53 protein-coding genes and 3 pseudogenes (1 of these 56 running past the window's edge) are annotated in these 56627 nt (G+C 58.5%); 28 read left to right on the top strand and 28 right to left on the bottom strand.

From position 1 onward, the window contains the following. Positions 1–115 precede the first annotated feature (115 nt). Complete coding sequence (locus tag VSR68_RS29110) at positions 116–811, bottom strand: MFS transporter (RefSeq protein ID WP_342943152.1); 696 nt, start codon at positions 809–811, stop codon at positions 116–118. A 471-nt stretch (positions 812–1282) separates the two neighbouring features. Here VSR68_RS29110 and VSR68_RS29115 point away from each other — a divergent pair, with 471 nt between their 5' ends. Continuing rightward, entirely contained in the window at positions 1283–2065 is a 783-nt protein-coding gene (locus tag VSR68_RS29115; RefSeq protein ID WP_342943153.1) for an IclR family transcriptional regulator, read from the top strand. 74 nt (positions 2066–2139) lie between these two features. Further along, a complete protein-coding gene (locus tag VSR68_RS29120; RefSeq protein WP_342942341.1) occupies positions 2140–2877 on the top strand; it encodes an IS6 family transposase in 738 nt (245 codons plus the stop codon). A gap of 145 nt (positions 2878–3022) precedes the next feature. On the opposite strand, the gene VSR68_RS29125 is transcribed toward VSR68_RS29120, so the two are convergent. Continuing rightward, the gene (locus VSR68_RS29125) at positions 3023–3796 is read right to left on the bottom strand and encodes an SDR family oxidoreductase (protein WP_342943154.1); all 774 of its coding nucleotides are present in this window, start codon (positions 3794–3796) and stop codon (positions 3023–3025) included. A gap of 93 nt (positions 3797–3889) precedes the next feature. Here VSR68_RS29125 and VSR68_RS29130 point away from each other — a divergent pair, with 93 nt between their 5' ends. Next, positions 3890–4525 (top strand): TetR/AcrR family transcriptional regulator, encoded by a 636-nt coding sequence (locus VSR68_RS29130; protein WP_342943155.1) that lies wholly within the window; start codon positions 3890–3892, stop codon positions 4523–4525. 447 nt (positions 4526–4972) lie between these two features. Here the strand turns inward: VSR68_RS29130 and VSR68_RS29135 are convergent, their stop codons facing one another. The 4 genes from VSR68_RS29135 to VSR68_RS29150 form a co-directional block, all read right to left on the bottom strand. Further along, on the bottom strand, positions 4973–5761 hold the full coding sequence (locus VSR68_RS29135) for an SDR family oxidoreductase (protein WP_342943156.1): 789 nt from the start codon (positions 5759–5761) through the stop codon (positions 4973–4975). Between the two features lie 218 nt (positions 5762–5979). Further along, entirely contained in the window at positions 5980–6687 is a 708-nt protein-coding gene (locus VSR68_RS29140; protein WP_342943157.1) for an alpha/beta hydrolase, read from the bottom strand. Positions 6688–7002: 315 nt separating this feature from the next. Continuing rightward, the gene (locus VSR68_RS29145) at positions 7003–7611 is read right to left on the bottom strand and encodes a TetR/AcrR family transcriptional regulator (protein ID WP_342943158.1); all 609 of its coding nucleotides are present in this window, start codon (positions 7609–7611) and stop codon (positions 7003–7005) included. Between the two features lie 157 nt (positions 7612–7768). After that, positions 7769–9169, bottom strand: a complete 1401-nt coding sequence (locus tag VSR68_RS29150) for a pyridoxal phosphate-dependent decarboxylase family protein (RefSeq protein WP_342943159.1) — start codon at positions 9167–9169, stop codon at positions 7769–7771. 81 nt (positions 9170–9250) lie between these two features. On the opposite strand from VSR68_RS29150, the pseudogene VSR68_RS29155 reads away from it, so the two are divergent. Next, positions 9251–9361: pseudogene (locus tag VSR68_RS29155) on the top strand (IS6 family transposase); the annotation flags it as partial. A gap of 21 nt (positions 9362–9382) precedes the next feature. Here VSR68_RS29155 and VSR68_RS29160 read toward each other — a convergent pair. From VSR68_RS29160 to VSR68_RS29180, 5 genes are all read right to left on the bottom strand, one after another. After that, positions 9383–10708, bottom strand: a complete 1326-nt coding sequence (locus VSR68_RS29160) for a dicarboxylate/amino acid:cation symporter (protein ID WP_342943160.1) — start codon at positions 10706–10708, stop codon at positions 9383–9385. A gap of 23 nt (positions 10709–10731) precedes the next feature. Next, on the bottom strand, positions 10732–11142 hold the full coding sequence (locus VSR68_RS29165; RefSeq protein ID WP_342943161.1) for a RidA family protein: 411 nt from the start codon (positions 11140–11142) through the stop codon (positions 10732–10734). A gap of 424 nt (positions 11143–11566) precedes the next feature. Then, complete coding sequence (locus tag VSR68_RS29170; RefSeq protein ID WP_342943162.1) at positions 11567–12697, bottom strand: DSD1 family PLP-dependent enzyme; 1131 nt, start codon at positions 12695–12697, stop codon at positions 11567–11569. Positions 12698–12803: 106 nt separating this feature from the next. After that, positions 12804–13718 (bottom strand): LysR family transcriptional regulator, encoded by a 915-nt coding sequence (locus VSR68_RS29175; RefSeq protein ID WP_342943163.1) that lies wholly within the window; start codon positions 13716–13718, stop codon positions 12804–12806. A 378-nt stretch (positions 13719–14096) separates the two neighbouring features. Next, positions 14097–15074: a LysR family transcriptional regulator gene (locus VSR68_RS29180; protein ID WP_342943296.1), complete on the bottom strand. Its 978-nt coding sequence runs from the start codon at positions 15072–15074 to the stop codon at positions 14097–14099. A 139-nt stretch (positions 15075–15213) separates the two neighbouring features. On the opposite strand from VSR68_RS29180, the gene VSR68_RS29185 reads away from it, so the two are divergent. Next, complete coding sequence (locus VSR68_RS29185; protein WP_342943164.1) at positions 15214–17541, top strand: NADP-dependent malic enzyme; 2328 nt, start codon at positions 15214–15216, stop codon at positions 17539–17541. A gap of 160 nt (positions 17542–17701) precedes the next feature. Here the strand turns inward: VSR68_RS29185 and VSR68_RS29190 are convergent, their stop codons facing one another. Genes VSR68_RS29190 through VSR68_RS29205 form a run of 4 tightly spaced genes read right to left on the bottom strand, consistent with a single transcriptional unit; the run spans position 17702 to position 21720 of the window. Beyond that, the gene (locus VSR68_RS29190; protein WP_342943165.1) at positions 17702–18583 is read right to left on the bottom strand and encodes an alpha/beta hydrolase; all 882 of its coding nucleotides are present in this window, start codon (positions 18581–18583) and stop codon (positions 17702–17704) included. Between the two features lie 2 nt (positions 18584–18585). Continuing rightward, the gene (locus VSR68_RS29195; protein ID WP_342943166.1) at positions 18586–19968 is read right to left on the bottom strand and encodes an aromatic acid/H+ symport family MFS transporter; all 1383 of its coding nucleotides are present in this window, start codon (positions 19966–19968) and stop codon (positions 18586–18588) included. 31 nt (positions 19969–19999) lie between these two features. Continuing rightward, positions 20000–20875 (bottom strand): alpha/beta hydrolase, encoded by an 876-nt coding sequence (locus VSR68_RS29200; protein ID WP_342943167.1) that lies wholly within the window; start codon positions 20873–20875, stop codon positions 20000–20002. A gap of 14 nt (positions 20876–20889) precedes the next feature. Beyond that, positions 20890–21720 carry a sugar phosphate isomerase/epimerase family protein gene (locus VSR68_RS29205; RefSeq protein WP_342943168.1) on the bottom strand — a complete coding sequence of 277 codons (831 nt, stop codon included), beginning with the start codon at positions 21718–21720 and terminating at the stop codon, positions 20890–20892. A 206-nt stretch (positions 21721–21926) separates the two neighbouring features. Between VSR68_RS29205 and VSR68_RS29210 the strand changes: the two genes are divergently transcribed. Further along, the gene (locus VSR68_RS29210) at positions 21927–22706 is read left to right on the top strand and encodes an IclR family transcriptional regulator (protein WP_342943169.1); all 780 of its coding nucleotides are present in this window, start codon (positions 21927–21929) and stop codon (positions 22704–22706) included. 5 nt (positions 22707–22711) lie between these two features. Here the strand turns inward: VSR68_RS29210 and VSR68_RS29215 are convergent, their stop codons facing one another. From VSR68_RS29215 to VSR68_RS29230, 4 genes are read right to left on the bottom strand one after another with little or no spacing between them, the layout of a single operon-like run. After that, complete coding sequence (locus VSR68_RS29215; protein ID WP_342943170.1) at positions 22712–23479, bottom strand: sugar phosphate isomerase/epimerase family protein; 768 nt, start codon at positions 23477–23479, stop codon at positions 22712–22714. Positions 23480–23526: 47 nt separating this feature from the next. Further along, complete coding sequence (locus VSR68_RS29220; protein WP_428983604.1) at positions 23527–24393, bottom strand: dioxygenase; 867 nt, start codon at positions 24391–24393, stop codon at positions 23527–23529. Between the two features lie 11 nt (positions 24394–24404). Next, positions 24405–25484 carry a maleylacetate reductase gene (locus VSR68_RS29225; RefSeq protein WP_342943172.1) on the bottom strand — a complete coding sequence of 360 codons (1080 nt, stop codon included), beginning with the start codon at positions 25482–25484 and terminating at the stop codon, positions 24405–24407. Continuing rightward, positions 25484–26083: a nuclear transport factor 2 family protein gene (locus VSR68_RS29230; RefSeq protein ID WP_342943173.1), complete on the bottom strand. Its 600-nt coding sequence runs from the start codon at positions 26081–26083 to the stop codon at positions 25484–25486. The genes VSR68_RS29225 and VSR68_RS29230 overlap by 1 nt, the downstream gene beginning before the upstream one ends. A gap of 225 nt (positions 26084–26308) precedes the next feature. On the opposite strand from VSR68_RS29230, the gene VSR68_RS29235 reads away from it, so the two are divergent. The 3 genes from VSR68_RS29235 (at position 26309) to VSR68_RS29245 (ending at position 28943) form a co-directional block, all read left to right on the top strand. Then, positions 26309–26563: a Gfo/Idh/MocA family oxidoreductase gene (locus tag VSR68_RS29235; RefSeq protein ID WP_342943174.1), complete on the top strand. Its 255-nt coding sequence runs from the start codon at positions 26309–26311 to the stop codon at positions 26561–26563. A 115-nt stretch (positions 26564–26678) separates the two neighbouring features. Continuing rightward, complete coding sequence (locus VSR68_RS29240; RefSeq protein ID WP_342943175.1) at positions 26679–28031, top strand: aromatic acid/H+ symport family MFS transporter; 1353 nt, start codon at positions 26679–26681, stop codon at positions 28029–28031. A 48-nt stretch (positions 28032–28079) separates the two neighbouring features. Next, positions 28080–28943 (top strand): shikimate dehydrogenase, encoded by an 864-nt coding sequence (locus VSR68_RS29245; protein WP_342943176.1) that lies wholly within the window; start codon positions 28080–28082, stop codon positions 28941–28943. Positions 28944–28998: 55 nt separating this feature from the next. On the opposite strand, the pseudogene VSR68_RS29250 reads toward VSR68_RS29245, so the two are convergent. Next, positions 28999–29734, bottom strand: a pseudogene (locus VSR68_RS29250) (IS6 family transposase). Between the two features lie 164 nt (positions 29735–29898). Here VSR68_RS29250 and VSR68_RS29255 point away from each other — a divergent pair. Next, entirely contained in the window at positions 29899–30948 is a 1050-nt protein-coding gene (locus VSR68_RS29255; protein ID WP_342943177.1) for a Gfo/Idh/MocA family oxidoreductase, read from the top strand. Here VSR68_RS29255 and VSR68_RS29260 read toward each other — a convergent pair. Genes VSR68_RS29260 through VSR68_RS29270 form a run of 3 tightly spaced genes read right to left on the bottom strand, consistent with a single transcriptional unit; the run spans position 30942 to position 33455 of the window. Next, positions 30942–31826 carry an alpha/beta hydrolase gene (locus tag VSR68_RS29260; RefSeq protein ID WP_342943178.1) on the bottom strand — a complete coding sequence of 295 codons (885 nt, stop codon included), beginning with the start codon at positions 31824–31826 and terminating at the stop codon, positions 30942–30944. The genes VSR68_RS29255 and VSR68_RS29260 overlap by 7 nt on opposite strands. A gap of 58 nt (positions 31827–31884) precedes the next feature. Continuing rightward, positions 31885–32640, bottom strand: a complete 756-nt coding sequence (locus tag VSR68_RS29265; RefSeq protein ID WP_342943179.1) for an alpha/beta fold hydrolase — start codon at positions 32638–32640, stop codon at positions 31885–31887. A 41-nt stretch (positions 32641–32681) separates the two neighbouring features. Beyond that, entirely contained in the window at positions 32682–33455 is a 774-nt protein-coding gene (locus VSR68_RS29270) for a 3-ketoacyl-ACP reductase (protein ID WP_342943180.1), read from the bottom strand. Positions 33456–33600: 145 nt separating this feature from the next. Between VSR68_RS29270 and VSR68_RS29275 the strand changes: the two genes are divergently transcribed. Continuing rightward, positions 33601–34509 carry a LysR family transcriptional regulator gene (locus VSR68_RS29275; RefSeq protein WP_342943181.1) on the top strand — a complete coding sequence of 303 codons (909 nt, stop codon included), beginning with the start codon at positions 33601–33603 and terminating at the stop codon, positions 34507–34509. 25 nt (positions 34510–34534) lie between these two features. Here the strand turns inward: VSR68_RS29275 and VSR68_RS29280 are convergent, their stop codons facing one another. Further along, positions 34535–35884, bottom strand: coding sequence for an MFS transporter (locus VSR68_RS29280; protein ID WP_342943182.1), 1350 nt, complete (start codon positions 35882–35884; stop codon positions 34535–34537). Between the two features lie 836 nt (positions 35885–36720). On the opposite strand from VSR68_RS29280, the gene VSR68_RS29285 reads away from it, so the two are divergent. Then, entirely contained in the window at positions 36721–36957 is a 237-nt protein-coding gene (locus tag VSR68_RS29285) for an alpha/beta hydrolase (RefSeq protein ID WP_342943183.1), read from the top strand. An 87-nt stretch (positions 36958–37044) separates the two neighbouring features. Here the strand turns inward: VSR68_RS29285 and VSR68_RS29290 are convergent, their stop codons facing one another. Further along, on the bottom strand, positions 37045–38097 hold the full coding sequence (locus VSR68_RS29290) for a LacI family DNA-binding transcriptional regulator (protein ID WP_342943184.1): 1053 nt from the start codon (positions 38095–38097) through the stop codon (positions 37045–37047). A gap of 175 nt (positions 38098–38272) precedes the next feature. On the opposite strand from VSR68_RS29290, the gene hisD reads away from it, so the two are divergent. Then, the gene (gene hisD, locus VSR68_RS29295; RefSeq protein WP_342943185.1) at positions 38273–39586 is read left to right on the top strand and encodes a histidinol dehydrogenase; all 1314 of its coding nucleotides are present in this window, start codon (positions 38273–38275) and stop codon (positions 39584–39586) included. 97 nt (positions 39587–39683) lie between these two features. Then, positions 39684–40568 (top strand): sugar phosphate isomerase/epimerase family protein, encoded by an 885-nt coding sequence (locus VSR68_RS29300; protein ID WP_342943186.1) that lies wholly within the window; start codon positions 39684–39686, stop codon positions 40566–40568. A gap of 10 nt (positions 40569–40578) precedes the next feature. On the opposite strand, the gene VSR68_RS29305 is transcribed toward VSR68_RS29300, so the two are convergent. Next, positions 40579–41286 carry a GntR family transcriptional regulator gene (locus VSR68_RS29305; RefSeq protein WP_342943187.1) on the bottom strand — a complete coding sequence of 236 codons (708 nt, stop codon included), beginning with the start codon at positions 41284–41286 and terminating at the stop codon, positions 40579–40581. A 193-nt stretch (positions 41287–41479) separates the two neighbouring features. Here VSR68_RS29305 and VSR68_RS29310 point away from each other — a divergent pair, with 193 nt between their 5' ends. From VSR68_RS29310 to VSR68_RS29360, 11 genes and pseudogenes are all read left to right on the top strand, one after another. Next, a complete protein-coding gene (locus VSR68_RS29310; RefSeq protein ID WP_342943188.1) occupies positions 41480–41767 on the top strand; it encodes a hypothetical protein in 288 nt (95 codons plus the stop codon). A 37-nt stretch (positions 41768–41804) separates the two neighbouring features. Beyond that, on the top strand, positions 41805–43013 hold the full coding sequence (locus VSR68_RS29315) for an MFS transporter (protein WP_342943189.1): 1209 nt from the start codon (positions 41805–41807) through the stop codon (positions 43011–43013). A gap of 67 nt (positions 43014–43080) precedes the next feature. Then, positions 43081–44184 carry a sugar ABC transporter substrate-binding protein gene (locus VSR68_RS29320; RefSeq protein ID WP_342943190.1) on the top strand — a complete coding sequence of 368 codons (1104 nt, stop codon included), beginning with the start codon at positions 43081–43083 and terminating at the stop codon, positions 44182–44184. Between the two features lie 40 nt (positions 44185–44224). Next, positions 44225–45190: an ABC transporter permease gene (locus VSR68_RS29325; protein ID WP_342943191.1), complete on the top strand. Its 966-nt coding sequence runs from the start codon at positions 44225–44227 to the stop codon at positions 45188–45190. Continuing rightward, a complete protein-coding gene (locus VSR68_RS29330) occupies positions 45187–46701 on the top strand; it encodes a sugar ABC transporter ATP-binding protein (RefSeq protein ID WP_342943192.1) in 1515 nt (504 codons plus the stop codon). Before VSR68_RS29325 ends, VSR68_RS29330 begins: the two co-directional genes overlap by 4 nt. Next, on the top strand, positions 46698–47705 hold the full coding sequence (locus tag VSR68_RS29335) for an ABC transporter permease (RefSeq protein ID WP_342943193.1): 1008 nt from the start codon (positions 46698–46700) through the stop codon (positions 47703–47705). The genes VSR68_RS29330 and VSR68_RS29335 overlap by 4 nt, the downstream gene beginning before the upstream one ends. A 55-nt stretch (positions 47706–47760) precedes the next feature. After that, positions 47761–48636, top strand: coding sequence for a fumarylacetoacetate hydrolase family protein (locus VSR68_RS29340; RefSeq protein WP_342943194.1), 876 nt, complete (start codon positions 47761–47763; stop codon positions 48634–48636). A 12-nt stretch (positions 48637–48648) separates the two neighbouring features. Continuing rightward, positions 48649–49677, top strand: coding sequence for a VOC family protein (locus VSR68_RS29345; protein ID WP_342943195.1), 1029 nt, complete (start codon positions 48649–48651; stop codon positions 49675–49677). A gap of 20 nt (positions 49678–49697) precedes the next feature. Next, positions 49698–50459 (top strand): SDR family NAD(P)-dependent oxidoreductase, encoded by a 762-nt coding sequence (locus tag VSR68_RS29350; protein ID WP_342943196.1) that lies wholly within the window; start codon positions 49698–49700, stop codon positions 50457–50459. A gap of 84 nt (positions 50460–50543) precedes the next feature. Beyond that, positions 50544–50948: a cupin domain-containing protein gene (locus VSR68_RS29355; protein WP_342943197.1), complete on the top strand. Its 405-nt coding sequence runs from the start codon at positions 50544–50546 to the stop codon at positions 50946–50948. 225 nt (positions 50949–51173) lie between these two features. Beyond that, positions 51174–51817, top strand: a pseudogene (locus VSR68_RS29360) (IS6 family transposase). Positions 51818–51910: 93 nt separating this feature from the next. On the opposite strand, the gene VSR68_RS29365 reads toward VSR68_RS29360, so the two are convergent. After that, positions 51911–52546, bottom strand: coding sequence for a TetR/AcrR family transcriptional regulator (locus VSR68_RS29365; RefSeq protein ID WP_342943198.1), 636 nt, complete (start codon positions 52544–52546; stop codon positions 51911–51913). Between the two features lie 298 nt (positions 52547–52844). Between VSR68_RS29365 and VSR68_RS29370 the strand changes: the two genes are divergently transcribed. From VSR68_RS29370 to VSR68_RS29380, 3 genes are all read left to right on the top strand, one after another. Next, positions 52845–54017 carry an MFS transporter gene (locus VSR68_RS29370; protein ID WP_342943199.1) on the top strand — a complete coding sequence of 391 codons (1173 nt, stop codon included), beginning with the start codon at positions 52845–52847 and terminating at the stop codon, positions 54015–54017. Positions 54018–54111: 94 nt separating this feature from the next. Further along, positions 54112–54579 carry a zinc-binding dehydrogenase gene (locus VSR68_RS29375; protein WP_342943297.1) on the top strand — a complete coding sequence of 156 codons (468 nt, stop codon included), beginning with the start codon at positions 54112–54114 and terminating at the stop codon, positions 54577–54579. Between the two features lie 123 nt (positions 54580–54702). Next, positions 54703–55569, top strand: a complete 867-nt coding sequence (locus VSR68_RS29380) for an alpha/beta hydrolase (RefSeq protein ID WP_342943200.1) — start codon at positions 54703–54705, stop codon at positions 55567–55569. Positions 55570–55659: 90 nt separating this feature from the next. Here VSR68_RS29380 and VSR68_RS29385 read toward each other — a convergent pair whose 3' ends face one another. Continuing rightward, a protein-coding gene (locus tag VSR68_RS29385; RefSeq protein WP_342943201.1) for a LacI family DNA-binding transcriptional regulator crosses the window boundary here: on the bottom strand, positions 55660–56627 show its 3' portion. It continues 85 nt past the right edge of the window; only the last 968 of its 1053 coding nucleotides appear in the window; the start codon falls outside the window, past its right edge; the stop codon is at positions 55660–55662.

The following is a 56627-nucleotide window of genomic DNA, read 5'->3' on the forward strand; positions in this document are numbered from 1 at the left end:
GGATGATCCTCAGGAAGCTGAAGCTTTTTTACGCCCTCGTCCTCATCGCCTTGCTAAACCATATCGTCGCCGCCGTGCCAACAGCATGAGTTGAGTGGCCGACTAAGCGAATTGTTCAGGGCCGACTTAATAGTGCCTTGAGCTCAACTTTTTGCTCAGCAGTCAGCCACTTTGCATTATCTGCCGAGTCGTCGAGGTAAAATATCGAAATAATGCCGAGAATAATGCATGGAATGCCCTCTATCATGAACATCCACTGCCACCCGCGCAAACCGTGCAGGTCGTTGAGGAAATGAATGATAGCTCCGGACATTAGCCCGCCAATGATGCCGGAAAATGCCGCGGTAACATAAAACCATGAAATGACGCGCGCCCGATAAGTTTCCGGGAACCAACGCGAAAGATAATAAACAAGTCCGGGGAAGAAGCCCGCTTCAAAAGCGCCGAGCAAGAAGCGCATGATGTAAAAATGCTCGGGCGTTCTGATTAGCATAGTCAACGCCGACGTTGCTCCCCAGCAGATCATTATTCTCGAAAACGTCTTGCGGGCGCCGATTCTTTCGAGGTAGATGTTGCTTGGAACTTCAAAAAGCACATAACCAATAAAAAATATGCCAGCACCAAGCCCGTAGACTGCATCTCCAAATCCAAGATCCTGTTTTATTTGCAGCTGCGCGAAGCCGATATTCACCCGGTCGATGAACGCCATTAGCCAGCAGAGCAGCAGGAAGGGGATGATTCGCTGCGTCACCAGCCTCAGCAGGGGCGTCGGGCGCTCGTGTGGGGTGCCACGCTTCATAGGGGTATTCAACGTTGTCTCCTTAAGGGGCCCGGTGGATGGGGCAAAGCCATCCTGCGGCGCGGCGCTAGGCGGCGTCGTAAGTATCAAATATAGATACTATTAAACGTATACGTAAGAACCCTCATCCACGACCCATTGCCCTTCAAGCCTCCGCCAGTGGAGAACGACCGGCAATCGCGTGGTATCCCGCGCTTTTTGGCGAAATGGATCCGCTTCTATAGTGCGTCAGGATTTGGATCGGGCATGGAGCCCACAATCGCGGACGCCCGCGTTGCACTCGTAGTATCAAAAATTGATCTTTTTATTGACGTCCGCGTGACCTGGCTGGATCATGTGGTGGTGCAGCGCTCCTTGGTCCGTGTCCGGGCTTGCCGGGAAAGGAACCTGTTAAAATGGCGCGATTAATTCCGGTGCGGTTACCGACCCGTCGGGAGGATCGCTGGTACACCCAGGCGCACAATAATCAAACCCAATATCTTTATGAGTAAATTCGGCCGTATGATAGATGTACTTGATCTCTATTCCGATCAGGTTACTTTGTTGACTGCCGAAGAGGTTTCTGAGCGTTTGGGCGTTTCGCGCCCCACTGCATTTCGGTATATGCGAGAATTGACTGCGGCTGGATTTCTTGCGAATTATTCCGGGCGATACACACTTGGCGCGCGGATAATCATGCTTGATTACAAGATTCGGGAGTCAGATCCTGTATTGCGCGAAGCGCGAGCGGTAATGACCGGCTTATCGACGGAGACTGCGTGTGATTCGATCCTGTGCCGTATGTACAACGATGAGATTATCCATATCCATCACGAGCCGGGGCACGCAGAACAGCCTCCAACAGTTATCGGGCGGGGGAGAACGATCCCGTTGTTTCGCGGTGCGGCTGGCAAGGTCATGCTCGCATTTCTTCCATCGGCAAGGTTGAAGAGAATCTATGAGCGCAACCAGGCCAATCCGGACCTGGACGCTATTGGTCATGACTGGCCCACTGTCAAAGCCCATTTTGCGAAAATTCGCCAGGTAGGCTTTTATATTTCAATCGGAGAGCTTGATAGCGGTACCTTGGGAATCGCTGCGCCGATTTATCTGCCAACGATAGGCCCGCTCGGCGTGATATCGCTTGTACTTTCACGAGATAGACTGTCAATCCTTAACGAGGGCGGCCTGGCTACCCTGTTAAAAGCTAGAACGAAGGAACTAGCGGAGCGCTTGAGTAACTTGGCCGCGCATCCTCCGAGTACAGTCGACCAGCGGGAGACTTAGTCGCGAGTCCGCGGCCGGTACATTCCTCCGCACGGCATTGTCACGTTGCTGAGCTGGTCGCGTAACATATCGTGATGAAAAAGACGAAATCGCTCTACCACGGCCATCGCTTCCCCGCGACGGTCATCAGTTGCGCGGTACGCTGGTATTTCAGGTTCCAGCTCAGTCTGCGCGATATCGAGGAGCTGCTGTTCGAGCGTGGCGTGGTCGTCAGCCATGAATCGATCCGGCGATGGATAGACAAGTTTGGGGCTGGTTTCGCGCATCGTGCGAAGGCTGCCCGTCGCCAGCTGGGCAGCACTTGGCATCTCGATGAGGTGTTCGTGTCATTGCGCGGTGAACCTTATGTGCTGTGGCGTGCCGTCGACCAGCACGGCATCGAGCTCGACATCCTGCTACAGAAGCGGCGCGACAAGGCCGCCGCGAAACGTTTCTTCAAACGTGTACTGGCGGCCTGTCCCGAGGTGCCGAAGAAGATCGTCACTGACCAGTTGCGCAGTTACCCCGCAGCAAAGGCCGAAATCCCGGAACTGGCGAACGTGAAGCATGTGTTCGTCAAGGCCGCTGCCCGCGTCAACAACCGTGCAGAAAACAGCCATCAACCCACGCGTGAACGCGAGCGACGTATGCGTGGTTTCTGCCTGCCTGGACGCACGCAGGCGTTCCTGTCGTGTTTCGGTCCGATCCGGCAACACTTCGCGCTTAAGCGTCATCTGCTGCGCGCTTCGCTTTATCGAAAGCAGCTAGCGACCCGGTTCGAAGCCTGGCGGCTTTTCACCGGTCTCACCCAAAATCCGTCTGCTGTTTTCTGAGCGATTGTTTCGCCTGCACACGATTCGTCCGGTGATCGGCAACGTGACAAAGCCCGATGAATCACTCTCGAGAGCGGTTCATAACGGATACGTCCGCCACCCTTTATACGCTGGCGTAACCTTTGATATTTAGAGGGCGCAATGGTCAGAGGCGGGCGCCGCCCGTCGCGTCGATCACCTGTCCCGTAGTCCAGCGTGCCTCACTCGAGGCCAGGAAGGTGATGACGTCAGCCACGTCGTCAGGTCGACCCACGCGCGAGAATACCGACATGGCCTCCGCGCCGGCACGCGCCTCTGGTACGGTTAACCACGCCGCATTCATGTCAGTGTCCGTCACACCTGGCATGACCGTATTAACCGTGATGCCGCGACGGCCGAACTCAGGGGCAAGCGCCAACGTGAGGGTCTCAATGGCACCTTTCGATGCGGCGTACGCGGGATGCGTCGGAGCGGCGACACGCGTAAAGCCCGTCGACACGTTGATAATTCGTCCATTGTCGCGGATGTGATCGGAAACAGCCTGGATCAGAAAGAACGGCGCCTTAAAGTTGACCGTCAGGATCTCATCGAAGGCGGCCTCACTGGTCTGAGACAAGGGAATCGCCGGTGCCACGCCAGCGTTGTTGACTAGAATGTCAAGCCGAGGCTCGCCCGTGGCAGCAATCGCGGCTGCCTTGAACTGCTCCCAGATACTGTCCGTTGCTTCCTTCCCGCGACTCAAGTCCGCTTTGATGGCGACGGCTTTTGATCCGAGGGCCTCGATCTCGCGGACGGTGGCGTGAGCAGCATCCGCGTTGCTGCCGTAGTGGACGCCGATGAGTGCGGCTCCTTCTCTCGCAAAAGCCAGTGCCACAGCACGGCCTATACCACGCGAGCTTCCCGTTATGATGGCCGCCTTGCTTGAAAGTTTTCCAGACATCAACCACTCCTTTTTGACTGAATTGAATAGTGATCGTTATATTAATAATCCTGTAAATACGCTGTCAATGTTTTTTATAGTAATCGATACAAAATGAGCCAACCCACCCGAAAACGTGGCAGACCGAGGTTGCTGGAGCGCGATGTGGGGCTTGATGTCGCCGCGCGGCTATTCTGGGAGCATGGATATGAGGGAACCTCGATAGCCGACCTGACCCAGGCCATGGGTATTCCGCCGCCGTCCCTCTACGCAACGTTCGGCTCGAAGGAGGAGCTTTACAGACAGGCGGTCGACCATATCAGCGAGCGTGAGAACAAGCAGTGGCTGGAAGCGCTGCAAGGAAAGATGCCGGCCTACGATGCGATAGCGTTCTACTTGCACGACGCCGCGGCACGATTTACCGACCCGGGAAGGCCACGCGGCTGCATGATTTCGAATGCTGTTCTTCAACATGCCGAAAAGAGCGAGTCCATCGCCCAGACGGTCGCCGAGCGGCGGGATGTTTGGTTCCAGGCCGTCAAGGCACGCTTCGACCGTGCCGTCGCCGAGGGTGAGCTTGCCACTGAGACCGACACCGAAGCTCTCGCCCGCTTTTACGGGGCGGTTGTGCAAGGCATGTCGGCGCAAGCCTGTGACGGGGCTTGCAGGGCAATATTGAAGCGGCTGGCTGATATTGCGCTGTCGGCATGGCCTTCACCTCAAGCTCATCGCCAGGACCCGGTTCTGTGAGTGCATTGGTTTTCAGCAAGCACGACACCTGTACCGGTCGTGTCGCATTAGCGCGGGGGCGCTAGAATGCGCGTCCGGTGAAACGGCGCTGACCCCATGATGAAGGAGGCACCTACGTCGAGAACGGCACTCTCGCTTGGAATTGTGAAGGTTCTGAAGCGACTGCACTATTGAACTCGATGTTATGTGGCCTATGGGCCGACCCTGCAAAATCTCGAGGACGCGTCGTTTACTCATTTGAACGCATGGGTGGGGTTCTTATGCATGTGCATGCGGGCGATGACATTTGCCACGCCCGCTAACCAGCTCGCTGTTTTGACGCGAGGTTAGGCGTTTGCCTGTTTCGGCCGCCACCGATTACCTCCCTCTGGTCACGTCAGCGCACGCCACAGCATGCACATGCTCTTGTCCGATTGTGTAAAGGCGACGGTACAGTTGTCCGGAAAATCAGACGTGCTGACCTCCGTTGATGTGAATCTCGGTGCCGGTGATGTACGACGAAGCAGCCCCACAAAGGAAGTGGATCGTCTCGGCCACCTCACGAGGGTCGCCCAGACGATGAAGCGGAATCTCATTGTTGACTATCTCTTCGGTACCTGGTGACAGAATTGAGGTATCAATCTCGCCGGGAGCAATCGCATTGACACGTATGCCGTCCGGCCCAAATTCGTGAGCCATCTCCCGCGTCAGGGCGAAAAGTGCTGCTTTGGACGCCGCATAAGCGGTACCTGCAAATGGATGAACCTTGAAACCGGCAATAGAGGTGACGTTGACAATTGCGCCCTTAGCACGTGCAAGTTCAGGAAAAAGAGCCTTGGCGAGCAAGGCGTTGGAGATGAGATTAACGTTGAGGACGGTCGACCACGTGTGGATGTCGCTCTTGAGGACGCCAAGTCGCGTTCGGTTCTTGCCTTTCGGTGAGATTCCTGCATTGTTAACGAGCGCGTGCAGTTTGCCGTGCGGAAGTCGCCGCCGCACCTCTTTGGCAATCTCCTCGACGGAATGCAGATCGGCAAGGTCTGCCTGGATATGCGAGTCCCGCGCGGCCGGCCACTTGCAGTCTTCGGAGAAGGGCTGCCGCGAAACAGTGAAAACCTTCCAGCTGTGCTTCTGGAACAGTTTTACGGTCGCATGTCCGATGCCGCGACTGGCACCGGTAAGCAACATATAGCGGGTTGACTCTTCCGTGTGTGGCGATCCGGAAAGCTGACTGATTGATGCGGGTGTCAGGTTCATATTTAGCCGGCGATAGAGCCGTCCTTAAGGCGTTGGGCCCTACTACGCAGCCACTCGGTTCAGGGCGCCAGCGAGATGTTCGACGCGCCGGCAGGGGGAATCTTTGACTTTCGTGCATTCAGTCGTTTTCCCCCGGAGCTGCGCAAATGGTTTTTCGACGCCATCGCTGCTTTATGCCGTTCTCCCGCTACAAGAGGGAGGCAATCTGAACAGAGACCTCAGTGCGTCGCTTCTGCCAGAAGTAGCGCAGCCAGGTCCTCTGGACGATCCAGCATGATGGAGTGTCCACACGGAATATCGTGGACCTTCCATCGGGGGGCGTTCTTCAATCGGGCATACGTCTCGACAAACCAATCTCCTCCGTTATCGCTCGCGAATACATAGGTGCGCTTAGCAACGGGTGCCGAATCCACTCCTGCCCGAACGCCTTGAACGAACGTGGCCAGCGGCTGCGGCCCCGACATCCTGTCGACCCAGGCGGCGTCTGCTTCATTCACATTAAACAAGGCTGCTGGAATAGGCGGAATCATTCCGTCGGATTGGCCCGCCTGCGCAAGGAAAGCCAGCGCGGTCTCGGCGCCAGTAATATCGACAAGTGACTGCCTATCGGCTGGCGCATAGGCGTCGAGATAGAAAAGCGTGCGGATGCGCTCCCCGATTTCATGCGCTACGCCAGTTATGACCAGGCCGCCATACGAGTGACCGCACAAGATTGCGTCGGTGATGTCCTCGTACTTGAAGACGTTGACAACGTCCTGAATGTGCGTGTCCAGGTTGATCGCCCGGTCAGCCAGGTGGGAGCGTTCTCCGAGGCCGGTCAGCGTGGGAGTGTAGACATCATGTCCCGCCTCTCGAAGCTTGCGGGCGACTCTTGCGTACACCCAGCCGCCCTGAAAAGCACCATGAACTAGAACGAATTTCGCCATGACTATTTGTTCCTTCAGTTTGCGGTAACAATGTGTGGCGCCGTCGCGAGCGATTCACTGCGCCCGTCTCCAGTGCGGAGCCGGGTGGAGATCGGCCACTGGCTGAGCGCGACTCCCAAAACGCAGATAATGGCGCCTAAAATCAGCGTAGGAGTAATGGATTCATGCCTCAAGGCGACGCCAGCGCCAATCGCGAAAAATGATTGAAGCAAGGCGTAGGGGGCAATTCGAGCCATCGAGCTTCCATTGATAAATAAACCAATCAGTCCAGAAATAGATGCGCGGAAACGCGTCGCACCCCAACGTCAGCAGCAGTCAAGCTGCCAGGCTGCTAATGAGTGTCTGCACGGCATCCTTTGCCCTGTCAGGTTCGATTCCCGTCTTGCGAACGACACGGAGTCCTTCGAGAAAGCAAACGAGCACGTGAGCCGCCGCCGCAGGGTTCACCTTCCTGACCAGATCGCCCTCTTTCTGGGCGCGCTTCAAGGCTTTGACCAACCGGACCTCCATTGCCTTAAAAAAATAAGCGATCCGGTTCGAAACCTCCTGATCATGCGCCGCCAATTCCATAGCTGTTGCCACAACCAGGCAGCCGCGCTTGCCGGCAGCACCATTGGTACGCGCGACATAGCCGTCCATACACGCCTTTAGCCCCGCCAGGGCTTTCTGCCCTGAGGCAAGCTCATCGTCGAGGCGCCTGAGCGCCTGAACGATGTAGTGATCGAGGGCGAGCAAGAAAAGGCCGTGTTTGTCGCCAAAGGCTGCGTACAGACTCCCTCGGGAGAGCCCGGTCGCTTGCATAAGGTCCGGCAGAGACGTGGCTTGATAGCCCCGCGTCCAGAAGACCTGCATTGCACGCTCGATAGTGTGGTCGAGGTCGAACTCGCGGGGACGTCCTCGCTGCCGGTCGGCGATGGTGTTCATGTTAGGCATTGTCGATTTATAAACCGCGCAGTCCAGAAAAGTCAATGAAGATTTGCAAAGCTCATCTGCACGAGCACGAACGAGGCTCTACAGTGGTTCCCCGTCCCACGCGGTAATGCCGCTGGTCATGAAAAAGCCCACTTATCCGTAGAACGCGTCACGGCGCACATGCCTCCGCGGCACGAATCATTGCCCGCAGGCTCGTCTGCACATCGGCGTCAGTGGTGGCCCAACTGGAGACGCTGATTCGCATGGCGACGCGGCCCTGCCATACTGTGCCGCCACACCAGCAAATCCCATCGGCCTGAAGACGGCTAATCACCGCACGCGTCATCTCCGGGGTACCAAATGAGACGAGCACCTGGTTGAGTGCGACATGATTCAGGACTTCAAAGCCGCTGGTCTCGAGACCTTGGGCGAAAATTCTGGCATAGCGGCAAGTGCGTTCGACTAGCCCCGCAACGCCGTCCCTGCCCAGGTTAAGAAGTGCGGCCCAGATATCCACACCACGCGCTCGTCTTGAGGATTCCGGAGTATAGTGCGACGGTTCCCGGTCAGTCGCGTCGCCCTCTGCCAGGTACGCGGCATTCAACGACATTGCCGCACGCAGAGTGGCAGATCTGCGCACCAGAACGATGCCATTGTCATACGGTACGTTGAGCCATTTATGCCCATCCGTCGCCCAAGAGTCGGCTTCGGCCACGCCATCCGTCAGGGTGTCGAAATCACGGTTTGCAAGCGCCCATAGACCGAATGCACCATCAACATGGACCCACGCCCCGGCTTTCCTCGCAAGTCGGCATATCTCGCGCGCCGGATCGAAATCGCCGGTATTCACGTTGCCTGCCTGGATGCACACGATCGTTTGCTCATCGAGTTCCGGAAGCTCGCTGACTCGCATCCGGCCCTGTTGATCTGTTGGCACTACGATGACTCGCTCGCGTCCGAGCCCTAACATCGACAACGCCTTGGAAACGGTAACGTGCGCCTCTTCACTGACAACTACACGGAGTTCCGGAGCGCCGTAGAGTCCCTTCACCTCCACGTCCCAGCCCAGGCGGGATAGCAGAGCGTGGCGCGCTGCTGCCAGCGCCGCAAAGTTCGCCATCGAGGCACCTGTAACGAAGGCTCCTCCAATGTCGTCCGGCAGGCCAAACAGATCGCCGATCCAGCGTAGGGCAACTTCCTCGAGCGTTGCCGCGATCGGCGAAGTCCACCGAAAACACGCGTTTTGATCCCAGGCAGTCGCGAGCCAGTTCGCAGCGATGGTTGCGGGCATCGCGCCGCCGATCACCAAACCGAAGTACCGTCCGCCCGTTGTCGGGACGGTAGCTGGTGACCCAGCCTCGTCGAGGCGGCGCAAGACTTCATGTGCATCCAGCCCGGCGTGTGGCAGCGAGTGCCGGAATTCATTCAGGCCTTGCAATGCCTGGGTAGAAATGTTCACAGGCCTGTCATGCACAGACTGAACATAAGCCAGCGCACGTTGCACGGCGTCCTGCAGTAGTTCAGCGGTCGGCGTCAGTCCGGCTGCTTTTACACTTTCGTCGAGTTTCATATGGTTCGTCCCGGTGGTTTCGTTAAATGCAGATACTCATATATGACAATCGACGGCTGTGGCGCAATAAGCCACATGCAGGGCAGCACAGTCGATTTCCTGCTGCGCGCCGATCGTGAAAAGGCCGCCGCGCGCCGCTACTTCGAGAAGGCGATTGACCAGCACGGTGTGGCAGTGCGTCTGGTTTTAGATGTGGGAAGTTGGCGTCTGGGGTCAGGATGAGCGCACGGCACTGTATCCGGTGGACGGCGGCGTCTGCTCAGTGGGGCTGGCGCCGATGGCGGCCTCTTCGTTGTCGGGGGTGCCAGCGGGAGCAAGTTCGCCTTCCCATTTTGCAACGACGGCCGTGGCGATACTGTTGCCCAGCACGTTGGTCGCCGTGCGCCCCATATCCAGAATCTGGTCGATGCCCATAACGAGCAGTAGTCCAGCTTCTGGCAAGTGGAACATCGGGAGAATTGCGGCCACGACCACCAGCGAGCCGCGTGGTACGGCAGCCATGCCCTTGCTGCTCACCATGAGGATGAGAAGCATCGTTATCTGGATGCCGATGGGCATATGTACGCCAAACGCCTGCGCAATGAAGATGGCCGCGAACGCCTGGTAGACCATGGAGCCGTCCAGGTTGAACGAATAGCCGAGCGGCAGAACGAAGCCGACGAGACGCTTGCGGACGCCAAATTCCTGCAGAACTTCGGTCAGCTTCGGATAGGCGGCTTCGCTGCTTGCAGTGGAGAAGGCAATGATCATCGGTTCGCGGATGCTCTTGAACAGTTGACCCATGCGGCACCCAAGGGCTGCGCGGCCCGCGAAATATAGCGCGCCCCACAGAGTGAATAGGGCAATGTAGAACCATCCGATGAGCTTGCCGTACGTTAAGATGATTCCCAGGCCTTGTGAGGTAACCGCACCCGCGATTGCGGCGAAAACGCCGACGGGTGCGAACAGCATGACAGCATTCGTCGCGCGAAGCATGACGTCCATGAGACCGTCAATCGAGCGCTTCAGGAACTCACCGGGAAGGCCGGGAACTTTGCCAAGTGCCATGCCGAAGAACAGCGAGAATACCAGGATCTGCATAATCTGGTTGCTTGCCATTGCTTCGATAACGCTGCTTGGGAACATGTGGGTCAGAAAGTCCTTGAAGTTCAGCGCGTTCGTTTGCAGGTGGGCCGAAGCATCCGCCGCAGGTAACGGCAGATTTAGATGTGCGCCCGGTTGCGCGATGTTGACGAACAGTAGGCCAATGATGAGAGAAAACAGCGACGCGACCACGAACCATCCGATCGTTTTCGCGCCGATGCGACCAATTGACTTGCCGCCATCCATGCTCGAAATGCCAGAGACGAGCGTAGCGAAGACTAGTGGGGCGATAATCATTTTGACCAGTCGAAGAAAGATGCCCGTCACCACGCTAAAGTCGGCGGCGATGTTTTTTGCGGTTGCTTCGTTTCCCGCATACCGGTTGCAGGCGTATCCGACAAGGACACCCAGTACCATACCGAACATAATCCAATGGGCGAGTTTTAGTCTTTTCATGATGGCGTCTCCTCTCTCGGTTTTCAGGCCGGAGTGGCCAAGGCGACACCTTCCACTTCGACTGCGGCGCCGTAATGGAGGGCATTCGATTGTGCAACGGCTCGTGCTGGCCTATGGGTGCCGATCCATTCCGCGTAGAGATTGTTGAAAGCCGGCCAATGTTCAATGTCCGAAACGAACACCCGGACCTGAACCAACCGATCGCGAGTAGTACCAGCCGCGTTTAGGCAAGCGTCCACATTGCGGAGGACCTGGTCTACTTGCGCTTCAAAAGGCTCGTCGCTCAAGGGCTTTCCTGTCGCATTAATGGGCAATTGTCCGGAGACGAAGACGAAGCCGTTTGCGACGCAAACGTGCGAGTAGTGACCAGCGGGAGGCGACATGTCAGGCGCGTTCGAACAAGTAATCGTCGGAGTCTGAGATTCAGTGGACATTTCGTAATCCTGTATGAAGCGAGCCAGACGAAACCAGGTACTCGCTGTTTGCAGGTACCAGACGGATGTCTGGACTCGGGAGGGCACTATTTCGCGGCACTGTGCTTGAACGTTGATGCAATGCTGTTCGTTAGCATTTCGACATAGCAGTTCTCGCTGTCAAAGAACGACGCGGCGGTGGAGTCAATTGAGCCATCGGCTGTGGACTCGATTCGCGGTCAGCGTGGTGACGACGGCGCAGGCTCTAAAAACGGACCAGAGAAAAGCATTGATGCAGACGCTCAAGGAGGAAAGATGTCTCGAATTGCGCGAATCCAGGGAAACGGGTGGCGCAATAATTGGGTGTTTCTTGGGCGACCGCCTGTAACGACGCGAAGTAGTATCGAATGCCGACAACGAGGGCATCCGATACTTGTTCGATTGTTTACCAGCCGTAGAAACGCGGCCAGGCTTCGGTCGAACCGTCAGTATTCACCGCCTGATATTCCGGATGCTGCGCGCCGGTGGCGCAGGCATGGTTAGGCAAGATGCGCAGCCGTGTGCCAATCGGCAACGTCTCCGTGATATTGGTGTCGGGGCTGGAGACACGGGCAACGATGCCGTGCTCCTGGTTTGCTCCGCTGACGAGATAGTCGCCGAGCACTCGCCCATCCTCAGTGCAAACCTGCCCGTAGCCGAAATCGTGGGCCTGTTTTTGCGTGCCGCGGTCCCGGCTCAGTGCCATCCAGCCTGCATCGACGATGGCCCAGCCCTTGTCCGCCTGGTGGCCTATGACAGTCGTCAACACAGAAAGTGCGATATTCTCGAGATCACAAACGCCGACGTTGTGCATGACGAGGTCGAACATCACGTAAACGCCAGCACGAACCTCAGTGACACCCTCAAGATGCTCCGCGGAGAGTGCGGTCGGCGTAGAGCCGATACTGACGACGGGGCAGGGTAGGCCTGCGGCACGAAGGCGTTTTGCCGCGCGCACTGCTCGGCTGCGCTCTTGCTCAGCAATCTGCACGAGTGCGGCACGGGTGTTGTACTCGTAGCTTGAGCCAGCGTGTGCGAGGACCCCACCGAGAGTCATGCCGCCCTCGACCAGCGTCCGGCCCACCTCGACGAGCAGATCATCATCGGGCTGTATGCCTGACCGATGTCCGTCGACATCAATTTCCACCCAGACTTCGAAGCGCTCATCATGTTCGCGCCCAAAATCGGCAACCGCGCGAGCTGCCTGAAGGCTATCGACGACAATCTTGAGGTCACAGCCTTGCTGGCGCAGCGCAAGCGCTTGCGGGAGTTTCGTCGGCACGATGCCGACCGCGTAGACGATGTCGCGAACGCCGTTCGCAAAAAACTGCTCGGCTTCCTTGAGCGTCGAAACCGTGATACCGCAGGCACCGGCTGCGACTTGTGCGTCTACGACCTGCTTGCACTTTGTCGTTTTGACGTGGGGGCGAAATCTGACTCCGAGCTTGTCGAGTTGCGATTGCATGCGGTCAATGTTGTGGCGCATGCGTGCCACATCAATCAGGGCTGCGGGAGTGTTCAGGGTGTCAATGCTCACGTTGCTGTCTCATAGTGGGGCCTGTGTGACAACTATATGCGCAGTCGTTTCTCCGGTGTTTAACGAACGTATAATCCGGAATTAAGCACAGTTAAATCCATGGGAATTATCCGCGGCGTCTCCATGGAACCGGGTTAAGGGAGGCCCTCGCGGTCTCCAGAAAGATACGCTGTCTGATGGACATCCCTGTTCGTGAGGGCAGCAGCGCTGTCACCGGAGCAGGGGGTAGGTTCCAGTCCGGCAGCAACCGGACGAGTTTTCCGGTCGCGAGTAAGCGGGCGACATCCCACTCGGAACGCTCGACAATGCCGAGCCCGGCCAATGCCCAATCGGTAATCACTGTCCCGTCGTTTGCGGACAACCTGCCGGACACGCGTAGGACTGTGGTCCGCTTTGGGTCGCTCTTCAGGGAAAAGCGCCAGCGGGGCAGGTCTTCATCGTTTTCCCGCAAGCAAATACAGTGATAGTTGACGAGGTCTGCTGGTTGATTCAGTCCCTTGATGCTCTTCGCGTATGCGGGGCTTGCACACAGAAGCCGATCATTGGGTGCGAGCGGATAGCCAACCCAGGATGAGGACTTGAGTTCGCCAATATGTATCACCACGTCCGCACTGGCGGCGTTGGCCAATGGACTTTCTGACAGGTGGAGCGACACTTCAAGCCGGGGATGCGACTGGTGGAGTTTGCGTACGATCTGCGAGACATAGGTTCGCCCGAATCCGAACGGAGCGACGACGCGCAGAGAGCCCGTTACCTCGCCGTGCTCTCCGGAGATATGTACCGGCAACGCTTCGACTCGTTCAAGAATTTCAACGGCCTCCTGGTGTAGGCGCTGTCCTTCCTCAGTGAGTGAAATGCCCTTGGCCTTCCGCACGGCGAGCCGGATACGTAGTCGTTCCTCCATCCGCTGCAAACGAATCGTGACCGCAGGGGGGGTGAGGTTCAGCAACTGCGCCGCTGAGGCCAGTGAGCGAGAGACGCCCACGGCACGTATGAGACGCAGGTCGTCCAGATCCAGCATTTAATGCTCCTTAGTGGCAGCGCGATACGCGATTTGATCAAGAAGCATTCTAGCAACCTGTCGTGAGAAGCTCGGCCACGCCGAGTACTTGCCTGTGGTGCCGTTTGTCAGCGGTGCTAGCAGGATGACGGCGGTGGCGCACGCGTTCCAGATAGGTGGCAAGTGGACGTTACCCAAATAGTTGATATTGTTTGATGGGAATGCCGTTGCGAACGACGACCGCATAGCCGGCATGGGGCGGTAAGTCGTCCTTCGGCGCCCAGCCCCCGCAGCGTACTCGCATAGCTTGCCGAATTTCATGCGGTGGGCGCAAGCATACGATCATGCGGGCGCCATAGAAACTGGTCACGTTTCTCAAGCAGGGCCTCGCGACCAACGCTACCCGAGCGACGCTGGTTCGTTCACTACCTTGGTCTGATATTGCGCACGCAATGATGCGGCGAAAATCCTGTCTATCTCGCGCGGAATGCCCGGGCGGGTGAACAGCGTAACGGGTGGCAATGTCCAGTCGAACGCATAGGGGACAATCGCCACGCCCGCGATTCGTACGAGTTCTTCAGCAACGTCTGCCGGCATAATGGAGACGGCGTTCTCGTTCAACGCGACCGTCTCGCCGATCAGCCGCGGCGAAAGGCTTTCGACAACAGGAAAGGGCGGTGTAACGCCGGCGTGCAGGAACAGATCGGATATCTGGTCGCGCATCGGGGTTTGCGATGCGCCGAGAATCCAGTCGAGTTCGGCGAGTTTTCGCCAGTTCATTCCGCTGCGTGAGAGTCTGGCGGCGAGGCGTCGGCAAGCAATCAGACGGGGTTTTTGCTGATGAAGTACATCGAAATGCAGATTGTCGAGGTCGACGCTCGACGATGCCCGTCCGATCACAATGTCGAGAGTATGGTCGCGCAACTGAGACATTAGCGCTTCGCTCGTGCCTTCGTGTATGGAAAAAGTGAGCCGATGCGAAATCTGCGACTGCGTATGACGGATTGCCGACGCCAGAATCTTTCCTGAAATGAAGGAAATCACGCCAATGTGAAACCGCGTCGCGTGACCGGAGATCAGCGCACCGACATCGGATGCGAGGTGGTCGAGATCGTGCAGCATCGACTCAGCGCGCGAGAGGACGGTTGTGCCGAGCGCTGTCGGAATCATGCCGCGCGAGGAACGCTCGAACAACGAGCCCCCGAACATGTCTTCCAGTTCAGCGAGGGCATTCGTGATGGCCGGCTGACTGCTCGCCATGTGTTCGGCTACGCGTGTAAGAGAACCATGTTGCCGTATCTGCAGCAACAACATGAGATGGCGCATTTTCAGGCGTGCGCTGAGGCGCCTTATCACTTCCTCTGTGGTGAATGACACCATAGTGGGAATCCAGACATAACAAAAAGGTGATGCCCCGATAATAAAACAAAATAAACCCCGAATGCCTCGTTCCTAGAATGTGTCCAATGATGATCAGCCGGGATGAGCCCGGCGTACACATAGGAGCACGGCACATATGGACAGGACCGAACGCGAGGCAGCCCTGCAGTATCACGAGTTTCCTACGCCGGGGAAGATATCCGTGAGCGCAAGCAAACCGCTCGTCACGCAGCGCGATCTCGCACTCGCCTATACGCCCGGCGTGGCGGTCGCATGCGAGGAAATCGTGGCGGACCCGCGCAAGGCGTTCCGTTACACAAGCCGAGGAAACCTGGTCGGCGTGATCACGAACGGCTCGGCGGTGCTGGGTCTCGGCAATATCGGTGCGCTTGCGTCCAAGCCGGTGATGGAAGGCAAGGCTGTTCTGTTCAAGAAGTTCGCGGGCATTGACGTCTTCGACATCGAAATTACGGAGACCGATCCCAACAAGCTCGTGGATATCATCGCGAGCCTCGAGGCGACATTTGGCGGGATCAATCTGGAGGACATCAAGGCGCCCGATTGCTTTATCGTCGAGCAAAAGCTACGCGACCGGATGAAGATCCCAGTTTTCCATGACGACCAGCACGGTACTGCGATCACCGTGTCCGCCGCGTTTCTCAACGGTCTAAAAGTGGTGGGCAAGGACATCTCGAAGGTGAAGGTCGTCACTTCAGGCGCGGGTGCCGCGGCGCTCGCGTGTCTCGAACTGATGGTCGATCTCGGACTGCCGCGCGAAAACGTCTGGGCGACCGACATCGAAGGTGTGGTCTATCAAGGACGCACGGCAGCGATGGACCCCGACAAGGCGCGCTTTGCACAGGTCACTTCGGCGCGGGTGCTGTCCGATGTCATCGAAGGTGCCGACGTGTTCCTTGGGCTTTCGGTGGGTGGCGTGCTGACGGCGGAAATGGTGAAGCAGATGGGGCCGCGTCCACTGATTCTCGCGCTCGCCAATCCGACTCCGGAGATCTTTCCGGAGAAAGCGCGGGAGGCCCGTGACGACGTGGTCATCGCGACGGGCCGTTCGGACTATCCGAATCAGGTCAACAATGTGCTGTGCTTTCCATATGTGTTCCGCGGTGCGCTGGACGTTGGCGCGACCACCATCACGCGGAACATGGAAGTGGCCGCCGTTCACGCGATCGCCGGTCTCGCGCAAGAGGAACTGAACGACTCCGTCGCCGCCGCATATGGTGCGTACGATCTTTCCTTCGGGCCGCAATATCTGATTCCAAAGCCGTTCGATTCCCGGCTTATCGTTCGCATCGCACCCGCCGTCGCAAAGGCCGCGATGGAGGATGGCGTGGCTACGCGCCCGATTGCCGATTTCGATGCTTACGCGGATCAGCTTCAGCAGTTCGTCTATCACTCCGGCGCGTTTATGAAACCGTTGTTCGCCGCCGCTAAGCAATTCGTGCGCGAGGGTGGAAACTCGCGCATCGTCTTCACGGAGGGCGAGGAGGAGCGTGTTCTGAGGGCGGTTCAGGTGATCGTCGACGAGAAGCTGGCGCGGCCGATTCTTGTCGGCCGGCCCGAAGTGTTGCTATCGAGAATAGAGAAATTTGGGCTGCGGCTGAAGCTGGGCGAGAACGTCGAGGTCACGAATCCAGAAAACGACGAACGCTTTCACCAATACTGGACGACGTATTGGGAACTGCGGTGCCGCGATGGGATTACGAAGGAAATGGCGCGTGTTGAAATGCGCCGCCGCCTGACGCTGATCGGCGCCATGATGGTACGACTGGGCGACGCGGACGGGATGATCTGCGGTACTGTCGGTGCTTATCACAAGCATCTTCGCTTCATCGACGAAGTGATCGGCAGGAAACACGACGCACAAACTTATGCGGCCATGAATATCCTGCTGCTCGACAAGCGCACGCTGGCACTCGTCGACACACACGTCAACGACAACCCCACTGCTGAACAGATTGCAGAGTTCACGATTGCGGCCGCAGCGCAAATGGCATGGTTGAATCTGTCGCCAAAAGTTGCGTTGTTATCGCGTTCGAACTTTGGCTCGGGCAGTTCTGCGTCGGGCGAGAAAATGCGCAAAGTACTCGCACTCGTCAGCCAAAAGGCACCCGACATCGAGATCGACGGTGAAATGCACGGAGATTGCGCGCTGGATGAAGCGCTGCGTCAGCGTGTTTTACCCACGTCGCGACTAAAGGGCGCCGCCAATCTGCTGGTCTGTCCGAACGTCGATTCAGGAAATATTGCGTATAACCTGCTTAAGACGGGGGCAGGAAGTAATGTCGCTGTGGGGCCGTTCCTGCTCGGTGTCAATGCACCCATCAACATAGTGACGTCCAGTTCGACGGTTCGTCGAATCATCAATATGGCCGCGCTCACGGTGTTGCAGGCAAATCACGATGAGGTACAAAGCAACGAGTGGAACCGAAACGCTGACGTGAGTTAACCTGCGGACGTCGGGCAGATGAGGTCGATATGCAAGGAGTGGTGCTCGACACAACTCCTTGCAGTGGAAGTAAATCTAGCATCTCGGCCTTCAGGAAGTCCGGCATGGCATGCGCCGCCTCAACCGGACGTACCTCCAGAAGCCGGTGATTTGTTTCGATTCACGCTACGCAGTTTCCATTTGATATGAATTCGCTCAACGCTCCGGCGAATTCGACGGGCCGCTCTTCTGGAACATAGTGACCACAGTCGTCAAGGACGATCTCCGAGACATTCGCCGCGACGCGTCTAAGCGTTTGAGCGGAGGCCGGACCATAACCCCATTGCGCGCCGATACTCAACGCGGGCATCGAAAGTGGCGTCTTGCCCCAGATGACGTTGTCCTGCCGGTCGAGCGGCAAGGTTCTGTAGTAACTGAAGGAGCAACGCAGTGCGCCCGGCCGGGCGAGGGCTCGAGCGTAGACTTCCACGTCGTCGTTGCTGATCGAATCGGGGTCGAATACGCCAACGGTCTCACGGCGCACGAAGTGGTTCACGAAGAGAAACTCGCGACCTTCAACGAGCGATTCCGATATGTCACCGGCCATGTTGAAGCCGAAGTGCCAGCTTCCGCCGCGCGATACGTCCATCGCTTCTTCCTGTCCGAATGCGGGAAGACTGCTTTCGACAAAGACGAAGTGGCTGACCGCTTCCGGCCACTGGGCGGCGTACGCATACGCGACGTGACCGCCCAAATCGTGACCGACTATCGCCACCTTCTCTATACCGAGGCCTTCGACCAGTTCATGAACCTTGCGCGCGATGGTCTTCTTGTCGAAGCCGGACTCGGGTTTCGAGGAATCGCCGAAGCCGGGGAGGTCGGGCGCGATGACATCGAACTGCTGACTCAGCAGGGGTATGACACGCCGCCACGCCCAGGACGTTTGCGGCCAGCCATGCAGAAGCAGCACGGCTTGTTTCGCGCCGGCCGCGGTGCTGCGACGATAGGCTAGTCGTCCATCGCGCAGACGATAAGAGCGAAATGGAATGTTTTCGTGGGTCATCTTCATTCTCTTGCGAAAGTGGCGGCATCTTCGATGCTTGACGCCTGCATGTCGGCAGAAGGGACATCGGCCGCGAAGATGCTCTTGATGGAAATGGCGACCGTGCCGATCGCCATCGGAACGCAAAGTGCGGCAAACACGGCATTGAAGCTCCAGCTGGTCGCAAGCAGAACGCCGCCCATAGCCGCGCCGCTGATTGCGCCGAACCTACCTATACCCTGTTCCCAGCTCGTACCCGTCGCGCGCACCGAAGTGGGATAAAAGCGCGCGGCCAGGGCGACATAGCCGACATTCAGGCTGTTCATGCAATATCCCATCGCGCATACGAGCACACTCGTAGTGATGAACGTGCGCTCGGTGGCTGCGATGCACAGCGCGCACAGGCCGGCGGCTACATGTGTTGCACCTAGCACCTTGTGCGGCGAATAACGGTCCATGCACCAGCCGACTGCCAGCGAACCCAGTGCGCCGCCGGCCTGGCCAAACGTCGCGATCAACGAGGCGTCGCTCAGGCTCATGCCTGCGTCCTTGATCATCAGCGGGAGCCAGCTATTGATGAGGTAGAGCGTAAAGAGCGTCGCGAACACGCCTATCCAAAGACTCAGGGTTCCGACGATATACCCGCGCCCGACGATGATCGCCACCTTGCCGCTCCCGTTATCCGCAATGCCGTCCGATACGTGGACGACCGTGCCGGCACGCAGGACACCCGGCGCGAGCTTCTGCATGATGCGTTGAACCGCCAACCTCTTGTCATGACGTGTCGCGAGAAATCGAATGGACTCCGGCAGCGCGAAGATCATCAGGATGCCGAGTGCGAGCGGCAGCACGCCGCCAGCGAACATAACGGCGCGCCAACCGGATAGTTCGATGAGGACGTTGCTGGCAACGCCGCCGATCGCGCCGCCGATCGCGAAGCCTGCATACACGAACGTGATCAGAAAATTGCGGTGCCTTGCGGGTGCGTACTCCGAGACCAGCGTTGCAGTGTTGGGCATGGAGGCGCCCAGACCGAGTCCCGTCAGAAACCGCAGTAGCGTCAGGGTCCACAGATCGTTCGCGAAGGACGAGGCGAGACTGAAGAAGCCGAACAGAAAAACCGATGAGACGACGACCACCTTCCTGCCGAGCCGGTCGCCAATCGGGCCAGCCGTGAGAGCGCCGATAGCAAGACCGAAAAGCCCGCTCATGAAAACCGGCGATAGTGCGACGCGCGCGATCTTCCAGTCGGCGACAAGAGCCGGCGCAACGAACCCCACGGCAGTGGTATCCATTCCATCCAGCATCAGCACCAGCAAGCCCAACAGAACGACGCGAACCTGGAAGAGACTTAACGGGCGATCGTCCAGGAACGTCTTGATGTCGATTTTAGATTCGGATTCCACGAAAATGTCTCCATTGTTTGTTTGTGTGTACTCAGCGGCAAAACTTGATCATCGCCTCGATGAAGCGCTCTGGCTGCTCTTCGGCGACGAAGTGGGCGGCGTCTGGAATCGATACGCTTGTCACGTTCGATGACACCGTGGCAAGGCGTTCGCCGACGCGGCCGGCCCAGCGCTTTTCGCCGCCAATGGCGAGCACCGGGAGTTTTTCGGGAAGTCGTCCTGCACTGCGGTTGTCAATTGCGTCCTGAGGGAACTGGCGGTACATCTCCATGGCGCATCGAAATGCACCCGGGTGCTTGTACGCCTCGACATACTCGTTGATGTCCGGAAGCGAGATAGAACCTCGACGGAATGTTTGCTGATCGATAAACGAGCTGATGTACACATGCTCCCGTCCACCGACGATCAAGGCTTCAGGCAGATCACGCTTTTGATGAAAGGCGAAATGCCAGACATGCGGATCCGCGATCACCTGATCCCAATCACCGATACCGGGAATGGTCACATCGATGATTGTGAGTGAACGCGCGTCATAGCGGCTTGCGTAAGCGTAGGCAATCATCCCGCCGATATCGTGACCGACAATATGCGCGGGTGCTCCATGCAGGCTCTCGACGAGAGCGTGGAGATCGGCGGCCATCTCGCGCTTCGTATATCCGGACGCGGGCTTGTCCGACAGGCCAACGCCCTTGAGGTCCGGCGCTACGACGGTATATCGCTCTCCCAGTTCGGCGATGACGCTATTCCAGCACCACCAGTTTTGCGGGAAACCGTGTATGAGGAGCATCAGTGACGCGGAACCCAGCGCCTTGCCACCGATCACATAGTGCAGATTGACATCGTTCACGATTGCGGACCGATGCTCGAATGACGGCGGCAATTGAACAGCATCTTGAGAAAAACGCATGGCAGAAAACTCCGTTAATTCGGGTAATCGATCGCGCTGCGCTTGAGCGCATCGGCCGACGCGTTCAAATCTTCCAGTGGTGACGAGGAAATGATTTCGAGGATGGGGGTTGCGGAAACTCCCGTTTCTTTCACCGCACTCAGGATTTCATGGAAGCGCACCGTTCCAAGGCCGATACGGTCATGACGCCACTGGCTTCGTGTGCCATCAGAAAGATGGAGTTGCCCGATGCGATTGGCCGATCGCCTGATCGCGTCGGGCTGATCTTCTCCAACGAATTCCGCGTTCGAGACGTCGTAGGCAATCAGAAGCCTTTCATGAGGCAGTCCGTCGATGAAGGCAAGCATTGCGCCAGTAGTCGGGATGGGCGTTTGCGGATGAAGCTCCAGGAAGATCTTTTGATCGAGTCGCTCTGCGACGCGAAGAAGCTGCTCCAGGCTGTCGCGAAGCAGAAGCTCCGAATCCGTGCTGGACGGAGGGAACAGCGACGACACCCTGCCCGGGACCACAACGACGGCACCAGCGCCGAGATCTGAGGCAAGTTGCATCGTGCTGGTGTAGACCTCAACCGAATAGCGCCGGAACGCCTCGACACGACTGACCAGATTCAGGTCGAGCGCCGGAAGATTGAGCGATTCGATGCGAAGGCCTTCGCTTCTCAGGGTGCTGGCCAGGCTCGACCTGTCGTTAGCGGAGAGTTCATCGGGCCAAAGATGTCCGGGGACGACCAGGGCGTCGAAATCGTTCAGGCCGATCGCTTGCATCTTCCGCATGGCGGCGAGCGCAGTATCTTGCCACATGAATGAGAAGGTGCTGCCTCCAAAACTTTGCGCGACTTTTTCCATGTGCTCCTCATGAGTATGCGTTGAGATGATCGACGCGTTGTCGTCATCTCGAGTATGAAATCTCATTGTGAACCAGTTCCTTTATGGGAACAAGAGGTTTTTCGACCCTTGTCTGACGCCACGCATGCAATGCGTCGGGATGGGCAACTTGACATTTGGACCACATCAGATAGTATGTTCCCATACAGAAACTTAGATCCTATGTTATGCGCGCAAACGAAATTGGGACGACAAGTACCGTAAAGTCGGCTGACCGGACGCTTGATGTTCTGGAGCTTCTTGCTCAGTGGGGCCGTGAGATGTCACATGCAGAGATAGCCGAGGCGCTCAATATTCCAAAAAGTAGCTTAACGAAGCTCATCCGGAACCTCACGGACCGCGGCTATCTTCGTTTCGTGGCCGAAACCAAGGGCTACCGGCTCGGAGACACAATCGTCAAGCTCGCGCAGCAGTCGAACCAGATGCGAAGCCTGATCGCATGTGCGGAACCCGTTTTGCGTGACATCACGCAACAGACTGCGGAGTCATGCGCGCTCAACCAGCTTAAAGGCGATGAGGTAGAAGTCGTTGCCACCGTCATCAGTCAACAACGACTCCAATCTCACATGCGGCTCGGTGATCTGGCGCCGCTTTATGCGGTGTCTGGAGGTAAGGCAATACTCGCTTACCTTCCCGACGTGATGCGCGAGGAGTACATGCGATCGGTGACATTCGAGCGCTTCACGAAAAACACCATATCTACGAAGAAAGCCTTGATTGCGACGCTCGAGGATGTGCGCAAGAAAGGCTTCGCGACTTCAATGGAAGAATTCACGCCGGGCATCGTAGGGATTGGTGTGCCAATTCTGTCGGCGAGTGCCTTTCCGCTTGGTTCGCTGAATCTTGCGATCCCCGCGGTACGTTATTCGAGCGAAATCGGTGAGCGCGCTGTTGCGATTCTGACGGCGTCGGCGGCGAGAATTCAGCGTCAGTACTTTGGAGGATGACGCTTTCAGGCGAGAAAGCGTCGCATCCGTTCCATGATCGTGCGCGCCTGCCGATCGAAAGGTTGACCTCGCAATTCGAGGGTCGGAGCTTCGACGGCAAGCGTCAGATTGGCGGGCAGTCTGGTCAGCAGTTCGCGCAATGGAAGCTCGCCTTCGCCGGGCAGACGACGTGCGGTACGCGCTTCGGTCCGCCGTTCGTCGACCGAAGCTGGCGATATCCGTGGGCCGTCGCTGATCTGTATATATTCGACGAGGCGCTGTTCGACAGCGGCGATATCGTCGACGGTGGCGCCGGAGCGAAATACTTGCAGTGTGTCAATCAGTATTCTCGCGTTGGACTGGCAGCTTTCGCCGATCAGCGAGAGCGCGCGGTCTAGCGTGCCAATCGGGCAGTAGGTGATCAATTCAAGGCCAACTGTCATGTCAAAGCGAGCGGCGGCTTCGCACAGGGCGCAGAAGTTGTCGAAGAGGCGAGCCTGATCGTTGTCGTAGCCGACTGCAAGCGCATGCCTCGCGCCCAGACGATGACCCGCCTCGAGGGCCGGAAGCAATTCGTCGATGCGTGTGCCGGCTTGCAACCAGATCGCTTCGATATCGAGCAGCCCCACACCGGTCGCTTCAGTTCTTGCCGCGAGTTCACGAATGAGAGCGGGATTGTGTGCTACGTCGACGATCGTGTCGGCGCTCGTCGGCGCGACGACGCGCAACCCGTAATAATCGAATCCGCCGGCAATGGCGGCATCGGCGAGTTGAAGAGGATGCGCATCGAGCATCGTCAGGTGATGAAGAGAAAGTCTGTGCATGAGTCTCTCCGGAAGATCTACGATTGACTGGGAAGCACGAATCGGTACGTGAGCAGCATTGTGTTCGGGTCGACTTCGTGGCCACCGGGGCTGACGTGCCCATCTATCTTCAGAAGCTTCGTTATGAGGGCATCTTTCACGCCGAACACGACATCCGAATCCAGATAGGGGGCGTCGTCGATGAAGACATGCGTCACGATGGTCTCGTAACCCGGCGCACTCAACTTGAAGTGTACGTGCGCAGGGCGAAACGGATGACGTCCCTGTGCGTCGAGCATCTTGCCGACTGGGCCATCGTCAGGAATCGGGTAGGCGGCCGGCACGACGGATCGATACCAGAAGCGGCCGTTTGCATCAGTGCGAAAGCGCGCGCGCAGGTCCAACGCCGACTTGCCGGTGACGCGCTGGACGTCATACTGGCCGCTCCCGTCGGCGTGCCACGTCTCGATCATCGCGTTTGCGATTCCCTTGCCGTGTGCATCTTCAACCGTGCCTTCGACGATTAGTGGTATTCCCTTGGGCTCGCGCGAGATATTTGCGCCTGACTGAAGATCGGCGGCTTCTTCCACGTAAAACGGGCCAAGCACGGTGGTTTGTGTCGCGTCACCATCGAAGCGATGATTGATCGCATCGACAAGCATGGAGACACCAAGCGTGTCCGACAACAGGATGAACTCCTGCCGCGTGTCCGAGCACATGTGTCCAGTGTCGGTGAGGAACGCAATGGCGCGGGACCATTCCGCTTCCGTCGGTTCTATCTCTTTCACGAAAGCATGCAGATGACGCACGAGTGCCTCGCTGATCTTGCGCGTGCGCGGGTCCGTGCAGCCAATCAGTCTATCGAGCACGGCCTGTGTGATGTTGTCTTCGTTGAAGTTTCGCATTGGGGACATCCTCATTCCATCGGCTGGGGCGGCAACCCTTTCCATGCCCGCCGAAGCATGTTGACGAGCGCGGGAACGTCGGGCGCTCGCGGGTTCGAGTAAGTGTTCTGCATGATCAACTCCACGGCAAGATCGATTCCCGTCTCGGGCATGCCGAGAGCCTCGAGGGAAACGGGCAAATCAAGATTGGTGGCTAGATCGTAAAGGCCGGTCCATGCGTCGCGTGCCTTCAGCGCGCGTGCGATTCGGGCCATTGAGGATGGCGCGGAAGAGGCGTTATAGGCGGCGACATGGGAAATCATGACCGCATGCGTCGGCGCATGCGCGAGGTCGAACGTTCCGCCGAGGACGTGGCAGATCTTGTGATGCAAGCCCATTCCGACGGTTCCGAGACACGTCCCGCAAAGCCATGCGCCGTATTGAGCGAGGCGTCGCGCCTCGATTGACTCGGGTGCCTGCACGATGTGCGGCAACGACTCTGCCAGTGCCGCGATGCCTTCTTCTGCCATTAACGAGGTAATCGGATTCGCGTCCACCGCGTACAGGGCTTCGACTGCATGCGCGATGGCGTTGAGACCGCTCGCGCTGCTCAGGGTGACGGGCAGGCTCAGCGTCAGCTCGACATCGTAGATGACGACTTCGGGCAGTACGTCCAGCGTGCGCTGAGTGGACTTTTGCCCATCACGGGTCTCACCAATGATCGGCGTGACTTCGGAACCGGCGTAGGTTGTCGGTAGCACTATTTGCGGCAAACCAGTACGCAATGCGATCGCCTTCGAGAGGCCGATGGACGAACCCCCGCCGATTGCAATCACGCAATCGATCCGCGAGCCTTGCACGACCTCGAGCGCTTGCTGAGTCACAGGCCAGGGTGTGTGCATCGTGGCATCGGCGAAGCGGCTGACTTGTTGAGCGTCGAGCCGTCGCGCGATGTCTTCGCCGAGCGCAGCCTGATCGCGCGTCGTGACGATCAAGGGACGTGCACAGTTCACCCTTCCGACTTCGGCGGCCACTTCCGCACGCTTTCCCGCGCCCATAATGACGCGAGCCGGGAGCGCGTTGTACGTGAAAGTGTCGAGCTGACCACCCATTACAGACGTCCCGTTTCGAGCCACGCGCGGCCGCGCTCATACAGCGCTTCGACGGCGGAGCCGGTGAGTCCAGGCATGTCACGTTTGACGGCGTAGCCGATCTTCGTCTGGATATAAGCTAGATGGCGATAGCCTTCGGGAAAGCGGCAAAGTATTTCGGTATCGAGATCCAGCTTCACCCCGGTTTCAACCGGATCCAGGCGGTCCTTTTCGTAGATCGGCTGACGCAAGCGCAGCAGCCACGCACCATCAACTTTTTCGTAGAAGTCATAGAAGCGGCCGGTGCAGACGACATCGCAGAGGTGACCTTCTACGTCTCCTCGCTGTGAAATTGTCATTTTGGTCTGCGCAATTGCCCGGGCGCCAGCGAGCTCAATCGACGTCCCGCCAAGAAAATGCAGAATGCTCACCCCGCGCTTCCACCCCTCTTGCGTCACGCCTATGAACTCGGCGCCCGTGCCCTGAAACCAGGTTGCCATCATCACACCCTCCGGGTGCCAAAGCTTTGCGAAGCGATCCCAGTCTCCGGCATCGCGCCAGACGGCCCAGTTTTCAATCGCCTCGCGAATGGCCAGGCGCTCAAGCATCAAATCATTCATTAAAATCTCCGAGTTCATGTATGGGAATATGTTCGCATAGTGGGTTCTTCCGCCGATAGAGTCAAGCCTAATTTTTCATGGCTTCAGGATAAACCCGTGTTTGTTCCAGCATGGAAACTTCGTGACGAAAATCGTTGACTTTCGATTAGCGTGATTTCTACAATCCAGTTGGTCATATGTAGAAACATGTTTCCATGCATGGACATTTATGGGAGGGCGAATCGCATGCCGCAGATCAACGTTGCGGTAGTCAGTGCGGGAGTCATCGGCAAGCGCCACATCCGTGAGATCGCAAATAACGATCAGTGCAGGCTCGCGGCCAATGTTGATCCATCGCCCGAGGCTTCGGCTCACGCCGCTTCCCAGGGCGTGCCGCTTCATAGGGACTATCGGGAACTGCTGGAGGAAGATCGCATCGACGCGGTCATCGTGGGTGACTTTTGCCGTGACGGAAGCCGCGCAGACCGGGCAAAAGATTGATTTGCGCACCGATGCGCGGTTCAAAGCAGTAGGGAGGCGCTACTTAGAACGGTTGGGGGCATGAAAGGGATCGCTTTGAGCCCAATCGAACCTTGGAATAATTACGGAGACTCGGATGTCTGCTGTCAAACAACTGAAGATTCAGGAGTTTCTCGAAACACGCGCTTTCGGCGCGTTCCATTGGAGAGTCCTGCTGCTTGGATTGACTGTATTGATACTCGATGGGTTCGACGTCGTTGCAATGGGCTTTATCGCCCCGGCGATCATTGATGATTGGAAACTCGGTCATGTCGCACTAGGTCCCGTCCTGACCATGGGGCTCTTCGGCCTGGCGATTGGAGCCTTGACCGGAGGACCACTGGCCGACCGCTTCGGCAGGCGGAAAATCGTGATCGGCGCAGTTTTTTTCTTTGGTGTGATGAGCCTGCTATCTGCCTGGTCGCCGAACGTCGCCGCGCTCTCGGTGATGCGCTTTTTGACCGGACTTGGACTAGGCGCGGCGCAGCCGAACGCGGCGACTCTTGCGTCTGAGTATGCCCCGAGAAAGTACCGCTCGATTATGGTGACCGTGATCTATTGCGGCTTCACGCTGGGCGCTGCCGGTGGAGGTTTTCTGTCGACTTATCTCATCGCTCGGCACGGCTGGCAGTCGGTACTTGTGGTCGGCGGCATTGTCCCGATCGTTTTTGCCATTGTCCTGGCGATCATGCTTCCTGAGTCCGCAAAATTCCTGGCGGTGAGGCAAGGCGGACGCGACGCGCTGATGCGGGTCCTCAGCCAGATCGATCCGTCTGTGGCAGACTCATCGACCACGTTTGTTACAACCGAGCATGCTCACGTAGGGCAGGGCGCAATCCGGCTCATTGTGAGCAAGCCTCATACGAGGGTAACGCTAGCGCTTTGGGTTGGTCTTTTCATGAACCTGATGACAGTCTATTTTCTCAATAGCTGGCTACCAATCATGCTGAAGGGTAATCACTTTTCGCTCAGCGAAGCGGCGCGCGTCGCGGCCATGATGCAGGTAGGCGGCACCCTCGGGAATATCGTCATTGGGTGGGAGATGGACCGCTTCAAGGCGCACAGGGTCATGATGGGGACTCTTTTCATCGCAGGGGTCCTCGCGGTCATTCTGGCAAAGATTTCCTTCGCGCTGTTTGGTTTGATGACAATGGTTTTCCTGCTCGGCTACTGCACGAACTCCACCAATACCGGATGGACCGCTATGGCCGCAAGCTACTATCCGACGGAGATGAGAGCCACCGGGACAAGCTGGATGACAGGTATAGGGCGCTTCGGAGCCGTATCTGGGGCTCAAGCAGGTGCGATCCTGCTGAGCCTCAATTGGAGTTTCGGTGAACTCTTTATGTTCTTGACTATACCAATTGGTATTGCAATCGTCGCCGGATACCTGGGCTGTCGCCGTAGCGACAGGATGACGCCGTTGCTGCGAAATGCACCGTCTAGATAAAAACATACTACTGCGGTCGTGGAACGCGGCCGCGCCAAGGAGTAGATAATGGTCGAAAGTTCGAAGTTGGCAGACGAAAAGCGATTGCTTGACGCACCCGTTGATGCGCTGACGCGTCTCTTTTACATCTTGGGCTCACCCATCGCACATGTTCGCGCGCCGGTGGTCTGGAGCACGCTCATGCGGCGGTATGGCGTGAACGCGCTAATGCTGCCTGCGGACGTGTCCGCTTCAAACTTCGATACGGTTATGAAAGGCTTGAAGCTCACCGAAAATGTCGACGGAGCGATCTTCACCATGCCGCACAAGGTCGCTGCGATGAATCACGCCGACGTTTTGACGGAGCGTGCGCGGCGCGTCGGTTCCCTGAATCTTCTTCGCCGACGCGCCGACGGTGCCTGGGAGGGCGACAATGTCGATGGTGCCGGTTTTCTCGCGGGCTTGCGGGCGGATGGCGTTAGCCTGGATGGTGCCAACGTCTATCTGCATGGCTGCGGCGGCGTGGGCGGGTGCATTGGATGGACGCTCGCAATGGAAAAAATCGCCAGCCTCACTGTCAATGATGTTGATGAACGCCGCGCGCGTGATTTGGCGCGTTCCATTGCCGCTGTATCCAACGCGCGCGTGACAACCGGTTCGCCTTCGATGGGGGAAGTCGATATCGCCATTAATGCGTCCCCCGTTGGTCTCAATGCCGACGATCCCTTGCCTTTCTCTGTCGAAGCACTACCTCCGCATGCAACCGTTGCAGACGTAATCATGGAGCCTTCCATGACCGCGCTGCTTGGGGCGGCGCGTCGCCGCGGACTCCATGTTCATCACGGACGAAACATGATGAATCACGCCATGCCGATAGCCGTGGCTTTTTTTGGCTTGCCTGCATCATTCGACTGGAATGGTGAGACCCTATAAGGGCGCTGTCACGTTGACTTCTTCGCGACGCAATGGCGGAGAGGTAGCCCTGCTCTCAGAAAGCGGATGAACCTCGGGTGGGCTCAGTGAAGTGACGCCATGTGACAAAGCGCGCGGCGAGCCGGTTGCGATAAAGCGACGCGCGTAGCAAATGCCTTTTGAGCGAGAAGTGCTGCCGGATCGGGCCGAAGCTCGACAGGAACGCTTGGGTGCGGTGAAGGACGAGGAAACCACGCATCCGACGCTCGCGTTCCCGCGTGGGTTGATGACTATTATCTGCGCGGTTGTTGACCCGGGCGCTGGCTTTGTCAAAGACATGCTTGACGTTCGTCAACTCGGCGAGTTTGGCTTTCGCAACCGGATAGCTGCGTAGTTGGTCGGTCACAATCTTGCGCGGTGCTTCGGCACAGGACGCAAGAACGCGCTTGAAGAACCGTTTCGCCGCGGTCTTGTCGCGGCGCTTCTGGAAGAGAATATCGAGTTCGACGCCGTGTCGGTCGACCGCACGCCCCAGCAGCCAGGGTTCGCCGCGCGGCGTCAGGAACACCTCGTCGAGGTGCCATGTCGCGCCAGGTTTGTGACGAGAAACCTTAACGCGATGCGCAAAGCCCGCGCCGAATTTATCGCACCAACGCCGGATCGTTTCATAACTGACCACGACGCCACGCTCGAACAGCAATTCTTCGATGTCGCGCAGGCTCAACTGAAACCGGGAGTACCAACGCACCGCGCAGCTCATGACCGCCGCAGGGAACTGGCGAGCCGTGATAGAGCGATTTGGTCTTTGTCATCTGGTCATCTTAACTCGACCGCCCTTGCTAACGTGACAACGCCCGGACGACGTCAGCGGATGCGGCATTGGCGGCATCATCTGTTGCAGGAAAAATCGCACGAAGAGGTGTTGCGCGAACTCGCTCCGTTTCTCGCGCGGCAATTGCTAACAAAGGGGAGTTGAATGACCGAACGAATCAATATTGCCGTGATCGGCGCAGGCGTGATCGGCAAGCGTCACGTACACGAAATCGCTCACAACGACGCGTGCAGCCTCGCCGCGATTGCCGATCCTTCGCCCGAGGCGGCCCCGTACGCGGACGCGCTGAACGTGCCGTACTACCGCGATTATCGCGAGGCGCTCGCGCGCCTCGATGTCGATGCCGCCATCGTGTGCACGCCGAATCACACGCATCTCGACGTGGGGCTGGCGTGCATCGCGCGAAAGTTGCCATTGTTGATGGAAAAGCCCATCGCCGACGATCTCGACGCCGCCCGCAGGCTCGCCGATGCAGCTGCCGGGGCGGGCGTCGCGATGCTGGTCGGACATCATCGCCGGCATAATCCGAGGGTGCGCGCGGTGAAGGAGGCGATCGAAGGCGGCAGAATCGGCAAACTGGTTCTGGCGAACATCATGTGTCTGATGTACAAGCCCGACGCCTACTTCGAAGTGCCCTGGCGGCGGCAGCCCGGCGGGGGGCCGGTTCTCATCAATCTGATCCATGAGATCGACCTGCTTCGGCATCTGTGCGGCGAAATCGTCTCGGTGCAGGCGGTGACGTCGAACGCGATTCGCGGACACGATGTCGAAGATTCGGCGGCGTGCACGCTGACACTCGCAAGCGGCGCGCTCGCCAATGTCAGTCTGTCCGACACGGCTTCGACGCCGTGGAACTGGGACACCACAGCGGGCGAAGACCGGGCGCTTTTCGATTATCGCCCCGTACCCACGCACTTTTTTGCCGGTACAGACGGCGCGCTCACGCTGCCGGATCTGGCGTTGTGGTCGTATCGCGGAAAGAAAGGCCGGGACCAGCCGATTCACGATACGCGCCTCTGCATCGTCGAAGAAAACGTGTACGCGGCGCAGTTACGTCATTTCGTCGATGTCGTGAAGGGCGACGCTCGGCCCGTAATCGGCGGACACGACGCCGCCCGGACCCTTGCGGCGACACTCGCCGTGGTCGAGGCGGCGCGGACGTCGCGGCCGGCGACGCCCTCGGTCATTCAGTGATCGCAGAACTCCCGTAATGCGGCGACGAGCAGTTCAGGCTGTTCTTCAGCGAGAAAGTGCCCGCATCGGGGCAGCGAACCACCGCGCACATTGTCGGCCACCGCGCTCATCCGGCCGACGATGTGCGGTCCCCAACGGCGGTCGCCGCCCAGCGCGAGAACAGGAACGGAATCCGGCAAGCGTGGTGCGTTGCGATTCTCGATGACATCCTGCGGGAACTGGCGATACATCTCCATTGCCGCCCGAAACGCGCCGGGATGCGAATAGGCGCGGACATACTCTTCCATATCGCGTGCCGTTATCGCCGCCGCATTGTCGATTCGATCGTTGATGAACGAGCTGATGTAGATATGCTCGCGGCCTCCACAAATCAGGGCCTCGGGAAGAAAGGGCTTCTGGTGAAAGGAGAAATGGAATAGCAGCGGACTCGCTGCGATCTCGTCCCAATCGCCGACGCCGGGAATGGAAGCGTCGAGGACGGTCAGTGAGCGCGTGGGAAACTGCCATGCATAGGCGTAAGCGACCATCGCGCCGATATCATGACCCACGACATGCGGCGGGTCGTCGCCGAAGCTCTGGACGACACCGAACAGATCGGCTGCAAGCTGCGTCTTCGTATAGCCGGAGTCCGTCTTGTCGGAGAAGCCTACTCCTCGCAGATCCGGCACGATCAAGGTGAAATTTTCGCCGAGCGGACGAAGCAAGCGATTCCATTCCCACCAGTTCTGCGGGAAGCCATGGATGAGCAGCATGAGCGGCGCCGTGCCGACCGGCTGGCCGCCCGTCACACAGTGCAGCTTCACATCTGCCACGTACGCGGTGTCATGCCGGAATCCGCCGGGGAGATGGTCAGGGGAAATTTCACTATCGAACGTCATATCGTGTTCTCCGATTCATATCGTCATTCAGGTATCGAGTCGCGCATTCCGGCGAGCCTTAGTCGGCTTCTTTGCGGATGATTTCCGCGAGAAGTTCAGGCTGAGAGAAAAACGGCGAGTGGCTGGTCTCCATCGTGACGATCTTCGCGCCGGGCACGTCGGCCTGCATGCACCGTTGCTGACCGATGGGGAGAGCCAAGTCCTGCGTGCATTCAATGAACACGCGAGGAATCGAGCCGAATCTTTCCGGCGTCGTTTCTGAAAGGGCGAGATACGGCACGGCGGAGGTCGTTGGCACGACGTTGGCTGCGGCTACGGCGACGTCCCGGTCACTGCAATCGCCGTAGAACGATGACCGCATCGTGGCGATGTCGTCGACATTCAACGCGACACCCTTGCCGTCCGCCGATGGCGTCACGACATCGAAAAGCTTCGCAACGGAGGGATCGTTTCTGTACCCGTCGGAAAGTAGATAATCGTTCGCCGACTTGCCGGGAGGCGTCATGAAAGCCGTCAGGTAAATGAGCTTGCCGATCTTTTGCGGATACTTCTCGCCGAGATAAGTCAGCGCCATGCCGCCCATGCTGTGTCCGAGCAAGATGACGGGTTCCGTTGCGTTTTCCATCAATTCGCTAACGGCTGCCGTGTAGTCGGCCATATCCGTGACCTGCTCGTAGCTCGCCGGATCCAGTCCGTGCGACTTGAGATCGGGGGAAAGCACGGGATGTCCCTGAGCGGCAAGCAACGTGGCGACCTTCTGGAAGCAGCCGCCCCAGTGCCATGCGCCGTGTATCAGAACAATGGTCCGCTTCACTTGAAACCTCCAGAGTGTCGAGTAGCGCGCTGCACTCGCGACTAAAAACGGTTTATATGCATGCCGCCGTCGAGTTCGAAGGCACTTCCGGTAGAAAAGGCAAACGTGCCGATGGCGAGCGCAGCAACCGCGCTGCCGATATCATCGGGCGCGCCCCATCGACGAATCGGCGTGAGTCCGTCGCGAATGCGTTCATCGAAGTTCGCCGCCGAGACCGCTGTCATGTCGGTACGAATGATGCCAGGCCGAATTTCATGCACCGCGATGCCGTGCGCAGCCAGACGCGTGGCGAATAGCCTGACCATCATCGAGACGCCCGCTTTGGAGATGCAGTACTCGCCGCGGTTGACGCTGACGGTTTCCGCACTCGTCGATGAGATGCAGACGATGGAGCGATAGTGTTCGGGCGCGGGGACACTCATCATCCTGCGGACCATCCGCTGAGTCAGAAAGAACGGTCCACGAAGATTGATATCCAGATTACGGTCATAGCTTTCGACCGAAACATCGAGCAGATCGCCGCGCGACAGCACCGAAACGCCGGCGTTATTGACGAGCGTGTCGATGCACCCGAAGGCCGACCATGCGCGTTCCACGAGGTCGTCCTGTTCGTCCAGCGCGGCAATGTCTCCGATCGCGATCGCCCATTTGCGTCCTCTGGCTTCGACGCCGGCGATCGTCTCGCGCATGGCGTCGTCATCGCACAGATCGTTGATGACGATATCGAATCCTTCTTCCGCAAGACTCCAGACGATGCCTCTGCCGATACCACGTCTGCCGCCTGTGACCAGTGCGACTGGAGAGCTCGTTTTCATAAGGTTTCCTTCCAATAAAAAACATCATTCCGATGCCTGCGATCAGGCAGGCTCAGGTGGTAACCTCATCTACGCACTCGAGAACCGCTCGCAGCATGAACATATCCACCGAGTGCGCGTTGACACTTTTCGATGGGTTAGAAAAATGGCAGAACTCGACGTCAAGCTGCTCACCGTGTTCGCGGAGACCTACAAAGCTGGCAGCGTCTCGCAGGCCGCGGTCAATCTCGGTTTGTCGCAGCCGACGGTTTCATTCAATCTGGCAAAACTGCGTGAGCACTATCACGATCCGCTGTTCGTGCGCTTCGCTCATGGGATGGAACCGACTCCCTTTGCCATCGACCTCTACGAACAAGTACTGGAACTGCTGGCCACCTTCGAGACCGTGTCCAAATACCAGACACTGTTCGATCCGCAACGGGCCGTGCGAAACTTTCGCGTCGCCTTGACAGACGTCGCTCAAAACGTATTGCTACCTCGCTGGCTCAATCGGTTGCGATCAATCGCACCGGAAGTGAAGCTGACGATCACTCACATCGCCGACGAAACGGTAGGCATGCTGGAATCCGGTGAGGTGGAGCTAGCCATCGGATTCATGCCGCAGCTCAATGACGGGTTCTATCAGCAGAAACTCATGGAGGAAACGTATATCGGCATCATTGCCGCCGATCATCCCCGACTAAACGATCAGCCCAGCGTCAGTGAATTTCTGGCGGAAGGACATATCGCGGTCACGCCGTCCGGAACGGGACACTCCATCCTCAATCGGGTTCTGCGCGAAAAGCGGCTCGATCGGAGAGTCATGCTTGAAGTGCCCAGCTATCTTGGTGTTGCAGAAATCGTCGCGCGCACCGATCTCGTTGCGATGATCCCATCCCGGCTTGCTTCATTAATGCTCAGGGAGAAATCGATCCGTTCGTTCGCGTTTCCTTTCGATCTTTCCGCTTATGCAGTGAAACAGCACTGGCATTCACGCAACCATCATGATGCGGGGCATCGGTGGTTACGCTCGGTCGTCGCGGACCTGTTTCTCGAAACGGCGCCACTATCCTGAATGCGTCGACTTCTGACGGTCGGGCTCACTCGGTTTCGGCGGAGCGGGCGTCGAACGGATCCGCCGGCACGTGTTCGCGGCGCACTCGTTCGAGACCAAACATGGATAACGTGGCAATTACGCCCGGGACAGCGAGCAGGAGAAGGAACGTTTCGAAGCTCGCGCCGAAGCCGATCAATGCACCTCCCGCAACGGAGCCCAGCACCGCGCCGACGCGCCCTGCGGCGTTGGACCATGCCACGCCCGTCGCCCGGCTGCTGGTCGGATAGTAACTACCCGATAGCACGTAGCCGCCGATCGTGCCACCGCCGATGCAAAAGCCTATTCCGAGGACCGTTCCGACGATGATGACCTTCGACCCCTCCGACAAGGCGCAGAGCAGGATCAGGGCCGTCGCGACCAGGAAAGCCAATGCGAGCACACGTTGCGGGTCGGAACGATCCATGCGTCGGCCCAGCCAGATTCCACCGACCGTCGCGCCGACCTGATACATCATCGTCATCAACGATGCCTGCTTGAGCGACACACCTGCAGCCGCGAGCAGCACCGGCAACCAACTGGTCAGTAGATAGACGATCAACAGGATCATGAAGAAAGTCGTCCACAGCAGCAACGTGACGGGCGCTTTCCTGGGTGCGAACAGTTCGCGAACCGAGGACTTTTGACCGGGCGGCTTCGCGTCGGCGTACAGTGAGACTTTGGCCGTGTTAGGCGCGCGAATGCGGTCCGTGATGGACGTTGCGACTTCGCAATCTTTTCGAGTTCCCCGCAGCAGCCGGAATCCGAGGGATTCCGGCAACATCGCAGCGAGTACCGGCACGAGTAGAAGCGGGGCGATGCCGCCTATCGCCAGCACACCACGCCAGCCGATCACGCCCACGAATTGCGCACTGACGAGGCCGCCGAGTGCGCCGCCGATTGTGAAGCCGCAGAACATGAGCGTGACGAGACTCGATGCGCGTGATGTCGGCGAGTACTCACGCGCCAGCGTGATTGCATTCGGCATGGCGCCGCCGAGTCCCACGCCTGTCAAAAAGCGCGCGATAACCAGAGTGGTAAGACTGGGGGACGCGGCCGCTGCCAGGCTCGCGATGCCGAACAGAGAGATGGACACGAGCAGAATTCGCTTGCGCCCGTAACGATCGGCAAACGGACCGAACAACAGCGCACCTGCGGTCAAGCCAAGCAGTCCTGCACCGAACAGAGAAGCAAGCGCTGCGGCCGCCACTTGCCACTCTACTCGGATCGCGGGACCGAGAAAGCCGATGCCCGAGGTGTCGAAGCCATCGACCGCGACGACGAAGAAGCACAAGACCAGGATGCGCTTCTGGAATGCCGAAAGGGGCTGTGAGTCGATGAACTGTTCTACGTTCACCCTTATATCGTTATGCACAAACGTCTCCGTATTCTCTAGCCGGGCTGTGTTGTGATCGCCGGGGTAAAATCGAGTATCGGGGGCTCGTCGGGCGGTGTCCATAAAGCCGGCTCGATGAGCCTTATTCAATTCTTCGATATAGCGTGTCGAGGTGTCGTGGCAGCCTGGGAAATCAACTCGCGCACAGCTTCGTTAAATTCGGCTGGCCGCTCTTTCAGCGCGTAATGACCTCCATCTTCGATCAGCCTCTCTGTGACGTTGGCGGTCACGCGGCGCAGCGTATTGGCGGAGGCTTAGGCTTCACTCCGTTCGAGTCGAATGGCTGGCGCGTGATGTCTTGAGAGGTGCTTGGTGACCGTGCTGATCCGGCCGCAATCTCGCAACGTTCTCGATCCTCTCGACCTAGGCAAGTACGACCTCAACTAACCCGCCGGGAATTACATGAGCCGTCGGGTTTCAACGACGGGCTCATGCTTGACGGGTGCCCGACCGAATGCGATCGCGGAGATGCCGGCCTGCAGGAAGGTCAGGCGCATCCCTACGGCGATAGTCGAAGCGGTTGTCGACAACTGCTCACGGCATACCGTGAAACTTGCCGGAAGTTGCAGCGGTCGCCGACAACGTGCTGGACCGCGGCAACACTGGTGCCCGGCTGATGGCCGACCGGGGCTACGACGCGCAGCCAACCGCAGGCTGCTGCAGGCCAGCCAGCTCAAGGACGTCATTGCGCGACGCATGCGACCAACAAGGCGGTCTTCACGCCGCGACTGCTGGATCTCTACGGTAAGTCCTATGCGAAGCCGCAGACCCTGCATTCCGCGTTCGAGTACTACCGTGTGCTGAACCAGGGCGTGATCGACAACAAGGAACTCGCGAAGCAGAAGATCGAAATGCCGATGCTTGCGATTGGCGGCGGCAGGAATGGCGGCATGGGCGAATACGAGAAGCGGGTCGTGAGCAGCTATGCGGATCACGTCACCGGGATGGTGCTGCCTGATTGCGGCCACTGGCTGCCGGAGGAGTGCGCGGCACCGTTGAACGCGGCAGTGACCGATTTCCTCGACAAGCAGTAAGGCGAAGATCTGCTGGCTCCCCAGCGTTTTGCTAGTGCAATCAGCACCTGAACCTGCGTTGGCCGCAGCGGTACGCGAGGCGTACCGCTATCCGTTTGCTTCTGGCGCCGGCGCGGTCGACCGTCTGTCGACCAGCGTGATCGGCAAAATGTCATGCCTAGGTGATACCGTCCCGCCGTGTTGAATTCGCGCGATCAACCTGCGCGCGGCAATGCTCGCCATCATTTCGACCGGTTGACGGATGGACGTCAACCCGATCAATGTCGAGGCAGCGAGCGGCATATCGTCGAAGCCGACGACCGACAATTGATCGGGCACGCTGGTCTTCCGTTTTTTGGCTGCATCCAATACCCCGATCGCTATAGTGTCGTTGCCGGCAATGATGGCGGTGACCGGTGAGGGCGCGTCGAGCATCGAGAGGGTATGGGCGTAACCCGATTCGGTCGTGTAATCGCCCCAGCGCACGTGGATCGACATGCTTGAAGTTCCGGCTTCTGACAACCAGCGTTGAATGCCTTCCAGACGATCCCGGCTTGTCGATGTATTCTCCGGCCCCATAATCACACCGATATGGCGGTGCCCGAGCCTAAACAGATGCTCGATGGCCATCGCACCTGCATATACATTGTCGATTTCGACGATGTCCACATTGAGGTTGTCGACTTTACGCACGACGAGGACCAGCGGAATACCGCGTCGATGCATTTCTGGAACCACGGTCGAATCCAGCGTTGCGGTTGCGAAGATCAGGCCATCGAGATAACCCTCGATGAGAGGACGAAATGCGACTAGGTTTCTTGCATTGTTCATTGGATCGATCACCAGCGTCATCTGGTAGCCGACTGACTGAAGTTCGTCGTGCAAGCTGGTGAGCAACTGGGTTATGAAACTGTTGTGCAGTGCACCCACGACAACACCGATCAATCGGGTTGCTGATTTGCGAGGTTTTCTGCCAACCGACGGCATGCGGAAGCCCATTTCCGCCGCTGCGGTTTGCACGGCCCGTCGTGTTGTCTCGCTGATGGCCGTGTGTCCGCTCAAGGCCCGCGAGACAGTAGATATCGACAGCCCCAATTTCATGGCGATATCGCCCAGCCGTACCCGATGCGCGGACTCCGTACCCGTAGATTCAATCGACATGATCTTCTCCTTGCCTGCCCTGTTTTTTCATGCTGTCCGCGCCTGATTTCCGATAGGGAAAGTCGCTAGCATTTGCGTGAGATTTGCATAGCCAGTCGATGATAAATTTTGCACATCGATCTTTATGCAACATAAGCCTGTGTAGAGATCTAATCACAACCGGATGGGAAAAACGATGGCAATTCAGTTTCTGAAACATGGCCGCAGTGCCGAAAGTGCTGCGGAGGATGCCGCGAAAGTGCGCGACGTGGTGACCGGAATTCTGACGGACGTATCGAAGCGCGGCGATGCTGCCGTGCGCGCGTTCTCGGAGCAGTTCGACAAATGGTCGCCGGAGTCCTTCCGTCTCAGCGACGACGAGATCGCAGCCTGTGTCCGGCGACTTTCGCCGGGGCAGCTCGAGGACATCAAATTCGCGCAGTCGCAGGTCCGCAACTTCGCCCAGGTGCAGCGTGAGGCTATCCGCGACGTCGAGACGGAGACTCTGCCCGGCGTGGTGCTCGGACACAAGAACATGCCGGTCGATAGCGTCGCGTGCTATGTGCCGGGTGGGAAATTCCCGCTCGTTGCGTCCGCACATATGGGCGTGGTGACGGCAAAAGTCGCCGGCGTGTCGCGCATTCTGGCTGCGTCGCCGCCGGTCCAGGGTGAGCCGAATCCGGCCGTGGTCGCAGCGATGCATCTGGGCGGTGCTGATGAGATCTATACCTTCGGTGGCGTGCAGGCGATTGCTGCCATGGCGCTCGGTACCGAATCGATTGATTCCGTGGCGATGGTGGTTGGGCCTGGCAATGCTTTCGTTGCCGAAGCCAAGCGGCAGTTGTTCGGGCGTATCGGTATTGATCTGATCGCCGGTCCTTCGGAGACGCTCGTCATTGCTGATGACAGTGTCGATGCGGAAATGTGTGCGACCGACCTGCTGGGCCAGGCCGAGCATGGCTTCAACACGCCGGCGATTCTGCTGACGAACTCGCTCAAACTCGCTCAGGAGACGATCGCCGAAGTCGAGCGACTGCTCAAGATACTGCCCACGGCCAACACGGCCGGTGTGTCCTGGCGGGACTACGGGGCGGTGATCGTCGTCGACACGGTCGACGAGATGGTCAGCGAGGCCGATCGCATCGCTTCCGAGCACGTGCAGGTCATGACGCGGGATCCGGATTATTTCCTCAAGTATATGAAGAACTACGGGGCGCTGTTCCTCGGGCCGCGAACGAACGTTGCCTTTGGCGACAAGGTGATCGGTACGAATCACACTTTGCCGACGGGGCGCGCGGCGCGTTATACCGGTGGGCTGTGGGTCGGCAAGTTCATCAAGACCTGCACGTATCAGAAGGTTCTTACCGACGACGCAAGTGCGTTGGTCGGCAGCTATTGCTCGCGTCTCTGCGCTATCGAAGGCATGGTCGCGCATGGGGAGCAGGCAAATCTGCGCGTACGTCGCTATGGCCACCAAAATGTCCCTTATGCAGGTGTCGCAGGGCGATGACGCTGCCGTGATGACGAACGGTCGACATCATTGAATTGTCGTTGTCAGATCGGGGCGCATTCGCATGCGCCCGCGAACAGCAAGAGAGTAAAGATCCATGAGTCCGAATATAGATTTCGTGTTTTGGCCTGCACCGATCCGGCATTTGCGATTCCGCGATCACGTCGCCGCGGCGGTGGCGGGTGGATTTTCCAGCGTGGCGATTTCGCCCATCACCTATCTCGACGAAGTCGCGCATGGTCAAAGCGCGCGCGATCTTCGCGACTATGCCGAGGGCAACGGGGTGCCTGTCCGGCATCTGGACTCGCTGACGGGCTGGGCGCCGAGCGGGAAGATGGAGGGCTACGACGACGAGATGCGCGCCCGCTACATGATCTCGCTGGATCAATCCATCCAGATCTGCAAGGAGATGGGCATCGAAAGTATTCTCGCCTGCGCCGCTTTCGAGGCCGGCACGGTTCCGCACGATGTAGTGGTCAAGGGCTTTGCCGACCTGTGCCGGCTGGCGGGCGATCTCGGCATCTGGGTCGACCTCGAACCGATGCCGTTCCTCGGGGTGCCGGACCTGCAGGCTACGCTCGCGATTCTCGACGCGGTGGATGCGCCCAATACCGGCATAGTGCTCGATACCTGGCACTTCAGCCGCGGCAATCCGGACTTTGCGTTGTTGCGTTCCTTGCTGCCGGGCAAGATCACAACCTTGCAGATCAGCGATGCGCTCTACAAGCTGCAGGCGCCGACCATGATGGAAGACACGCTGCGTTTCCGGCGCTTCGCTGGTGAAGGAGAACTGCCGATCACGGCCATCCTCGAGGTACTCAGGGAGAAGGGGGGACTGACGCGGGCGGGCGCGGAAGTGTTCTCCGACGTAGCCGCTACCTTGAGCCCTACGGAAGCGGGGCGGAAAAGCGCGTTGTCTATGCGTAGCGCGATGGAGCTGGCCGGGTTCGACCTGTGCGGGTCCACTCTGTTCGCTGGTTGACCGCATATTGTCAGCTAATAGTCGCGGCATCTTTGCCGATCGCAGCGTTGTTCAGCAGTTCCTTTAGTCCGTCGACGAGAATACTGGCAGTCATGCGCAGATGATCTGCCATAAGGGCGGTGGCCTTGTCTGTCTCCCGCTCCAGCGCTGCCGCCGCGATAGCTGTGTGTTCCGAGTGCACATCGCGATCATGCTTGTAGAGCGGAACAGACAATCGACGATAGCGTTCGCCCTGCTCATACATCTGGGAGCGCACGCGTAGCAGGCGTTCGCTTCCGCAGGCGGATACCAGAGATTCATGCAGCGAGTAGTGAGCCTCGGCCCAGGCGTCGTTTAGCCGCGAGGGATCATCCGCCGCGCGGTACGCGGTCCGCCCCAGTCTGTGCATGGCGGCAACCACCCGCGTCTCCCAATCGATGTTGCCCCGCGCGATCGACCTCGCGAGACAAAGCGTTTCGAGCTCGATTCGTGTTTCGGTCAGATCTTCTAGGTCTTCCAACGAAACGGGAGCGACGCGATAACCGCGCTGCGGCTCCGAGATTACCAGGCCTTGAGCAGAAAGCTTGGATAACGCTTCCCGCACGGCTGGCAGGCTCACTTCAAAGCGCTCGCAGAAGTCATTGATACGCATTCGCGTGCCCGGCGCAAGTCGGCAACTGAGAATGTCCGCCCTCAATCCGTCAACGACAGTCTCTGATTGGGTCTTTTTGGTAGCCATCGAAGTGATCCATATGTGTGAACGAGCTGGCCGCCGTGTCACTCGTGCCAAACACGCTAATAATATATTTGTTTGTACGATTGTACATCATGTCCTCTGAGCCGCGTGGGTGATGGGGTTTTCCCTAGTTAATGTATTTCAATTAAGATAATATATTTTTACCATTGCGTCAGCTCACCGTTCGGAGGCGACTGTGACGAGGGTGCCGTCAGATTCAGGAAATCATTCCGACAACAGCGCCGCGTGCCGCGAGCTCATCGAGGCGATCGAAGGGGCCCGAATTGCTCCCGGCACCGCGGTGAACGCATGTCTCCTTGCTCAGGTCGGCGCATTGAATCTGCCGGACGACCGCGAACTGGCGGCACTCGTTGACCGTGGTTTGCTCGAGAACACCGGGGAAGGGCTGGCGGTGGCTCGCGCCGGCATCGCAAGCATCGTCCACTTCCTTGCTTCTTCGCGGGAAGTGCGGGGAAGCCGTTGACTCATATCGGCTCAGTGAGCCAGTCGGAGACGTTGCAATGACCGCTTCAGCCCGAACCATCCGATCGGCCTATACGCTTGCCGAAGCATCGTTGGCGCTCGGGGCGCTTGCGATCGGTGTCGGTGAATTCGCTTCGATGACGATCGTTCCGGCCGTCGCAAACACGATGGCCGTATCGCTCTCCACAGCGGGAACGATCGTGAGCGCTTACGCTTTCGGCGTGGTCGTCGGATCGCCAGTTCTCACCATACTGTTCCCTCGCGTCGAGCGGCGCACGCTGCTTGTCATGCTGATGTTCGCGTACGCCGCGGGCAATTTGCTGAGCGCGGTTGCTCCCGGATATCGTTCGCTGCTTGGCGCGCGGCTGGTTGCCGGCTTTCCGCATGGTGCCTATTTTGGAGTCGCTTCGCTGGTTGCGGCGGGGATGGTTCCGCGCGAGCGTCGCGGCCGCGCGATCGCGCACGTCATGCTGGGTTTGACTGTCGCGAACATCGTCGGTGTGCCGCTGGTTAACTGGGTCAGTCAACTGCTGGGATGGCGCATCGTGTATGTGCTCGTCGCAGCCGTTGCGCTAGCGACATGCATCGCGATCCTGCTCGTCGTTCCGCGATCGCAGCCGGATACTTCCAGCGTCAAGGGCGAGCTGACGGCATTCCGCAACGTGCAGGTATGGCTCACGCTGAGCATCATTGCGGTGGGATTTGGCGGCATGTTCGCGTTCTACACTTACCTCACGCCCATCCTGACCGGCGTCACTCGCGTATCGTCGTTTGCCGTTCCGTGGTGTCTCGCGCTGTTGGGCGTGGGAATGACCGTTGGTTCGCTGATCGGCGGCCGGCTCGCAGACTGGTCTACCGACATCACGATAGCGTGCTCGCTGATCTTTGGTGCAGCAGCGCTAGCCGCCTTCTCGGTAACAAGCAGTCGTTTACTAGTAGCAATCGTTAATATATTCGCAATAGGCGGATTTCTTGCCATTGTTCCCGCGGTGCAAGCGCGTCTCATGGACGTGGCTGGGCGCGCGCAGACTCTTGCGTCGGCGCTGAATCATTCGGCCTTCAACGTCGCCAACGGATTGGGCGCGTGGCTGGCGGGTGTGTCCATAGCGTCGGGCTTCCGGTTGGTCAGCGCCGTATGGATCGGTGCGGCGCTGGCCATCTGCGGTTGCATTCCACTTGTCATTTCGATCGCCCTGCGTTCGCGGACAGCGTCGCAGTCTTGCGCATCGGCCAGAAACGTCTGCTAGGCCGAAGGGACGAAAACACGAAGGCTTCCTGAACAAAACAACCAGATTTACATCAAGGAGACATTAAATGAAGACCAGCCTGTCATCGTTGAAGCAGCATCACCACAAGTTGATCAAGCGCTTGCTCTACGTCGCGTTGGCAGTGACGGGCCTCGCGCAATTTCCCGCGCTCGCCGCGAAAGTACCTGGCATCTATTACGGCATTGCGACCGAGTCGAGCGAATACTGCAATGCACAGGTGCAGGGCGCGAAGGCAGTCGCGGATTCCGTCAATACCAAACTGACCGTTCTCGTCAGCGAGTTCCAGGGGCAGAAGTTCTTGCAGGACTATGGTGCGATCTTCTCGGCAGGATGCAAGGACTGCGTGGCCATGATGGACCCCGTCTCCAACGCGTTCACCAAAGCGATCGTCGACCGGGCCAGCCGGGCGGACGCGAAGGTAATTACGTTCTGGAACAGACCGGAGAACATTCATCCGTGGGATACGGACTCGCAGAGCTGGATAGCGCACATTTCGTTCGACGGGGTGGATTCCGGATATCAAAACGGCATGGCGCTGTGCAAAGCAATCGGAGGTAAAGGTGGTGTGCTGGTGCTACAGGGTGTCGCCGACAATCCGCCCACGAAACAGCGCTTCGCGGGCTTTCAGCGCGCGGTCAAGGAGTGCCCGGGGATGACGATCCTCGATAACCAGTACGCCGATTGGGGGCAAACGAAAGCGCAGACCATCGTGCGCGGCCAGCTCGCCAAGTACGGCGATCAGGTAAAGGGCATCTTCTCGGAGAACGACCTCATGGCACTCGGCGCGCTGGCTGCGCTTCGCGAAAAGGGCCTTGCCGGGAAAGTGCCGGTGACGGGCAGCGACGGTCAGTCCGATGTCCTGCAGCTCATCAAATCCGGCGAGATCGTGTCGACGATGAAAGTCGACGGTGCGGCGCTCGGCGCGGTATCGACGGCGCTAGCCTATGGCGTGGCGACGGGCGACATCGACCTGTCGAAGCTGACTCACGCACAGCGGAATTTCTACCTCAAGCAGACGCTGGTCACGAAAGCGAACGTCGATCAGTTTCTCGATCAGAAGTTCGATCCCGCCAAGTTCACTTATCAGAAGCTGAAAAGCGACATGTGGGCCTATTCGTCCGGGCCCATCACGGATTCGCCGTCGAAGTAGACACGTGGTTTTTCGAGTTGACCGCTGAGCAGGAAGAATCATGTTCCCCAAAATCACTTTTTCGGTTCGCAATGCTGGGCCGCTAGTCGCACTCGTGGCGCTCGTCGTGTTCTTCAGCCTGACGGGCAGCAATTTCGCCAGCGTTGCGAATTTCATTGCGATCGTCGAGTCGAGCGCCATTCCCTGTATTGCCGTCGTGGGGCTCACGTTCGTCATCGTCCAGGGCTCCATCGACCTGTCTATCGAGGGCATTGTCTCGTTGTCCTGCATCCTGACGGGTCTCTTCGTCGCCAACTCGGTCAATGCTCACGACAGCCTGGGCGCGGCGCTGATATTGGCGGTGGGAAGCGGTCTGGCCGTCGGGCTGTTCAACGGGATCGTGTATGCAAAAGTAAAAGTGCCTTCGCTGATCGTGACCCTTGGCACCTGGTTTGCCGCCCGCGGCCTGGCAACGATGTTGTTTCCGTCGATGCAGCCGCAGATCAAGGACGCGGCGTTCCTGTCCATCGCACTGGACAAGCACCTCGGCCTGTGTGGAATCGTCTATTGCGCGATTTTCATTGTCCTGGCGGGGCTGGTGATCGAGAAGCGGACCACGATCGGACGCGTGAGCTACGGCATCGGCGGCGACGAAAACCTGTGCAGGCTGGGCGGGCTGCACGTTGACCGGATGAAGATCGCCGTCTTCGCAATCTCGGGTGCGCTATCCGGCGTATGCGGCGTACTGCTTGCAGCACAGCTTGGAGTGGGTAGTTCGCAGGCGGGCGAAGGTCTGCTCTTTCCGTCGATCAGCGGCGCCGTCATCGGCGGCACGCTTCTGAGCGGCGGCAAAGGCGGCATTCTCCAATCGCTGACGGGCGTGCTCATTCTCAATGTTATTCAGAATGGCCTGCTTCAGATCGGTGTTGACCCATTGATCACGCAGGTCGTAGAAGGCGCCACGATCATCCTCGCAGTCATTGGGGGCTCGTGGAGCTTGCGAGAAAAGTTGAGGGTTGCGAAATGACGAACGCAGTCTACGAAGTCAGGAACTTGAGCAAGCGGTTCGGGCCCGTCACGGCACTCGACGACGTGAGCGTGAGCTTGCGCCACAACGAAGTCGTGGGCCTGATCGGCCAGAACGGCTCGGGCAAGTCGACGCTGATGAAGACGTTGGCGGGCGTTCAGCGCCCCGATACGGGAAACATGGTCCTCAGGGGGCAGGCGGTCTCGTTCAGGTCCACGGTCGATGCTGCAAGGAGCGGCGTTGGACTGGTGCATCAGGAGCAATCGCTCATTCCCAATCTGACGGTCGCCGAAAACATCTTCATCGACAAGTCGGCGCCGTATGTCCGCAGGGGCTGGTACAGATGGCGGGAGCTGCTTGATGCAGCGCGCCGGCAACTGGACAAGATCGAGCTCGATATTCGTCCCGAGACGCTGGTGGAAAAGCTCTCGTTCGGGCAGCGCCAGATGGTGGAGCTGGCCAAGGTGCTTGCGCTGGAGGAGCTGATCGAAGAAGACCTGGTCATCATGTTCGACGAACCCACGTCCATGCTGACCTCCAGAGAGATCGACGATCTCTTCAAGCAGATCAACCGCATTCGTTCGCGAGCGTCGATCGTATTTATCAGTCATCGGATGGACGAGGTGCTGGCGCTGTCGGACCGGGTGTACGTAATGAGCGACGGGCGCCGCGTCGCCGAGCGCGAGCGCGGCCAGGTCGATGCGGACGAACTCTATGAGTTGATGGTCGGTAAGCAGCGCAGCACGGTCACACGCGAGGGCGAGGCTTCCCGGTCGTCCAAGCCGAGGCTCGTGCTCGATCGTGCCCGGTTCAACAAAGATGCCGGGCCTTTCTCCATCACCGTCAACGAGGGAGAAATACTCGGACTGATCGGTGTGCAGCGCTCGGGCGCCGAAGTGCTCTGCCGCGGTTTGTTCGGTATCGACGAAGTGACCGACGGTCAAGTCGTTCTCGACGGCAAGCCTTTTCGTCCCGTCACCCCTGCGGACGCCGTGCACCGCGGCGTCGGATATCTGCCGGCGGAGCGCAAGAAGGAGGGGATGCTCGCGGGTATGTCCGTGCTGGAGAACATGACGCTCAGTTTCGGGTTCGACTTCGGATTCGGCGGCTTCATTGCCAACAGATCAAAGGAACACGCGGTCGCCGGCGACTGGGCCAAACGGTTGAAAGTCAAGACGCCGTCCCTTCACGAGGACATCTCGAAGTTGAGCGGCGGCAATCAGCAAAAAGCCGTCCTTGGAAAGTGGCTCATGGGTAAAAACCTGAAGCTCCTGCTGCTCGACCACCCGACGCGCGGTCTGGACCCCGGAGCCCGGGCCGATCTGTTTGAAACCATGCGGCATCTCGCCGGAGAAGGACTTTCGATTGTGTTCATCGCAGATACGCTGGATGAAGTGCTACTCCTCAGCGACACAGTTGCAGTGATGAAAGACGGGCAATTCTCTGAAGTCTTCAGGGACATCAGTCGAAAGAGGCCGACAGAAGAGCAGATTGTGAGGGCAATGGTATGAGACTCAATGAGCTTCCGATCGCGAATAGCGATGCAACCTTGCGCGGTGTCCACGAGCGCAGATATGGTCACGTCAGGCAGATGGCGAGGCGTTTCGCTCCCGCCATCGTCCTTGTGATCATGCTCATGGTCGTGGGCACTATCTCGCCCGGGACATTGTCTCCAGGCTCGCTTGCGTCATTTTCTATCGATGCCGCGCCCCTGTTGCTGCTTGTTCTGGGCAGCACGTTGCCGATCATCCTGGGTGGCATCGACCTGTCTGCCGCCGCGATGGCCAGCATCTCAGGCGTGGTGGTCAGTCTGGCCGCGCCGCACCTCGGCTCATGGGCTGTCCCGTTAGCCGTCGCCCTGGCGGGGCTGGTGGGCGGCGCGCAAGGATATACCCATGCGAAGTACCAGGTTCCATCGTTTGCCATCAGCCTCGGCACGTTGGGACTGCTGTCAGGCCTGGCGCTGTTCGTGACCAAGGCCACAGCACTTCCGGTGGACGGTGATCTCTGGATTATCGACGTGCTTACTGGGTCGCTATTCGGTGTACCCGCTTGCGTGTATCTGGTTGCCATCGTCTGGCTCTGTCTTTCCCTGACGCTCCGGTACTTTCGTTTGGGAAGGCACGTCTACGCGATAGGCACGGCGGAGCGGGCGGCGTCCATGTCGGGTATCGATGCGCTGAAGGTACGAGTCATCGTGTTCGCCATCTGCTCCATGTGCGCTTCGCTGGCTGGTGTCCTTTATGTTTCGCAGACCCTGTTCAGTTCTCCCACGCTTGCCCAGACGATGCTGCTGCCCGCCATCGTCGGCGTAGTGCTGGGCGGCACGTCGATTTCGGGCGGCATTGGCGGCGTGGGGGCGAGCGTGATCGGCGGTATTTCCGCGGCTTTCCTGCGCGTCGGTTCGGTGGTCGTGGGACTGCCACCCACGAGCCAGGATCTGGTGTACGGCATCGTGATCCTGGTGGCGGTAACAGCGACGATCGACCGGCGAAAGATGAGCATCGTGAAGTGAAGGAATGTGGGGCCGCTATCTGCGCTCTGTCAGAACAACTTTTGGATTATCAAACATGAAATTTGTCCGTTATAGCAATGAGGATGGTGAAGGGCTCGCTGTCTGTGTCGATGGAGATTGGCGCGGTCTGCCCGCGAGCGACGCGCGGTTTCCGACGACGCTGGACGAGATGATTCGGAATCCCGAGGCCATGTCGAACGCTTTCGATGTGCTGGCAAGCGCCGGCGAACGTCTGGACATGCAGGACGTAACCTGTCTCCCGCCGATATCCGCGAGCAGAAAGATCATCTGCGTGGGGCTCAATTATCACGATCACTCGGCGGAGTCCGGTTTTAAGCAGCCCGATTACCCGACACTGTTCTTCCGCGTTGGAACCAGCATCACCGCGCACGGCAGCGAAATCGTGAGACCCGCGATCAGCGACTCTCTGGATTTCGAGGGAGAGCTTGCAGCAATTATCGGAAAAGGTGGCAGTCATATCGCCGCGTCGGATGCATACGATCATGTGGCCGGGTATTCGATCTTCAACGATGTGACGGTTCGGGAATTCCAGTTCAAGACACCGCAGTGGACGGTTGGGAAGAACTTCGATGGCACGGGTGCGTTCGGACCATGGTTCGTCACCGCGGACGAGTTCCCGGATGGCGGCCGGGGGCGTGCGCTGGAGACGCGGCTCAACGGTACGGTGATGCAGCGCGCCATGCTCGACGATATGGTCTTCGATGTGCCGTCGCTCATTGAAACAATCAGTCAGGCAATCACGCTCGAACCCGGTGATGTCATCGTTACGGGCACGCCGTCCGGCGTCGGCCACGCACGTAATCCGCGTTTGTATATGAAGCCCGGCGATGTGGTCGAAGTGGAGATCGAAGGGCTCGGCGTGTTGAGCAATACGATCGTTGAAGAGGCCTCGTCGAGGAAAGCGGCCTGAGACGGGTGCCATATGGAAAACCTTGCATCGCGGGAATCGGGTCTTTTGACTGCTCGCGCGGACCGGCTGGGGTCGGTGCATTCCATCGACCGCGTTGTGATGACTGTCCCCGATCTGGCCGAGGCGAAGCGCTTCTTCGAGGCGTTCGGGTTGCGGTGCGATCAGCAGACCACTGATGCGCCTTTGAATATAGGCACTCGTGAGCATCCGCATGTGTGGCTAACGTTGCTTGCCGGCGCGAAGAAGCAACTTCTCTATGTTCGATACGGCGCCTATGAAACCGATTACACCGCCATTCAGGAGAAAGCTGCCTCGCTTCATCTATCGGGCAATGCGCCGCATGAGTGCGCGTCGGCGATTACGGGAACCGGGGGGCTTTGGCTGACGGACCCCGATGGCGTGCAGGTGCAGATAGTGGTAGCGGACAAATCGTCGCCTGACGCCAAAACGCGCGCAACCGAGGGTAAAAGAATACCTGCTGGAAAGGGCGCAGCCCCGAGCAGAAGTACTGCACCCAAGGTGTATCCGCGCTATTTGTCGCACGTGTTGTTCTTCACCGCGGACGTGCAGAAAGCGTTGGATTTCTACGTTGGCGTGTTGGGGCTGCGATTGTCCGACCGGTCCGAAACCGACATTGCGTTTTTGCACGGAGCGTATGGAAGCGACCATCACCTCGCGGCGTTTGTCAAAGCAGACGGGCCGGGTGTGCATCACCTGTCGTGGGACGTCGGGAGCGTGCACGAGGTAGGCCTGGGCGCCGAGCAGATGAGACGGAACGGCTATACGCGCGGTTGGGGCGTCGGCCGGCATGTGTTGGGATCGAACTACTTCTACTACGTGCGTGATCCGTGGGGCAGTTATGCAGAGTACTCGTTCGATATCGACTACATTCCCGCCGATCTCGATTGGCCCGCCGCCAATCATCCCGGTGAGGATTCGTTCTATGTCTGGGGTCCCGAACCGCCTCACGATTTCGCGACCAATTACGAGGTTGCCCGCGAAGCGGGGGCGGCAACGATTGATGCCGGAAAAATCGATTGAATTGAAGGAAGATATTCTCCATGGATTCACCTCAGCCCATGCACCAGGCCTCGATACTGCCGAGTGCGCCGGATTTTTCCCTTGGACACAAGCGCGCACTCGTAACGGGTGCGAGCCGGGGAATCGGCGTCGCCGCAGCTTCATCGCTCTGCGAATACGGCGCGGACGTTAACTTGGTTGCGCGATCGCTGGATGAAACCGAAGTTGTCGCCGACGCATTGCGCAAGCGTGGCGGGCGGGCCCGTGCAGCAAAGCTGGATGTGACGGATCTGGCGAATCTGCCGCATGCCTTGCAAGCAATAGTCGGCGACGGCGAGCCGTTCGACATTCTGGTGAACAACGCAGGAACGAATCGGCCCGCCCCATTCGTGGACGTGACCGTGGACGACTTCGACGCGGTGATGGGTTTGAACGTGCGCAGCGCCTTTTTTGTGGCCCAGTTCGTGGCAGCGGAGTTGATCCGGACGAGACGTACCGGCTCGATCATCAACATGTCATCGCAGATGGGCCATGTGGGTGCGCCGATGAGGACGGTCTACTGCAGTTCCAAACATGCCATTCAGGGCTTGACCAAGGCGATGGCCGTCGAACTCGGGCATCACGGCATTCGCGTGAACGCGATTTGCCCGACGTTCATCGAAACGCCGATGACGCGGGATTTTCTTGCATCGGATGGCTTCAGGCAGGACGTGCTGTCCCGCATCAAGCTCGGGCGTGTAGCGACGCTGGAAGACGTGACGGGCGCGGTGCTGTACTCGCGAGTGATGCATCGGCCATGGTGACAGGCAGTTCGCTGATGGTCGACGGCGGATGGACCGCCGAATGAACACCAGGATTCATTAACCTCAAATCAAGGAAGCGACGTAATGGACATTCGATCGACAAGCACTGTGGCGCCCGTTTCGATGCATGACAACGTGAAGGTCTGGGGACTCTTCCCGAAATTTTCACTGTTCGAGCAGACACGCGGAACGTATCTCGAAGCGATAGAGGAGTGGACGATCGCGCCACATACGAAGGCGACGCCTCACTCGCATGACACGCACGAGTTTTACTACATTCTCGTTGGCGAGGCGGTCGTGCAGATCGAGCAGGAGGCCAGACGGGTCAAACCTGGCGACCTCATCTATATCCCGCCCAAGGTCCCGCACAGTATCTGGCCGACAACGGACGATGGCGTGAGGGCGTTCTCTTTTTCCGTGAGTTATCAGGAGCCCGTGGAACCCGGCTACAAGGACGAAGTGCTCGAGGAAGTTCGTGTTATTGACTGACGTTTTTCATCGTTAGTATAGCGAGACAGTGTTCGCCCGTCGAGCATTGCAGACTTATCCAAATAGCGCAGTTGTGCCTCACGTTTTCGCGGAAAATTTGAACCGGCGGCGCGGGCTGGGGAATCGGTTAATGTTGCCGGAGCAAAACGAACTGATGGCCCGCGATGAGTAAGCTGAAGAGTCTGGAGGAGTTGTTCGTTCGTTGGATGCCATTTTGATCGGGAGATCATCATTCTGTGCGTTCGCTGGTACCTGCGCTACAAGCTCAGCCTTCGCGATCTGCTCGAGATGATGGCTAAACGAGGATTGTCGCTGGCTCACACGACGATTCTGCGCTGGGTGAGGCGTTATTCACCCGAGTTCGTCAAACGCTGGAACCGCTTTGCTACACTTGCGGGTCGCTCGTGGCGTGTCGACGAGACCTACCTGAAGTTTCGAAGCAGGTGGGCATACCGTACCGGGCCGTCGATCGAGCTGGCCAGACGGTGGACTTCATGCTCAGGGTGCGGCCAAAGCATTTTTCAGCAAGGCCATCAAGCGTCAGGGCCAGCCGCCAGAGGCCATCACGCTCGATGGCTATGCTGCCGCGCACCGAGCGGTGCGCGAGATGAAGGTCGATGGTCTGCTGCCTGAAGACACGGGGATCCGGTCATCGAAATATCTGAACAACCTGATAAAGCAGGACCATCGCCACATCAAGTCAAGAACGAACGTGATGCTCGGCTTCAAACGGTTAAGGAAGCGCCGCGACCACCATTTCAGGCATCGAGTTGACGCATCGCATCCGTGAGGGTCAGTTCGATTTCGCGAAGCTCGGCGTCGTGGATGCCGCAGCGCCCGCTGTATGGAATGCCGTTCCCTCAGTTTGATAAGATATCCTACTTATTGTATCCTTCTCAATCGGCTTACCTATTTGCACCAGATCCGGCTGACCTAGGTCGCGGAGATGCACTCGCGCGGTTTCAAGTATGACGATTCGCGGCGGCGGCATCCCATGCCGACATGATATGAGTGATGGCAGTCTCCAGAACGTTGTGACGCACCCCGTCCCGTGCCAGCGTGGGCAGCCCCAACAGAAACGCATCGAATACGGTTGACAGCGCGCGGACGTCGGTGTCGGCTCGCAACTCGCCGCTGTCGACGCCTCGCTGCAGGCAGGCGGTGAAGCCGGCGCGCGTGCGTGCACGCGAACGCGTCAGAGGTTCGATGACCGTTACATGTTCCTCAGAGGGCGCACTCATGACGCCCAAACCAACCATGCAGCCCTTCGGATGCCCGCGTTCGCACTGCATCTTGGCTGAATTGCGTAGTGCGATTTCGATCGCGTCGCGCGGTGTGAGCGTGGTATTCCACAGGCATTCCGTCACTTGGGCATAAGTGGACAGATAACGTTGCACGCATTCCTGGAACAGAGCTTCCTTGGAGCCGAAGGCCGCATAGAAACTCGGCGCAGAAATGCCGCTGGCGATCCCTGCCTTCAATTGGCTCAACGAAGTCGATTCATAGCCGTTCTGCCAGAAGATGTACATCGCTTGCTCGACCGCCTTGTCGCGGTCGAAGGTACGCGGACGTCCCATTGTCGCCATGCCGAACCCCATTGAATGTTCATCACTAAAATACTAATCGATACATAAATCGTTGACAAGATCGTCGTGTCGCGAGTATTGTACCGAAAGATACATATATAGATAAAAGGTTGTGGCTCTACTAGAGCGGTCCGGATTGATAACCCGATAGTTTCAGAGGCCCCGTTATGCGCAGGCAGCGGAAGGCTTTCGCCTAAATATGTACCGAATGATACTTATGTGAGTCTACTGGTGGATCGGCAGACTCATGAAGCTTCCTTCATCGAGAAATAACACCGTGACGAAAACGACTTGTACCGCGGCGCGTCCCATGGCCGACCGACTACCGCTGGCCGCGCTTCTGGCGCTGGCCATGACTGGATTCATTTGCATCATAACGGAGACGCTGCCGGCAGGGCTGTTGCCGCAGATGGCGGCGGGGTTGCAGGTATCGACTTCCCTAGCCGGGCAGGCAGTGACGGCCTATGCGTTGGGTTCGGTGCTGGCGGCCATTCCGCTGACTATCGCCACGCAAGGCTGGCGGCGGCGCAATGTGTTGCTGCTGAGCATCGCGGGTTTCTTCGTCTTCAATTCGATCACGGCACTGTCGTCTAACTATTGGCTGACGCTCGCGGCCCGGTTCTTGGCTGGCGTGTCGGCGGGGCTTGCCTGGAGCCTGCTCGCCGGTTACGCGCGGCGCATGGTGCCGGCGCGTCAGCAGGGCCGGGCCCTGGCGGTGGCAATGGTCGGGACCCCGATCGCGCTATCGCTGGGCGTGCCACTCGGAACCTTACTCGGAACCGCGATGGGCTGGCGCAGCGCATTCGTGATCATGTCGGCGTTGACGCTCGTACTGATCGGGTGGGTATTAGCCAAGGTGCTGGATTATCCGGGGCAAGCCAGCCATGAACGTCTGCCTTTGCTGAAGGTGTTGAACACCGCCGGTGTGCGCCCTGTGCTCGGTGTTGTGATCGCATGGATGCTGGCACACAACATCCTCTACACCTACGTTTCGCCGTTCGTAGCGCAGGCAGGTCTGGCTGCGCATGTGGACCTTGTGCTGCTGATTTTCGGCCTGGCCGCGTTGGTCGCCATCCTCCTCGTGGGCCGTCTGGTCGAACATCATCTGCGCGCCTCGGTGCTGACCAGTTTGGCCGTCTTTGCCGTCGTGTCCCTGCTTTTCGTCTGGTTCGAGCATATGCCGGCCGCCATCTATGTCGGCGTGGCTGTATGGGGACTGACGTTCGGCGGTGCGGCGACGCTGTTGCAAACCGCATTGGCCGATACCGCCGGCGATGGCGCCGACGTGGCCCTGTCGATGAACGTGACGGCCTGGAACGGTGCTATCGCTGGCGGTGGCCTGGTGGGCGGCGTCCTGCTCGATGGTTGGGGTGCATCGTCGTTCCCGCCGGTGCTGGTGGGATTGCTGGCCATCGGATTCGTTATCGCCTGGTTCGCCCGTACGCACGGTTTCAAGCCGGGTTCACGACACGCTCACTTCTAGTCGAGTCTCTATTTGAAGGCTTATGTCGTCAAAGAAGCCGGCTGGCCGGAGGTACTGCGTTTGCAGGAGATCGACGAGCTGGTACATATGCCAAATGGCTGGTTTACAGGTGCTCGCGACGACGCGTAACCCTCAAAAACGCGCCTTGTTGCTGGAGAAAGGTGCGGACAAATGCCTGACTGACGATGGCCGGCTGCATGAAGTGCTGGGGAATGCGCCGCACGATGGAGTGAACGCGGCCATCGAAATCGTCGGGGCCGCGATGCTGCGCGACACCATCCAGGCAGACCGTCCGATCGGGCGCATCGCGATTCTCGGCCTGCTGGGCGGGCGAGAGATCGAGCGCTTTGACGTGTATGGCGATCTACGCAATGGCGTGTCGGTCTCGTATGTGTCGAGCGAGCACATCGGCCGTCCTTATCAACCTATCGAGGATTTCCCCCTGGCGAAGATTGCCGGGGCGTTCGCATTCGACGATCTGTCGCAAGCGCAAGCGCAAGCGCAAGCGCATGCGTACGCGGAATCGAATCAGGTTGCCGGAAAGACTGTGATTGTGCTGTAGGTACTGTGTGTTGTTTGGTTAATAATTGGAGAAATTTTCATGTTTAAGAAGCTGTTGTTATCCATTTTCTACTCGTCCGTCGCGCTGCTCTCGACGCCGACGTTCGCGGCAGACGAATTCCCGGTGCCAGCCGGATTTTCCAGCGAATACAAGACGATCGATGGCGTGCGCCTGCACTATGTCAAGGGCGGCAGCGGGCCGCTGGTTTATCTCGTGCATGGCTTCGGCCAGTCGTGGTACGAATGGCACCAACTGATGCCGGAACTGGCCAGGGATCACACGGTGGTGGCGGTGGATCTGCCGGGCCTCGGCCAATCCGCGGTGCCAACCTCGTATCGCGCCATCGATGTCGCGCCGCTGCTCTATCAGCTGGCCGAGCAGTTCAGTGGTGGCCAGAAATTCGATCTGGTGGCTCACGACATCGGTATCTGGAACACCTATCCGATGTTGGTCCAGCACCAGGGCAACATCCGTCGGGCGGTCTACATGGAAGCGCCGATTCCCGACGATAGCATCTACAAATTCCCGGCCTTCACGCCGAAGGGTGAATCGCTGGTCTGGCATTTCAGCTTCTTCGATGCCGATAACCAGCTCGCAGAAAAACTGATCACCGGTAAGGAGCGCTTCTTTTTCGAGCACTTCATCAAGGTGCACGCGACCAACATGGCCGTCTTCACGCCGCAACTGCTGGATCTTTATGGGAAGTCCTACGCGAAGCCACAGAGCCTGCATGCTGCGTTCGAGTATTACCGCGTGCTGAACCAGGGCGTGATCGACAACAAGGAACTCGCCAGGCAGAAGATCGAAATCCCGATGCTGGCGATTGGCGGTGGCGGAAACGGCGGCATGGGCGAATACGAGAAGCAGGTCGTGAGCAACTATGCGGACCATGTGACCGGGATGGTGCTGCCCGATTGCGGCCACTGGTTGCCGGAGGAGTGCGCGGCTCCGTTGAACGCGGCGGTGATCGAATTCCTCGATGAGCAGTAACGTGAGCGTGCGTCAGTTCTTTCGTTGATTCCCTGGACGAACTGCCGGTCGTAAATCGGCGCCGGTTGCGGTGGTACGTGAGGCGTACCGCTACCTGCTTGCTTCCTGCGCCGGCGCGGTCGATCCTCTGTCGACCAGCGTGATCGGCAGAATGTCATGGCCAGGCGATACAGTCCCGCCATGCTGAATACGCGCGATCAACCTGCGAGCGGCAATGCTCGCCATCATCTCCACCGGCTGACGAATGGACGTTAGCCCGATCAAAGTTGAAGCAGCGAGTGGCACATCGTCGAAGCCGACGACCGACAATTGATCGGGCACGCTGGCCTTTCGTTTTTTGGCCGCATCTAGTACTCCGAGCGCGATAGTGTCGTTGCCAGCAATGATGCCGGTAACCGGCGATGGTGAGTCGAGCATCGAGAGTGCATGGGCATAACCCGAGTCGGTCGTGTAATCACCCCAGCGCACGTGGATCGACGCGCTCGAAGTTCCTGTCTCCGATAACCAGCGTCGAATGCCTTCCAGGCGATCCCGGCTTGTCGATGTATTTTCTGGTCCCATAACCACGCCGATATGGCGATGCCCGAGCGCAAACAGATGCTCGACGGCCATCGCACCTGCACGCGCATTATCGATTTCGACAATGTCAACATTGAGGTTGTCGACTTTTCGCACGACGAGGACCAGCGGGATACCGCGTCGATGCATTTCTGGGACGACGGTCGAATCCAGCGTTGCCGTTGCGAAAATCAGACCATCCAGATAACCCTCGATGAGCGGACGAAAGGCGAACAGGTTTCTCGCATCGTTCATTGGATCGATCACCAGTGTCATTTGATAGCCGACGGACTGAAGTTCGTCGTGCAGGCTTGTCAGCAACTGCGTCATGAAACTGTTGTGCAGTGCGCCCACGACAACACCGATCAACCCGGTTGCCGGCTTGCGAGGTTTTCTGCCAATCGACGGTAAACGGAAGCCCATATCTGCCGCGGTGGCTTGTACCGCCCGTCGCGTTGTCTCGCTGATGGCCGTGTGCCCGCTCAAGGCCCGCGAGACAG

Origin of the sequence: Paraburkholderia phymatum, assembly GCF_038900715.1 — a bacterium.
Lineage (GTDB): Bacteria > Pseudomonadota > Gammaproteobacteria > Burkholderiales > Burkholderiaceae > Paraburkholderia > Paraburkholderia phymatum_A.

What these genes read in the sequence shown, in the direction of transcription:
- VSR68_RS29120 (WP_342942341.1), top strand. Translation starts at nt 2,140, where the DNA reads ATGAAAAAGACGAAATCGCTCTACCACGGCCATCGCTTCCCCGCGACG.
- VSR68_RS29175 (WP_342943163.1), bottom strand. Translation starts at nt 13,718, where the DNA reads ATGCTGGATCTGGACGACCTGCGTCTCATACGTGCCGTGGGCGTCTCT.
- VSR68_RS29290 (WP_342943184.1), bottom strand. Translation starts at nt 38,097, where the DNA reads ATGTCGATTGAATCTACGGGTACGGAGTCCGCGCATCGGGTACGGCTG.
- VSR68_RS29255 (WP_342943177.1), top strand. Translation starts at nt 29,899, where the DNA reads ATGACCGAACGAATCAATATTGCCGTGATCGGCGCAGGCGTGATCGGC.
- VSR68_RS29330 (WP_342943192.1), top strand. Translation starts at nt 45,187, where the DNA reads ATGACGAACGCAGTCTACGAAGTCAGGAACTTGAGCAAGCGGTTCGGG.
- VSR68_RS29275 (WP_342943181.1), top strand. Translation starts at nt 33,601, where the DNA reads ATGGCAGAACTCGACGTCAAGCTGCTCACCGTGTTCGCGGAGACCTAC.
- VSR68_RS29215 (WP_342943170.1), bottom strand. Translation starts at nt 23,479, where the DNA reads ATGCTCGATGCGCATCCTCTTCAACTCGCCGATGCCGCCATTGCCGGC.
- VSR68_RS29210 (WP_342943169.1), top strand. Translation starts at nt 21,927, where the DNA reads ATGCGCGCAAACGAAATTGGGACGACAAGTACCGTAAAGTCGGCTGAC.
- VSR68_RS29130 (WP_342943155.1), top strand. Translation starts at nt 3,890, where the DNA reads ATGAGCCAACCCACCCGAAAACGTGGCAGACCGAGGTTGCTGGAGCGC.
- VSR68_RS29145 (WP_342943158.1), bottom strand. Translation starts at nt 7,611, where the DNA reads ATGAACACCATCGCCGACCGGCAGCGAGGACGTCCCCGCGAGTTCGAC.
- VSR68_RS29190 (WP_342943165.1), bottom strand. Translation starts at nt 18,583, where the DNA reads ATGACCCACGAAAACATTCCATTTCGCTCTTATCGTCTGCGCGATGGA.
- VSR68_RS29345 (WP_342943195.1), top strand. Translation starts at nt 48,649, where the DNA reads ATGGAAAACCTTGCATCGCGGGAATCGGGTCTTTTGACTGCTCGCGCG.
- VSR68_RS29375 (WP_342943297.1), top strand. Translation starts at nt 54,112, where the DNA reads ATGGCTGGTTTACAGGTGCTCGCGACGACGCGTAACCCTCAAAAACGC.
- VSR68_RS29315 (WP_342943189.1), top strand. Translation starts at nt 41,805, where the DNA reads ATGACCGCTTCAGCCCGAACCATCCGATCGGCCTATACGCTTGCCGAA.
- VSR68_RS29230 (WP_342943173.1), bottom strand. Translation starts at nt 26,083, where the DNA reads ATGAATGATTTGATGCTTGAGCGCCTGGCCATTCGCGAGGCGATTGAA.
- VSR68_RS29115 (WP_342943153.1), top strand. Translation starts at nt 1,283, where the DNA reads ATGAGTAAATTCGGCCGTATGATAGATGTACTTGATCTCTATTCCGAT.
- VSR68_RS29335 (WP_342943193.1), top strand. Translation starts at nt 46,698, where the DNA reads ATGAGACTCAATGAGCTTCCGATCGCGAATAGCGATGCAACCTTGCGC.
- VSR68_RS29185 (WP_342943164.1), top strand. Translation starts at nt 15,214, where the DNA reads ATGGACAGGACCGAACGCGAGGCAGCCCTGCAGTATCACGAGTTTCCT.
- VSR68_RS29365 (WP_342943198.1), bottom strand. Translation starts at nt 52,546, where the DNA reads ATGGGGTTCGGCATGGCGACAATGGGACGTCCGCGTACCTTCGACCGC.
- VSR68_RS29320 (WP_342943190.1), top strand. Translation starts at nt 43,081, where the DNA reads ATGAAGACCAGCCTGTCATCGTTGAAGCAGCATCACCACAAGTTGATC.
- VSR68_RS29225 (WP_342943172.1), bottom strand. Translation starts at nt 25,484, where the DNA reads ATGGGTGGTCAGCTCGACACTTTCACGTACAACGCGCTCCCGGCTCGC.
- VSR68_RS29150 (WP_342943159.1), bottom strand. Translation starts at nt 9,169, where the DNA reads ATGAAACTCGACGAAAGTGTAAAAGCAGCCGGACTGACGCCGACCGCT.
- VSR68_RS29270 (WP_342943180.1), bottom strand. Translation starts at nt 33,455, where the DNA reads ATGAAAACGAGCTCTCCAGTCGCACTGGTCACAGGCGGCAGACGTGGT.
- VSR68_RS29350 (WP_342943196.1), top strand. Translation starts at nt 49,698, where the DNA reads ATGGATTCACCTCAGCCCATGCACCAGGCCTCGATACTGCCGAGTGCG.
- VSR68_RS29165 (WP_342943161.1), bottom strand. Translation starts at nt 11,142, where the DNA reads ATGTCCACTGAATCTCAGACTCCGACGATTACTTGTTCGAACGCGCCT.
- VSR68_RS29220 (WP_428983604.1), bottom strand. Translation starts at nt 24,393, where the DNA reads ATGCGAAACTTCAACGAAGACAACATCACACAGGCCGTGCTCGATAGA.
- VSR68_RS29125 (WP_342943154.1), bottom strand. Translation starts at nt 3,796, where the DNA reads ATGTCTGGAAAACTTTCAAGCAAGGCGGCCATCATAACGGGAAGCTCG.
- VSR68_RS29260 (WP_342943178.1), bottom strand. Translation starts at nt 31,826, where the DNA reads ATGACGTTCGATAGTGAAATTTCCCCTGACCATCTCCCCGGCGGATTC.
- VSR68_RS29340 (WP_342943194.1), top strand. Translation starts at nt 47,761, where the DNA reads ATGAAATTTGTCCGTTATAGCAATGAGGATGGTGAAGGGCTCGCTGTC.
- VSR68_RS29305 (WP_342943187.1), bottom strand. Translation starts at nt 41,286, where the DNA reads ATGGCTACCAAAAAGACCCAATCAGAGACTGTCGTTGACGGATTGAGG.
- VSR68_RS29240 (WP_342943175.1), top strand. Translation starts at nt 26,679, where the DNA reads ATGTCTGCTGTCAAACAACTGAAGATTCAGGAGTTTCTCGAAACACGC.
- VSR68_RS29135 (WP_342943156.1), bottom strand. Translation starts at nt 5,761, where the DNA reads ATGAACCTGACACCCGCATCAATCAGTCAGCTTTCCGGATCGCCACAC.
- VSR68_RS29300 (WP_342943186.1), top strand. Translation starts at nt 39,684, where the DNA reads ATGAGTCCGAATATAGATTTCGTGTTTTGGCCTGCACCGATCCGGCAT.
- VSR68_RS29355 (WP_342943197.1), top strand. Translation starts at nt 50,544, where the DNA reads ATGGACATTCGATCGACAAGCACTGTGGCGCCCGTTTCGATGCATGAC.
- VSR68_RS29160 (WP_342943160.1), bottom strand. Translation starts at nt 10,708, where the DNA reads ATGAAAAGACTAAAACTCGCCCATTGGATTATGTTCGGTATGGTACTG.
- VSR68_RS29140 (WP_342943157.1), bottom strand. Translation starts at nt 6,687, where the DNA reads ATGGCGAAATTCGTTCTAGTTCATGGTGCTTTTCAGGGCGGCTGGGTG.
- VSR68_RS29235 (WP_342943174.1), top strand. Translation starts at nt 26,309, where the DNA reads ATGCCGCAGATCAACGTTGCGGTAGTCAGTGCGGGAGTCATCGGCAAG.
- VSR68_RS29245 (WP_342943176.1), top strand. Translation starts at nt 28,080, where the DNA reads ATGGTCGAAAGTTCGAAGTTGGCAGACGAAAAGCGATTGCTTGACGCA.
- VSR68_RS29370 (WP_342943199.1), top strand. Translation starts at nt 52,845, where the DNA reads ATGGCCGACCGACTACCGCTGGCCGCGCTTCTGGCGCTGGCCATGACT.
- VSR68_RS29205 (WP_342943168.1), bottom strand. Translation starts at nt 21,720, where the DNA reads ATGGAAAAAGTCGCGCAAAGTTTTGGAGGCAGCACCTTCTCATTCATG.
- hisD (WP_342943185.1), top strand. Translation starts at nt 38,273, where the DNA reads ATGGCAATTCAGTTTCTGAAACATGGCCGCAGTGCCGAAAGTGCTGCG.
- VSR68_RS29200 (WP_342943167.1), bottom strand. Translation starts at nt 20,875, where the DNA reads ATGCGTTTTTCTCAAGATGCTGTTCAATTGCCGCCGTCATTCGAGCAT.
- VSR68_RS29325 (WP_342943191.1), top strand. Translation starts at nt 44,225, where the DNA reads ATGTTCCCCAAAATCACTTTTTCGGTTCGCAATGCTGGGCCGCTAGTC.